53 protein-coding genes and 1 pseudogene (2 of these 54 only partly in view) are annotated in these 57,005 nt (G+C 64.4%); 39 read left to right on the top strand and 15 right to left on the bottom strand.

Going from position 1 to position 57,005, the window contains the following annotated elements; translation table 11 throughout:
• The 5 genes and pseudogenes from AB7531_RS31060 to AB7531_RS31040 form a co-directional block, all read right to left on the bottom strand.
• Positions 1-2,264, bottom strand: a pseudogene (locus tag AB7531_RS31060) (Orn/Lys/Arg decarboxylase N-terminal domain-containing protein) (it extends 95 nt beyond the left edge of the window).
• Positions 2,265-2,361: 97 nt separating this feature from the next.
• A complete protein-coding gene (locus AB7531_RS31055) occupies positions 2,362-4,566 on the bottom strand; it encodes a xanthine dehydrogenase family protein molybdopterin-binding subunit (protein WP_063984505.1) in 2,205 nt (734 codons plus the stop codon).
• 7 nt (positions 4,567-4,573) lie between these two features.
• Positions 4,574-5,590: an FAD binding domain-containing protein gene (locus AB7531_RS31050; RefSeq protein ID WP_231144477.1), complete on the bottom strand. Its 1,017-nt coding sequence runs from the start codon at positions 5,588-5,590 to the stop codon at positions 4,574-4,576.
• Positions 5,587-6,078: a (2Fe-2S)-binding protein gene (locus AB7531_RS31045; RefSeq protein WP_063984503.1), complete on the bottom strand. Its 492-nt coding sequence runs from the start codon at positions 6,076-6,078 to the stop codon at positions 5,587-5,589. Before AB7531_RS31045 ends, AB7531_RS31050 begins: the two co-directional genes overlap by 4 nt.
• 143 nt (positions 6,079-6,221) lie before the next feature.
• Positions 6,222-6,701: an Lrp/AsnC family transcriptional regulator gene (locus tag AB7531_RS31040; RefSeq protein WP_028150288.1), complete on the bottom strand. Its 480-nt coding sequence runs from the start codon at positions 6,699-6,701 to the stop codon at positions 6,222-6,224.
• Between the two features lie 141 nt (positions 6,702-6,842).
• Here AB7531_RS31040 and ald point away from each other — a divergent pair, with 141 nt between their 5' ends.
• Positions 6,843-7,958, top strand: a complete 1,116-nt coding sequence (ald, locus tag AB7531_RS31035; protein WP_063984502.1) for an alanine dehydrogenase — start codon at positions 6,843-6,845, stop codon at positions 7,956-7,958.
• Between the two features lie 3 nt (positions 7,959-7,961).
• On the opposite strand, the gene AB7531_RS31030 is transcribed toward ald, so the two are convergent.
• The 4 genes from AB7531_RS31030 to AB7531_RS31015 all read right to left on the bottom strand — a co-directional run bounded on the left by AB7531_RS31030 (position 7,962) and on the right by AB7531_RS31015 (position 12,837).
• Positions 7,962-8,597 carry a 2-hydroxychromene-2-carboxylate isomerase gene (locus AB7531_RS31030; protein WP_063984501.1) on the bottom strand — a complete coding sequence of 212 codons (636 nt, stop codon included), beginning with the start codon at positions 8,595-8,597 and terminating at the stop codon, positions 7,962-7,964.
• 201 nt (positions 8,598-8,798) lie between these two features.
• Entirely contained in the window at positions 8,799-10,709 is a 1,911-nt protein-coding gene (locus AB7531_RS31025) for a flavin-containing monooxygenase (protein WP_231144478.1), read from the bottom strand.
• Positions 10,706-11,347 (bottom strand): TetR/AcrR family transcriptional regulator, encoded by a 642-nt coding sequence (locus AB7531_RS31020; protein ID WP_063984499.1) that lies wholly within the window; start codon positions 11,345-11,347, stop codon positions 10,706-10,708. The genes AB7531_RS31025 and AB7531_RS31020 overlap by 4 nt, the downstream gene beginning before the upstream one ends.
• The gene (locus AB7531_RS31015; RefSeq protein WP_063984498.1) at positions 11,344-12,837 is read right to left on the bottom strand and encodes an AMP-binding protein; all 1,494 of its coding nucleotides are present in this window, start codon (positions 12,835-12,837) and stop codon (positions 11,344-11,346) included. Before AB7531_RS31015 ends, AB7531_RS31020 begins: the two co-directional genes overlap by 4 nt.
• A gap of 173 nt (positions 12,838-13,010) precedes the next feature.
• Between AB7531_RS31015 and AB7531_RS31010 the strand changes: the two genes are divergently transcribed.
• The 7 genes from AB7531_RS31010 to AB7531_RS30980 all read left to right on the top strand — a co-directional run bounded on the left by AB7531_RS31010 (position 13,011) and on the right by AB7531_RS30980 (position 19,298).
• Entirely contained in the window at positions 13,011-14,270 is a 1,260-nt protein-coding gene (locus tag AB7531_RS31010; protein ID WP_063984497.1) for an ABC transporter substrate-binding protein, read from the top strand.
• Between the two features lie 90 nt (positions 14,271-14,360).
• Positions 14,361-15,263, top strand: a complete 903-nt coding sequence (locus tag AB7531_RS31005; protein ID WP_063984496.1) for a branched-chain amino acid ABC transporter permease — start codon at positions 14,361-14,363, stop codon at positions 15,261-15,263.
• On the top strand, positions 15,260-16,279 hold the full coding sequence (locus tag AB7531_RS31000) for a branched-chain amino acid ABC transporter permease (RefSeq protein WP_063984495.1): 1,020 nt from the start codon (positions 15,260-15,262) through the stop codon (positions 16,277-16,279). Before AB7531_RS31005 ends, AB7531_RS31000 begins: the two co-directional genes overlap by 4 nt.
• A gap of 2 nt (positions 16,280-16,281) precedes the next feature.
• Positions 16,282-17,037: an ABC transporter ATP-binding protein gene (locus tag AB7531_RS30995; protein ID WP_063984494.1), complete on the top strand. Its 756-nt coding sequence runs from the start codon at positions 16,282-16,284 to the stop codon at positions 17,035-17,037.
• Entirely contained in the window at positions 17,034-17,747 is a 714-nt protein-coding gene (locus AB7531_RS30990; RefSeq protein ID WP_063984493.1) for an ABC transporter ATP-binding protein, read from the top strand. Before AB7531_RS30995 ends, AB7531_RS30990 begins: the two co-directional genes overlap by 4 nt.
• Positions 17,748-17,910: 163 nt before the next feature.
• Complete coding sequence (locus AB7531_RS30985) at positions 17,911-18,129, top strand: hypothetical protein (protein ID WP_063984492.1); 219 nt, start codon at positions 17,911-17,913, stop codon at positions 18,127-18,129.
• Positions 18,130-18,239: 110 nt separating this feature from the next.
• A complete protein-coding gene (locus AB7531_RS30980; RefSeq protein ID WP_038941923.1) occupies positions 18,240-19,298 on the top strand; it encodes a YeiH family protein in 1,059 nt (352 codons plus the stop codon).
• Positions 19,299-19,503: 205 nt separating this feature from the next.
• On the opposite strand, the gene AB7531_RS30975 is transcribed toward AB7531_RS30980, so the two are convergent.
• The 5 genes from AB7531_RS30975 to AB7531_RS30955 all read right to left on the bottom strand — a co-directional run bounded on the left by AB7531_RS30975 (position 19,504) and on the right by AB7531_RS30955 (position 24,132).
• Positions 19,504-20,376: an ABC transporter ATP-binding protein gene (locus AB7531_RS30975; protein WP_063984491.1), complete on the bottom strand. Its 873-nt coding sequence runs from the start codon at positions 20,374-20,376 to the stop codon at positions 19,504-19,506.
• Positions 20,373-21,284, bottom strand: coding sequence for an ABC transporter permease (locus tag AB7531_RS30970; RefSeq protein ID WP_187387763.1), 912 nt, complete (start codon positions 21,282-21,284; stop codon positions 20,373-20,375). Before AB7531_RS30970 ends, AB7531_RS30975 begins: the two co-directional genes overlap by 4 nt.
• Positions 21,281-22,702, bottom strand: a complete 1,422-nt coding sequence (locus tag AB7531_RS30965; RefSeq protein WP_063984490.1) for an ABC transporter substrate-binding protein — start codon at positions 22,700-22,702, stop codon at positions 21,281-21,283. Before AB7531_RS30965 ends, AB7531_RS30970 begins: the two co-directional genes overlap by 4 nt.
• 165 nt (positions 22,703-22,867) lie before the next feature.
• The gene (locus AB7531_RS30960) at positions 22,868-23,641 is read right to left on the bottom strand and encodes a Crp/Fnr family transcriptional regulator (protein ID WP_063984489.1); all 774 of its coding nucleotides are present in this window, start codon (positions 23,639-23,641) and stop codon (positions 22,868-22,870) included.
• Between the two features lie 194 nt (positions 23,642-23,835).
• Positions 23,836-24,132 (bottom strand): gamma-butyrobetaine hydroxylase-like domain-containing protein, encoded by a 297-nt coding sequence (locus AB7531_RS30955; RefSeq protein WP_063986540.1) that lies wholly within the window; start codon positions 24,130-24,132, stop codon positions 23,836-23,838.
• Positions 24,133-24,348: 216 nt separating this feature from the next.
• Here AB7531_RS30955 and AB7531_RS30950 point away from each other — a divergent pair, with 216 nt between their 5' ends.
• The 17 genes from AB7531_RS30950 (at position 24,349) to AB7531_RS30870 (ending at position 43,891) form a co-directional block, all read left to right on the top strand.
• Positions 24,349-25,122: a ferredoxin--NADP reductase gene (locus AB7531_RS30950; RefSeq protein ID WP_063984488.1), complete on the top strand. Its 774-nt coding sequence runs from the start codon at positions 24,349-24,351 to the stop codon at positions 25,120-25,122.
• A 104-nt stretch (positions 25,123-25,226) separates the two neighbouring features.
• Positions 25,227-26,969, top strand: coding sequence for a fumarate reductase/succinate dehydrogenase flavoprotein subunit (locus tag AB7531_RS30945; protein ID WP_063986539.1), 1,743 nt, complete (start codon positions 25,227-25,229; stop codon positions 26,967-26,969).
• A 31-nt stretch (positions 26,970-27,000) separates the two neighbouring features.
• Positions 27,001-27,234 (top strand): 4Fe-4S dicluster domain-containing protein, encoded by a 234-nt coding sequence (locus tag AB7531_RS30940; RefSeq protein ID WP_008141081.1) that lies wholly within the window; start codon positions 27,001-27,003, stop codon positions 27,232-27,234.
• A gap of 2 nt (positions 27,235-27,236) precedes the next feature.
• Complete coding sequence (locus AB7531_RS30935; RefSeq protein WP_063984487.1) at positions 27,237-28,214, top strand: HEAT repeat domain-containing protein; 978 nt, start codon at positions 27,237-27,239, stop codon at positions 28,212-28,214.
• 132 nt (positions 28,215-28,346) lie between these two features.
• Entirely contained in the window at positions 28,347-29,519 is a 1,173-nt protein-coding gene (locus AB7531_RS30930; protein ID WP_063986538.1) for a fumarylacetoacetate hydrolase family protein, read from the top strand.
• Between the two features lie 458 nt (positions 29,520-29,977).
• Positions 29,978-30,943, top strand: coding sequence for a galactofuranose ABC transporter, galactofuranose-binding protein YtfQ (gene ytfQ / locus AB7531_RS30925; RefSeq protein WP_063984486.1), 966 nt, complete (start codon positions 29,978-29,980; stop codon positions 30,941-30,943).
• Between the two features lie 118 nt (positions 30,944-31,061).
• Complete coding sequence (locus AB7531_RS30920; protein ID WP_063984485.1) at positions 31,062-32,606, top strand: sugar ABC transporter ATP-binding protein; 1,545 nt, start codon at positions 31,062-31,064, stop codon at positions 32,604-32,606.
• Complete coding sequence (locus tag AB7531_RS30915) at positions 32,603-33,595, top strand: ABC transporter permease (RefSeq protein WP_063984484.1); 993 nt, start codon at positions 32,603-32,605, stop codon at positions 33,593-33,595. Before AB7531_RS30920 ends, AB7531_RS30915 begins: the two co-directional genes overlap by 4 nt.
• Positions 33,592-34,572 carry a galactofuranose ABC transporter, permease protein YjfF gene (yjfF, locus tag AB7531_RS30910; protein ID WP_071915510.1) on the top strand — a complete coding sequence of 327 codons (981 nt, stop codon included), beginning with the start codon at positions 33,592-33,594 and terminating at the stop codon, positions 34,570-34,572. Before AB7531_RS30915 ends, yjfF begins: the two co-directional genes overlap by 4 nt.
• Positions 34,569-35,321, top strand: coding sequence for a FadR/GntR family transcriptional regulator (locus AB7531_RS30905; RefSeq protein ID WP_028150313.1), 753 nt, complete (start codon positions 34,569-34,571; stop codon positions 35,319-35,321). Before yjfF ends, AB7531_RS30905 begins: the two co-directional genes overlap by 4 nt.
• Entirely contained in the window at positions 35,318-36,244 is a 927-nt protein-coding gene (locus AB7531_RS30900) for a Gfo/Idh/MocA family protein (protein ID WP_063984482.1), read from the top strand. The genes AB7531_RS30905 and AB7531_RS30900 overlap by 4 nt, the downstream gene beginning before the upstream one ends.
• A gap of 2 nt (positions 36,245-36,246) precedes the next feature.
• Positions 36,247-37,323, top strand: coding sequence for an aldose epimerase family protein (locus AB7531_RS30895; protein WP_063984481.1), 1,077 nt, complete (start codon positions 36,247-36,249; stop codon positions 37,321-37,323).
• Positions 37,323-38,201: an SMP-30/gluconolactonase/LRE family protein gene (locus AB7531_RS30890; protein WP_063984480.1), complete on the top strand. Its 879-nt coding sequence runs from the start codon at positions 37,323-37,325 to the stop codon at positions 38,199-38,201. The genes AB7531_RS30895 and AB7531_RS30890 overlap by 1 nt, the downstream gene beginning before the upstream one ends.
• Positions 38,202-38,274: 73 nt before the next feature.
• On the top strand, positions 38,275-39,348 hold the full coding sequence (gene chvE, locus AB7531_RS30885; RefSeq protein WP_063984479.1) for a multiple monosaccharide ABC transporter substrate-binding protein: 1,074 nt from the start codon (positions 38,275-38,277) through the stop codon (positions 39,346-39,348).
• A gap of 101 nt (positions 39,349-39,449) precedes the next feature.
• The gene (gene mmsA / locus AB7531_RS30880) at positions 39,450-41,027 is read left to right on the top strand and encodes a multiple monosaccharide ABC transporter ATP-binding protein (protein WP_063984478.1); all 1,578 of its coding nucleotides are present in this window, start codon (positions 39,450-39,452) and stop codon (positions 41,025-41,027) included.
• Positions 41,024-42,214: a multiple monosaccharide ABC transporter permease gene (gene mmsB, locus AB7531_RS30875; protein ID WP_063984477.1), complete on the top strand. Its 1,191-nt coding sequence runs from the start codon at positions 41,024-41,026 to the stop codon at positions 42,212-42,214. Before mmsA ends, mmsB begins: the two co-directional genes overlap by 4 nt.
• Before the next feature lie 471 nt (positions 42,215-42,685).
• Positions 42,686-43,891 carry a sensor histidine kinase gene (locus tag AB7531_RS30870; protein ID WP_084795230.1) on the top strand — a complete coding sequence of 402 codons (1,206 nt, stop codon included), beginning with the start codon at positions 42,686-42,688 and terminating at the stop codon, positions 43,889-43,891.
• A gap of 29 nt (positions 43,892-43,920) precedes the next feature.
• Here the strand turns inward: AB7531_RS30870 and AB7531_RS30865 are convergent, their stop codons facing one another.
• On the bottom strand, positions 43,921-44,076 hold the full coding sequence (locus AB7531_RS30865; RefSeq protein ID WP_085965373.1) for a hypothetical protein: 156 nt from the start codon (positions 44,074-44,076) through the stop codon (positions 43,921-43,923).
• Positions 44,077-44,248: 172 nt separating this feature from the next.
• Here AB7531_RS30865 and AB7531_RS30860 point away from each other — a divergent pair, with 172 nt between their 5' ends.
• The 14 genes from AB7531_RS30860 to AB7531_RS30795 all read left to right on the top strand — a co-directional run.
• The gene (locus tag AB7531_RS30860; RefSeq protein WP_063984475.1) at positions 44,249-44,824 is read left to right on the top strand and encodes a cytochrome c oxidase subunit 3 family protein; all 576 of its coding nucleotides are present in this window, start codon (positions 44,249-44,251) and stop codon (positions 44,822-44,824) included.
• Positions 44,825-44,826: 2 nt separating this feature from the next.
• Entirely contained in the window at positions 44,827-45,087 is a 261-nt protein-coding gene (locus tag AB7531_RS30855; protein ID WP_063984474.1) for a cytochrome C oxidase subunit IV family protein, read from the top strand.
• 111 nt (positions 45,088-45,198) lie between these two features.
• Entirely contained in the window at positions 45,199-45,651 is a 453-nt protein-coding gene (locus AB7531_RS30850) for a c-type cytochrome (RefSeq protein WP_063984473.1), read from the top strand.
• 67 nt (positions 45,652-45,718) lie between these two features.
• Positions 45,719-47,065, top strand: a complete 1,347-nt coding sequence (locus AB7531_RS30845; RefSeq protein ID WP_063984472.1) for a cbb3-type cytochrome c oxidase subunit I — start codon at positions 45,719-45,721, stop codon at positions 47,063-47,065.
• 58 nt (positions 47,066-47,123) lie between these two features.
• Positions 47,124-47,936 carry a CbbQ/NirQ/NorQ/GpvN family protein gene (locus AB7531_RS30840; protein WP_063984471.1) on the top strand — a complete coding sequence of 271 codons (813 nt, stop codon included), beginning with the start codon at positions 47,124-47,126 and terminating at the stop codon, positions 47,934-47,936.
• 10 nt (positions 47,937-47,946) lie between these two features.
• Positions 47,947-49,866, top strand: a complete 1,920-nt coding sequence (locus AB7531_RS30835) for a nitric oxide reductase activation protein NorD (protein ID WP_063984470.1) — start codon at positions 47,947-47,949, stop codon at positions 49,864-49,866.
• A 74-nt stretch (positions 49,867-49,940) separates the two neighbouring features.
• Positions 49,941-50,603 carry an HAD family hydrolase gene (locus AB7531_RS30830; RefSeq protein ID WP_063984469.1) on the top strand — a complete coding sequence of 221 codons (663 nt, stop codon included), beginning with the start codon at positions 49,941-49,943 and terminating at the stop codon, positions 50,601-50,603.
• A 6-nt stretch (positions 50,604-50,609) separates the two neighbouring features.
• On the top strand, positions 50,610-51,560 hold the full coding sequence (locus tag AB7531_RS30825) for a sugar-binding transcriptional regulator (protein WP_063984468.1): 951 nt from the start codon (positions 50,610-50,612) through the stop codon (positions 51,558-51,560).
• A 347-nt stretch (positions 51,561-51,907) separates the two neighbouring features.
• Positions 51,908-53,161 (top strand): ABC transporter substrate-binding protein, encoded by a 1,254-nt coding sequence (locus AB7531_RS30820; RefSeq protein WP_441256852.1) that lies wholly within the window; start codon positions 51,908-51,910, stop codon positions 53,159-53,161.
• 91 nt (positions 53,162-53,252) lie between these two features.
• On the top strand, positions 53,253-54,125 hold the full coding sequence (locus tag AB7531_RS30815; protein WP_063984466.1) for a carbohydrate ABC transporter permease: 873 nt from the start codon (positions 53,253-53,255) through the stop codon (positions 54,123-54,125).
• Positions 54,126-54,129: 4 nt separating this feature from the next.
• Positions 54,130-54,960, top strand: a complete 831-nt coding sequence (locus AB7531_RS30810; protein WP_063984465.1) for a carbohydrate ABC transporter permease — start codon at positions 54,130-54,132, stop codon at positions 54,958-54,960.
• A gap of 15 nt (positions 54,961-54,975) precedes the next feature.
• Positions 54,976-55,983, top strand: a complete 1,008-nt coding sequence (locus tag AB7531_RS30805) for an ABC transporter ATP-binding protein (protein ID WP_063984464.1) — start codon at positions 54,976-54,978, stop codon at positions 55,981-55,983.
• A gap of 50 nt (positions 55,984-56,033) precedes the next feature.
• Positions 56,034-56,807 (top strand): SDR family NAD(P)-dependent oxidoreductase, encoded by a 774-nt coding sequence (locus AB7531_RS30800; protein ID WP_063984463.1) that lies wholly within the window; start codon positions 56,034-56,036, stop codon positions 56,805-56,807.
• Positions 56,808-56,845: 38 nt separating this feature from the next.
• On the top strand, positions 56,846-57,005 hold the beginning of the coding sequence (locus AB7531_RS30795; protein ID WP_063984462.1) for an FGGY-family carbohydrate kinase. 1,487 nt of this gene lie beyond the right edge of the window; only the first 160 of its 1,647 coding nucleotides appear in the window; its start codon is at positions 56,846-56,848; its stop codon lies beyond the right edge, outside the window.

Raw genomic sequence — 57,005 nt, 5'->3', positions numbered from 1 at the left:
TGTTGAAGCAGGTTTCGAACATCTTGAGATAATCCACCATGGGCTTGGCCCGCTCCGTCAGCCGTTCGCCGGGCACGATGGTGGCGATGCCGGGCGGGTAGACCACGAAGGGCGTGGTGGCGATGCGGCCCGCGATCGCCTCGATCGGCAAATAGTCGACGTCGTTCTTGAACAGATAGCGCGCGGCATCGCGGGGCGACATCGCGATCTCGGGCATGTGCTCGGGCATGAACTGCCGGGCCTGGAGGGCGCTGACATCGGCGGCGCGGAAGAAGCGGTGCATCTCGCCGCAGAGATCGCGCAGCCGCACACCGGCATAGCGCGCCTGACGCCGCTGGTAAAATTCGGGGATGACGTCGGCCAGCAACGCGTTGTCGTCATGCAGCCTTTTGAATGCGACAAGCCCGGAGATCAGCGTGCCGGCCTTGCTCGCCTCGACGCCGGGGGTGAGCAGGAAGAGCAGGGAGTTGAGGTCGTTCTTCTCAGGGACGATGCGGTTTTCGCGCAAATACTGCGCGACCACAGGCGCGGGAATGCCGTGCTCGGCATAGGCGCCGGTGGTGCGATCGAAGCCGGGCGTCAGCAGCGTCAGCTTGTTCGGGTCGGTCATGGCAAAGCCTTCCGCAAGGTCCGGGAAGCCGTGCCAGTTGGTATCCGGCGAGAGCTGCCACAGCGCGGGGTTGGTGGCGAGCTCGTCGGTGGAGAGGGTCTCCCAGGCGACGTTGTGCGCGGCGCCGGGGCGGCTGACGTCGGGAATGGTGACGCGATCGGGAACAAAGGGCTCGAAGAACCAGCGGCGATCCGGATTTTGCTCCTTCTCCTCGAACTCCCGGCGCATGGCGCGGATCTTCTTGCGCAGCTCGATGCCGAGCCGGATCGTGTCGTCCCACAGCACCTCGCCCGAGCGGCCCTTCATCATCTGCGCGCCGACGTCGAGGGAGGCGAACAGCGGGTAGAACGGCGAGGTCGAGGCGTGCTGCATGAAGCTCTCGTTGAAGCGGCGGTGTTCGACGCGCCGCTTCTGGCCGCGGATATGGCGGTCCTTGATGTGGATTTGGGAGGCCTGCGAGAAGCTTGCGAGCTGCTTGTGGGTGGATTGCGTCGCGATGATGCCGGGCGCTTCGGGAGAAAGGTTCGCCAGCCCCATGGCAAAGCGGCCGGCATAGAGCGGGTGGAACTTCATGAAGCCGGCCCAGGCCTCGTCGAACAGGATGTATTCGCAGAGATGGCCGATGCGCTTCAGGATCATCTCGGCGCTGTGGATCGAGCCGTCATAGGTGCACTGCTCCGACGACGGCGACGCGGAACGGCCGCTCCTTGCGCCAGGCGTCCTTGTCCGTCACCAGCGGATGGTTCCGGATCGCCTCGCGCAGGGCCTTTTCGTCGAGCATGTCCCAGCGCATCGGGCCGATCAGGCCCCAGGCATTGCGGATGGTCGGCACGTAGATCGGGATGCCGCCATTGATCATCAGCGCGCCGTGATGGGCGGCCTTGTGATTGTTGCGGTCGAACAGCACGAGGTCGCCGTCGGTGACGAGGGCGCCGAGCGCGACCTTGTTCGAGGTCGAGGTGCCGTTGAGCACGAAATAGGTCTTTTCCGCACCAAAAATCTGGGCGGCTTCCTTCTGCGCCCTCAGCGCGGGACCCTCATGGGTGAGGAGGTCGCCGAGGTCGAGCACGGAATTGTCGAGGTCGTCGCGGAACACGGATTCGCCGAGATGCTCGACGAAGACCCGGCCGATCGGACTGCGGTTGTAGAACACGCCGCCATTGTGACCCGGACAGGTCCAGAGCTGGTTGCCTTCCTCGGCGTAGTCGACCAGCGCGCCGAAGAACGGCGTCTTCAGCGTCTCGGCATATTGCTTGAGCCGGCTGATCAAATTCTTGGCGATGAAGGTCGGCGTCTCCTCGGAGAGGAAGACATAGCCGTCGATGAAGTCGAGCACCTCGACCGGCAAATCCTCGAAGCGCTTGCGCCGGATCAGGAGGATGATCGGGAAGTCGAGGCCGCGGCGCCGCATCAGGTTGATCAGCGCCGAGGTCTTCCCCTCGAGGCCCTTCTTGCCCCAGTCCACCACCATGCAGCCGATCGCGGCGTCGGTCTGTACCGCGATCTCCGCGTCCTCCAGTCTGCGGGCCCTCACGACCTCGAAGCCGGAGCGCTGGATCTCCTCGATAATCTGGTTGAAGCGGATGCCTTCCAGATCGTCGGCGTCGAACACAGGTGCGGCGAACAGGAAGTTGAAGCGCTTGAAATAATCCATGGTGTGTCCCGAATCTACAGAGACTGGCAGGTCTCTGCACTTTCGATGACAGTTCTATGACAATCGCCCGATCCAGCGGGGATCGTGTGACGGGCGATCAATCCAGCAACTTGTCCAGCGTGATCGGGAAGCGCCGGATGCGCTTACCGGTGGCGTGATAGACTGCGTTCGCGATTGCCGCAGGCACGCCGACGATGCCGATTTCACCGATGCCCTTGACGCCCAGCTTGTTGATCCGGTCGTCGGGTTCGTCGACGAAGATGACGTCGATGTCGTGAACGTCGGCATTCACGGGAATGTGGTACTCGGCGATGTTCGCGTTCATGATCCGGCCGAAGCGGTGATCCATCACCGTCTCCTCGTGCAGTGCCATTCCGATGCCCCAGACCACGCCGCCCATGATCTGGCTGCGGCCGGTCTTGGTATTGAGGATCCGTCCGGCTGCGACCGCGCTCACGACGCGCGTGACGCGGATGACGCCTAGTTCTTCGTCAACCTTGACCTCGGCGAAGACCGCCGAATGGGTGTTGCGCGCGTGCGACTTGTCCTGCGCGAAATGATTGAGCTTCTGCTTCTCGATCCGCTCGAGCTTGCCGTGGCGCATCGCATCGGCGATCGAGACGGCACAAGCCTTGTCGCCGGCCTTGGCGATCGTGCCGTCGACAAGGATCACGTCGGGCGCATCGACGCCGCCGAGGGGCGAGGCGGGCATCGCCTTGGCGAGCCGTGCGAGCTCCTGGCGAATGTCTTCGGCCGCGCCCAGCACGGCGTGCGCGGCCGACGCCGCCATCCAGGAACCGCCTTCGACAGGGGCCTGCGGCAAGGTCGAGTCGGCAAGCTTCACGTCGATATTCTCGATCGGCAGCCCGAGGGCGTCGGCGGCCACCTGTGCCACGATGGTGTAGGTGCCGGTGCCGATATCGGAGGCGGCGCAGGATACTTCGGCATGGCCGTTCGACGTCAGCACGATGCGGACGGCGGCCGGCATCTGAAGCGCCTCCCACACCCCCGTCGCCATGCCCCAGCCGACCAGCTCCTTGCCGTCGCGCGTGGAGCGCGGCGCAGGATTGCGCCGGCCCCAGCCGAACGCTTCCGCGCCGCGGGCGTAGCATTCGCGCAGCTGCTTGCTGGTGTAGGGCAGGTCTTCGCTCTGGTCGCGGTCCGAATAGCACTTCAATCGCAGCTCGATCGGATCGAGCTTGAGCGCGACGGCCAATTCGTCCATGGCGCATTCGAGCGCGCAGACGCCGGAGGCGGCGCCGGGTGCGCGCATGTCGCAGGGTGTGGAGAGGTCGAGATCGACGAGCTTGTGGGAGAAGAGGCTGTTCGGGCTCTTGTACAGCTGTTCCGCCCAGCCGGTGTCATTGCGCGAAAAATCCTCGTAGCGCGAAGTCACGGCAGTGGCCTCGTGCGTGACGGCATCGAGCGTGCCGTCGGGCCTTGCGCCGAGCGCGACACGCTCAATGGTCATCGGCCGGTAGCCGAGCCCGTACATCTGCTGCCGTGTCAGCACGACACGGACGGATCGCTTGAGTTCGAGCGCGGCAAGCGTCGCCAGCACCACCTGGTATTGCGGCCGCAATCCGGAGCCGAAGGCACCGCCGACATAGGGCGAGACCACGCGGAGATCATCGTGCCTCTTGTTGAACACACTGCATAGATATTTGTGGACGTTCTGGACACCTTGCGTCTTGTCATAGACGGTAAGCCTGCCGCTGCCGTCGCGGACCACCGTGGTCGCATAGAGCTCCATCGGGTTATGGTGCTCGGTCGGCAGGACATAATCCGCCTGGTGCCGCACAGCGGCCCCAGCCAGCGCCGCGGCGGCGTCGCCGCGCGGCCTGTGCGGCCGATCCACTTTGCCGGCTTTGCCATGTTCGGATTCGAGATCGGTTGCAAATGCCTCCCGGTCGTATTCAACGCGCACGCGGGTCGCAGCGAATTTAGCGGTTTCCCAGTCATCCGCCACGACGAGCGCGATGGGCTGGCCGTTGAACCAGATCCTGTCGTCATAGAGCGGGCGGAAGGGCGAGCCTTTCTCCGGCGCCACCTCGTCCTTCCAGGCATCGTCATTGTCGGCGAGGGGCGGACGATGCGCATGCGTGAGCACGTCGACCACGCCCTTCACTTGCAGCGCGTCGCTGGCGTCGAGGCGAGCGATACGTCCGCGCGGAATCGTGGCCTCGACAACGAAGCCATGGAGGAGGCCGTCTGCCGGGAATTCGCCGGCATATTTGGCGGCTCCGGTGACCTTGGCGCGGCCATCGACGCGGGACGTTGGCGTTCCGACATAGGCGTTCATCGGTCCCTCACGCGATTTTCTTGTGAGCCTGTGATTGTGGCGTGGCGCTCGCGGCCTGTATCAGCGTACGCACGATGGCGCGGCGTGCGAGCTCGATCTTGAAGCGGTTATGTGCGCGGGCCGTTGCCCCGTGCAGCAGCAGATCGGCCGCGCGCGAGAAGTGGTCCGGCGTCGCTGCCTGGCCGCGCAACGCCGCTTCGACCTCAAGGCTGCGCCAGGGCTTGTGAGCCACGCCGCCGAGCGCCAGGCGGGCTTCGCTGATCGCGTTGCCATCCAGTTCGAGCGCGGCCGCGACCGAGACCAAAGCAAAAGCATAGGACAGCCGGTCGCGGATTTTCAGATAGCTGTAGTTACGGGCAAAGCCATGCTTGGGAAGTTCGACGGCCGCGATGATCTCGCCGGTGCCGAGATTTGTGTCGACATGGGGCTTGTCCTCCGGGAGCCGATGGAAATCGGTCAATGCGATTGTGCGCCGGCCGGAGGGACCTGCGATGTGCACGAGCGCACCGAGCGCGGCAAGTGCTACGCTCATGTCGGACGGGTTGGTCGCGATGCAGGACGCGCTCGTACCGAGGATTGCGTGGTTGCGGTTGAGGCCGTCGATTGCCGAGCAGCCGCTGCCGGGCTCTCGCTTGTTGCAGGGCGTCGCCGTGTCATAAAAGTAGGCGCAGCGCGTGCGCTGCATCAGGTTGCCGCCAACGGAGGCCATATTGCGCAATTGAGCGGAAGCGCCGGCGAGGATGGCGGCGGCGAGCAGGGGATAACGCTGCTCGACAAGCGGATGGTAAGCGAGGTCTGAATTCGGTACCAAGGCGCCGATGCGCAGGCCTCCGTCGGCCGTCTCCTCGATGTCGCGGAGCGGCAGGCGGGAGATGTCGATCAGTCGGGAGGGCCGCTCGACATTTTCTTTCATCAGGTCGATCAGATTGGTGCCGCCGGCAATCAGCTTGGCGCCGGGATCGGCGGCCAGCAAGCGGATCGCATCGGCGATGTCGGTGGCGCGGGAATATTGGAAGTTGTTCATGGCCGGCCCATTGCCTGCTGGATCGCAGCGACGATGTTCGGATAGGCGCCGCAACGGCAGAGATTTCCGCTCATCAGCTCTCTGATCTCGTCGGCATCCCGGGCGCGGCCTTCGGCCAGAAGGCCCGCGGCCGAGCAAATCTGTCCCGGCGTGCAATAGCCGCACTGAAAGGCGTCGTGGTCGATGAACGCCTGCTGCACAGGATGAAGCGTTCCGTCCTTGGCAAGGCCTTCGATCGTCGTGATCTCGGCGCCGTCCTTCATGACGGCGAGCGTCAGGCAGGAATTGACGCGCCGACCGTCAACCAGCACGGTGCAGGCGCCGCATTGGCCGTGATCGCAGCCTTTCTTGGTGCCGGTCAGCGCAAGATGGTCACGCAGGGCATCCAGAAGCGTGGTCCAGGGCACGAGATCGAGCGTGTGGCCGACGCCATTGACGACGATATGAACTGGAATGCGTTCGGGAATCTCGTGCGTGACATCGCTCATGTCCTGCTCCCTGCGACGGCGACCGAGCCGAGACGTCAGCCGAACTGACGCGGAGGCACCGTCGCCTCCGCTTGCCAATGGCGTCCAACTTACAACCGGCCGCTTGGTTCCCTGCCGGGAATTATGGCGCCCGCGACACAGTGTCAGCGCTTGGCTTCGCCGAAAACCACCGTCGGCACCGCGCGGTTGACGATCTCGCGCAGCGCGAAGCTCGATTGGACCCGCGCCACGCGCGGCAGGCGCGACAACTCGGTACGGTGGATGCGCTCGAAATCCTGGATGTCGCGGGCGAGCACGATCAGGATGTAGTCGTCGGTGCCGGACATCAGAAAGCAGCGCACGACGGACGGGCATTTCACCACCTCGGCCTCGAACGCCTTCAGTGCCTCGTCGCTCTGGCTCTCCAGCGCAATGCGGACCAGCACCGTCGTGGTGAGGCCGAATTGCGCGAGATCGAGCGCAGCCTGGTAGGCCTGGATGTAGCCGTCGTCCTCCAGCGCCTTCTGCCGCCGCGCCAGCGCCGTGCTTGATAGCCCGACCTTCGTGGCGAGCTCGGTGTGGCTGGCCCGCGCATTGGTGGTGAGTTCCGCGAGGATGGCGAGATCTTTCCGGTCGAGGGCCAAGGTTTCGTTTCCAGCGTGAAAGGGCGTTTGCACGCCGGAAACCGGCGCGGGGAGGTCGAAGCTAGCGGATATTTGCACGAAACCAAACTGGCCCGATCGCTACGATGACGGGGTGAATCAGGACGTTGGAAGGAGCCCAAAATGCGCGTCGGTGTGCCCAAGGAGATCAAGGTGCAGGAATATCGCGTCGGGCTCACCCCGGGCGCCGTACGCGAATATGTCGCGGCTGGGCACCAGGTGACGGTCGAGACCGGCGCCGGCAGCGGCATCGGCGCTTCCGACGAGGTGTACCAGCGGGCAGGGGCCGCGATTGCCGAGAGCGCCCGCGACATCTTCGCCAGCTCCGACATGATCGTGAAGGTGAAGGAGCCGCAGAAAAGCGAATGGGCCCAGCTCCGCGAGAGCCAGATCCTTTTTACCTACCTCCATCTTGCGCCGGATCCCGAACAGGCCAAGGGCCTGCTCGCTTCCGGTTGCACTGCGGTCGCCTATGAGACCGTCACCGACGCGGCCGGTCACCTCCCCCTGCTTGCGCCGATGAGCGAAGTCGCCGGCCGCCTCGCCGTCGAAGCCGCCGGCGCCGCGCTCAAGCGATCGGTCGGCGGCCGCGGGGTGCTGCTCGGCGGTGTGCCCGGCGTGCAGCCGGCGCGCGTCGTCGTGCTCGGCGGCGGCGTGGTGGGAACGCAGGCGGCGCGCATGGCGGCGGGCCTCGGTGCGGAAGTCACTGTGATCGACCGCTCGATTCCCCGTCTACGCGAGCTGGACGATGTGTTTCTCGGGCGGGTGCGCACCCGCTTCTCGACCATCGAAGCGGTCGAGGACGAGGTGTTCGCCGCCGACGTCGTGATCGGGGCGGTGCTGGTGCCGGGCGCCAGCGCACCAAAGCTCGTCACGCGCGCGATGCTCAAGTCGATGCGGCCGGGCGCCGTGCTGGTCGACGTCGCGATCGACCAGGGCGGCTGCTTCGAGACATCGCATCCGACCACGCACGCCGATCCGACCTATCAGGTCGACGGCATCGTGCATTATTGCGTCGCCAACATGCCGGGCGCGGTGCCGGTGACGTCGAGCCAGGGGCTGAACAACGCAACGCTGCCATTCGGCCTGATGCTCGCCAACAAGGGCTTTGCCGCGGTCCTGGAAAATCCGCATTTGCGCAACGGACTGAACGTGCATCGTGGCCGCATAACCAACAAGGCGGTTGCCGAGAGCCTCGGGCTGGAATTTGCTCCGGTCGAGAGCGGCCTCGCCGCGTAACGGCTACACTGATTTGCGGTGGCGGCTGCCGAGCGCGGCCTCGATCGTTTCCGGACGCTCGATCCGTTCGATCGGCATGTCGATGCGATCACCGCCCCAGAACAGCTCGCCGTTGAACACCATGGTCGGCACGCCGAACACGCCGAGTGCTTCGGCCTCGTCGATGATGCGGTCGTGCTCGGCGCGGGCAGGGCCGTTGACGTAGGCTTCGAACTCGGGCGCCTTGCCACCGCAAGATTTGATGACGTCCGTGATTGCGGCGAGATCGTCGATCTCCAGCTCATGGCTCCAGAATTTGCGGAACACCGTGTCGTGATAAGGGCGGAAGAAGCCGTGCCGCTGTACGAACAGCATTCCAACGCTGGAATAGAAGGCGTCGTAGATGCGACGCGGCCCCTTCATGACGAGCCCTTGCGCATTGGCATAGCGCCGCGCGTCCATATAGGCGTAACGCACCTTGCGCCAGAAATGCGGCGTGCGCTCCTCGACCGTCCCCATGAATTCGGCGACGCGCAGCGTATAGGGCAGCCATTCGAGCTCGACGCCGTGCGCCTCCTCGAGCGAAAATAGCCGCTTGTTGGCCACGAACGCGTAAGGGCTCTTGTAGTCGGTGTAGACGCGGACAATTGGCCTGGGCATTGGCGGCTTCCTCTTTCTTCCTTCTCCCCTTGTGGGAGAAGGTGGCGCGAAGCGCCGGATGAGGGGTATCTATCCACTCGCGCTACCGTTCGTGGGGATAGAACCCCTCACCCGGCTTCGCTTCGCGAAGCCACCCTCTCCCACAAGGGGCGAGGGTGCAGTGCCGTCGTGGCGCAATCAACGCCTCAATGCCTCAACCTCTTACCCCTTCGTCAGCCGATACTGCCCCAGATCCGGATCATGCGTCATGCGCCAGTAGTCCACGAACCGCCAGGGCATCGCCGAAAACACGCGGCCGCTCGAATTGCGATAATAGGTGCTCATGCCAGGATGGGTCCAGATCATCGCCTCGTGCTCGGCATCGACCTTGCGGACGTAGTCGTCGAGCACGTCGGGACGGACGTCGATGGCGGCGACGTCTTGCTCGATCATGTCGGCGAGGCAGGCGGAGATATAGCGGCTCTGGCATTCTGACTGGAAGATGACGCTGCCGCCATGGGCGGGGCCGGAGTTTGGGCCGAGCATGCAGAAGAAGTTCGGAAAGTCCGGGACGGTGAGGCCGAGGAACGCCGTCGGGTTGTCGTTGGCCCAGGCCTCGCGCAGATCCTTGCCGCCGCGGCCGCTGATGTTGAGGCGCGCCGCCATCTCCGTGACCTTGAAGCCGGTGGCGACCACGACGATGTCGGCGGGGCGGTGCTCGCCGTCTGCGGTGACGATGCCGTCGCGATCGAAATGATCGATCGTGTCGGTGACGAGCTCGACATTGTCCCGCGTGAGCGTCCTGAACCAGTTGTTGTCGAGCAGGATGCGCTTGCCATAGGGCGGATAGGTCGGCACGCATTTGGCGATCAGGTCGGGCCGATCCTTCAGCTCGGTGAGGATGAAATCGGTCAGCTCCTGGCGATGCCGGTCGTTGCCCTTGTTGACGGCGCGCTCCGGATGCGGCCAGGCCGGGTCCTTGCGCAGGAACGGCAACAGGCCGTCGCCATAGCGCCAGAACATGTTGAAGCGGTACCACTGCACATAGAACGGCAGATGCGCGAGCAGCCAGCGCGCGCCGTCGCTGATCGGATCGGAATAGCCCTTAACGGGCCGCGCCCATTGCGCGCTACGCTGATAGACTGTGACGGAGGCGACGCGGCCGGCGATTGACGGCACCAGCTGCATCGATGTCGCGCCGGTGCCGATCACGGCAACATGCTTGCCGTCGAGGTCGATATCGCCTGACCACAGCGCCGAATGCAGGATCGTTCCCTTGAAACTGTCTTCGCCCTTGAAATGCGCGCGCGAGGGATCGTTGAGCTGGCCGATAGCCGAGACCAGCGCGGTGGATTCAAAAATCTCTTCGCCGCTCTTCGTCTTCAGCGTTGAGATCCAGCGTCGCTTGCCTTCGTCCCAGCGCGACGCTGTCAGCTCGGTATTGACCCGCAGATGCTCGCGGATGCCGTATTCCTCGGCGACCTTCAGCAGATAGGCAAGCAGCTCCTCGCGCTGGCAGAAATAGCGCGTCCATGCATTGCCCGAGCCGAACGAGTAGGAATAGGAATGGTTCGGCGTATCGACGCCGCAGCCGGGATAGCGGTTGATCCACCAGGTGCCGCCGAGCTCGTCGTTCTTCTCGACGATGGTGTAGGGGATGCCGAGATGGCCGAGTGCCACGCCGAGCGCGATGGCGCAGACGCCGGCGCCGACGATCAGGACGTGCTGGCCGGCAAGCTTCTCGTCGGAAGGGCGCTGCGTCCACTGCGGCTCGCGCGCCACAAACCCCATCTCCTCGCGCATCAGGGGCGCATACTCCGGCGCGACGTTCTCGCCGAGGCAGGCGCGCATCATCTTCAAGAGCAGCGCTTCGCCGGGGTCGGTGATGACAAGTTTTGGCGTGCCGTCGGCAAACAGCCTGACCACCGCGGCGCGGATCTCGTCCTGGACCTCCCGGGGCACGCCGGCTTCCGGATCGGGAATGAGGCGGATGTCGCGCTTGGGCAAATACGGCGGCTCGAGCCAGCGCTCATCGCCGGTCATGTGCACCAGCACCATCAGCAGGCAGCGGATATCGCCTTCGGCGATCGCGGAGACGAGATCGAGCGGCTTTTGTGGAGATGCGATGTTCATGGCGTGTCCTGATCTCCGGATGCACTGAAGAGGCCGCGCGTCATCAGCTTGCGATAGGCGGAGATGACGTGGTCGGGCACGGCGGTGACGCCGCCTGCCGAATAGGAGTAACGGCGGCTGAGATAGCCGCGCGCGCCCATCAGCATGTGGACGATCGCCTCGAATTCCTCGTCGCTGTAATTCTCGATCGCACCTGCCGCTCGTGCGCGGCGCAAGATGCGGACATAGGCGACCGAGATGTTGTCGAGATGTTTCTGGTAGCCGATGGGCGCGAAGAATTCGGCCTCGTTGAGGATGCGCAGGAACTCCGGCACCTCGCGGATAAAGTCGAAGAAGGCGGAGAAGCGGGCGATCTCCTGCCGCGCGGCATCGGCGGTGCCGGTGCGGGCGCGAATGAATTCCACCATGTCGAGGCCGATCTTCGGCAGGAGCTGGTCGAGCAGCTCCTGCCGGTTCTCGAAATGATTGTAGAAGGTGCCTTGCGCGACGCCGGCTTCTTCCGTGATGCGGGCGACGGAGGCTTCGGCATAGCCATGCTTGCCGACGACCTTGGTCGCGGCGTCAAAGATCTTCTGCTTGGTCCAGGCGTTGCGCTCGACGCGGTTGAGCTTTGTGACCTTGGCATTCGCTTGCGTCATTCAGAGGTCTCCAGCTCGGCGCGCAGCACGCGCTTGAGGATCTTTCCGCTCGGATTACGCGGCAGGCTGTTGCGGATGACGAGCTGCTTCGGCACCTTGAAGCTCGCCAGGCGCGCGCGGCAGTGCTCGGCGAGGGCAGGGAGTTCAAGGCTCGCGCCTTCGGCCAGCACGACGATCGCGACCGGCCGCTCGCCCCAGCGCGCATCGCGCAGCCCGATCACCGCGACTTCGCGCACCTCGGGCAAATCGTAGATCACGCGCTCGACCTCGGAGGAAGCGATGTTCTCGCCGCCCGAGATGATCATGTCCTTCTTGCGGTCGGTCAGGTACAGGAAGCCTTCTTCGTCGAGATAGCCGACATCGCCGCTGCGGAACCAGTCGCCGAAGAAGGCCGCCGCCGTCTTCTCCGGATCCTTCCAATAGCCGCGCGTGATTTTCGGTCCGCGCAGGCAGATCTCGCCATTGACGTTCGGCGGCAGCGTCTTGCCGTCCTCGTCACGGATCTCGATCTCGACGTGGGCGATGGCGCGCCCGGTTGAACCGATCTTCTCGATCTCGCGGCCGGCTTCCATGAAGGTGTCGCCGCCGACGGTCTCGGTGAGGCCATAGGCATCGATGTAGCGCGCATTGCGGAAGAACTCGGAGAAGGCGCGGATGCGGAGCTCCGGCGTCTTCTCGCCGCCGCCGATCACCCATCTCAGGCTGGAGACGTCGTGGCGATCGCGGGTGGGGCAGGTGAGCATCGCGGTGGTCATCACGGGCGCGAACCATGCCGCGTTGAGCTTGTCCTCCGCGATTGCCGCAAGCGCGGTCTCCGGCTCGAAATTGCGTTCGACGCGGATGAAGCCGCCATGCCAGAGCACGGCGATGCCGGGCAGGTCGAGCGCGCCGACGTGATAGAGCGGGCCGACAACGAGCAGTCGCGTCTCGGCACCGATGCCGAGCGCGATCGTCTGGTCGGCGGACTTCCAGTAAAAATTATCGTAAGTGAGCATCACGCCTTTGGGGCGGTCGGTCGTACCCGAGGTGTACATCAACCGCATCAGGTCGGACGGTGCGCGGACGTGCATCGGCGCGGGCACGGCCTCGCCCGCGAGGTGCGTGATGCTTTGCTGCGCAACTTCGTTCAGCACGACAACCTTCGCGCCCGCTGCATTCGCGGCGAGTTCCTCATCGACGATCAACAACCGCGCGCCGGCATTGCCCGCGATGTAGCCGACCTCGTCGCGCGACAGTCGAAAATTGATCGGCAAGAACACCGCGCCGAGATGACTGGTGGCGAAGACGAGCTCCAGGAACGCCGCGCTGTTCTTCATCAGCACGGCCACGACGTCGCCCGCGCCGATGCCCTGCGCGGCGAGCCAGCCGGCCGCTTGCCGGATGCGCGCATCGAAATCGGCGTAGGAGATCTCCTCGCCGCGATATTTCAGCGCGGGCCGGTCCGGCGTGCGCCGGGCATGAAAGGTGATGAAGCTCGAAAGATTGATCATTTTGCGGGTTTTGGGCCGATTACCGGCCTCGTTTCCTCCTTTGATGAATTATGACTCGTAATTCATCTTTGGCTTGACGTCACCCCCCTGCCTCTGAAATTGTTGGGAACACGGAGACGAGACGATCTCCGGCAAGGGACCAGGAAACGCCGACCCGAAAGAGGGAGGGGAAAATGACGAGAACCCGCATGCCGGGCATCAGCCGCCGTTCAACGCTGGCGCTGATGGGCGCCGGTGCGATGAGTGTTGCCGCACCGTGGGTGGCGCGCGCGCAAGCCAAGACCATCAAGATCGGCATGCCGACGATTCTGTCGGGCCGCGTCGCGCAGCTCGGCACGTCGTCGCGCAATGCGGTGATGCTCGAGGTCGACAAGGTCAACGCCGCCGGCGGACTTGCCGGCCGCCAGATCGAGATGGTGATCCGTGACTCCAAGGGCCAGCCGCAGGAAGCCGCGCGCGTCGCGCGCGAGCTCGTCAACACCGATGGTTGCGAGTGGTTGATCGACGGCGAGGCGTCGTCCGGATCGTTTGCGGTTCACGAAGTCGCGCGCGATCTCGGTGTGCTCTGCGTCCACACCTGTTCGGAGGCGTCCTCGCTCACGGCCGATCCGAAGCAGCACATCCCGAACGCGTTCCGTTGCGTCCGCCAGGGCATCCACGATTCCATCGTCGGCGGCAGCTATGCCGCCTCGATCGCGAAAGCCAAGGGCCTGAAGAAATGGGCGACCTGCTCGCCGGATTATGCCTATGGCCGCGACACGACCGGCGAGTTCACGCTGTACCTGAAGCGTTTTGCGCCCGACGTCGAAATCATCAGCGAGTCCTGGCCTAAGCTGTTCCAGCCCGACTACACCGAAGTGGTAACCAAGATCCTCCAGGCCAAGCCGCATGCGCTGTATTCCTGCCTCTGGGGCGGCGATCTCACCTCCTATATCGACCAGGCCAACATCTACGCGATGTTCGGCCAGATGGAGGTCTTCGCGGTCAACATGGCCGACTACACCGCGCTTACCGTGGTGAAGAACCTGCCGAAAGGCATCCACTCCGGCAACCGCTACATCAAGACCTTCCCGACCACGCCGGAGAATGCGGCCTGGGGCGATGCCTACAAGGCGAAGTACAACGAATATCCGACCAACTGGTCGTGGCAGAACGCGACGGCCGTGATGTTCCTCGCTGAGGCCGCGAAGAAAGCCAACTCCACCGACGGCAAGAAGATCGCGGAGGTGCTGAAGGGCCTCACCATCAAGTGCCCGTTCGGCGCCGACGGCACCGTGACGATGCGCGGCGACGACCACACGCTGGTCGGCTACGCCATCGGCTGGGGCACCACGATCCCGCAGGAGCCCTACGTGCCCGAGGTCAAGGCCGGCGACTGGAAGACCATCTTCGAGCTCGAGGCCGAGTGGAAGAAGAGCAAGGGCTACACCTGATGTGACGCGCGGCGGGGACGGGCGACCGTCTCCGCCGTTTTGATTTGGCTCTCCGCGCCAAGTTCGGCGCGTCGCAATGAAAGTGCTCCCGTGGATCTCGACGCGCTCGCCGGCTGCCTCTCCAGTTCCGCCTGCCTGGTGACGCAAACCACCAGCGGCCTCATCATCGGCATGCTCCTGTTCCTGGTTGCAGTCGGGCTGACGCTGATCTTCGGCGTGCTCAAGGTCGTCAATTTCAGCCACGGCGCCTTCTACATGTTCGGCGCCTATTTCGCGATGACGGCCTATCAGCTCACCGGGAGCTTCGCGCTGGCGATGTTCGCGGGCGCGGCCGGGACCGCGATTCTTGGTCTGATCTTCGAGCGCGTCTTCATGAGCCGCGTCTATGGCGCCGACGTGCTGATGCAGCTGCTCGTCTGCTACGCCTTCGTGCTCATCTTCGACGATGTCGTGCGCATCATCTGGGGGCCGGAATTCAAGTCGATGGGCATGCCCGCGGCGTTCCAGGTGATGCCGCTGTTCATCGCCGGCGGCGTGGTGCCGCCTTACTACCTGCTGCTGATCGGCGTCGCGCTCGTTGTGGCGATCGTGCTCGGCATCGGATTGTCGCGCAGCCGGATCGGCAAGGTGATCCGGGCGGCGGCACATAATCCCGGCATGGTCTCGGCGCTCGGCATCAACACCGGTCTGATCTATGGGGGCGTGTTCGCGCTCGGCGGCATGCTGGCGGGCCTTGCCGGCGCGCTCGCGGCGCCCGTTCGTTCGCTCACCCCCGGCATGGGATTTTCGGTGCTGATCGAATCCTTCATCGTCACCGTGATCGGCGGCATGGGCTCGATCCTAGGCGCTCTGATCGGCGCGCTGTTGCTCGGGCTTATCAGGTCCTTCGGCTCGCTCGGCTTTCCCCTATTCACGGAAGGCCTGATGTACCTGTTCATGGTGATCGTGCTGGTCTCCAAGCCCACCGGCCTGTTCGGCAAGGAGGCGGCATGACCGAGCTCGAGGCCGGACGTGCCGAAACGCTGGCGCCGGTGCGCAGCGGTGCGGCACTGCAACGCTATCGCGACGTCCTGATCGCGCTCGTCGCCTTTGCCGTGCTGGCGAGCCTGCCGCTGTTCACGGGCAGCAAGGCGCTGCTCGATTTCGTCATCCGCTGCTCCGCCTATGGCCTGTTCGCGACCTCGCTGAACCTGCTGGTCGGCTACACCGGCCTGACTTCGTTCGGCCACGGCATGTTCTTCGGCCTTGGCGCCTACAGTTTTGGCCTGATCATGCAGAAGCTGGGCGTGCCGATTCCCGTGGCCTTCGTCGCGACGCTGGCGATCACGGCGGTAATCGCCGCCGTCATCGGCGCGATCTGCGTGCGGCTGAAGGATATCTATTTCGCCTTCGTCACGCTCGCGTTTCAGATGCTGATCCACTCGACCATCCTGTCCTGGGCCTCCTTCACCGGCGGCGACCAGGGCCTGCGTGGCGGCATTCCGCGCCCCACATTCCTCGGCATCAATCTTGCGAATCACATTCATCTCTATGTCGCGAGCTGCGCGCTTCTCATCCTCGGCCTGCTCGCGATGCGCCAGATCGCGCAATCGCCGTTCGGTTACACGTTGCGCATGATCCGCGACAATGCCGCGCGCGCAAGCTTCCTCGGCATCGACGTCTGGCGGGCCAAGCTGACTGTCTTCGTGCTGGCGGCATTGTTTGCGTCGATGGGGGGCATGGTGATGGCGCTGTTCGTCTCCGGTGCCTATCCGGAATTCGCCTATTGGACGATCTCGGGCGAGGGCATCTTCATCAACATGCTCGGCGGCGTCTCGACCTTCCTGGGGCCGATGGTCGGCACCGTGCTGCTGCTTCTGCTCAACGACACCGTCACGCGCTTCACCGAGTACCACGGCATCGTGCTCGGCGTGGTCATCCTGTTCTTCGCGCTGGGCCTGCGCAAAGGCCTGCTGGATTTCGTCGCCGACTGGTTCGCGCACCGGCGTGATGCGGGCGAGGGGCGCTAGCGATGCTCGAGATCCGCAACCTCGCAAAATCCTTCGGCGGCGTGAAGGCGACCAACGACGTCACGCTGGACTTCCCCGACGGTTCGCTCACGGCGGTGATCGGACCGAACGGCGCAGGCAAGAGCACGTTCTTCAACCTGATCACCGGCGCCTTGAGGCCGGATTCCGGCCAGGTGCTGCTCGACGGCGTCGATCTCGCCGGCCGCTCGCCGCCGGAGATCGTGCGTCACGGCATCGGCCGCGCCTTCCAGGTCGCGAGCATCTTCAAATCGCTGACGGTGCAGGAGACCATGCTTGCCGCAGTCAGCGCCGACCAGCGCTCGTCCGCGGTGCTGCACAAGCGCTTTCCTTTGCCCGAGACGCGCGACCGCGCCGAGCATGTGATGGAGCTGCTGGGCTTGGCGAGCAAGCGCAACCGTACCGCCGCGACGCTGTCGCATGGCGACCAGAAGCTGCTCGACATTGCGCTCGCTCTGGTGCTCGAGCCAAAGGTTCTGCTGCTGGACGAGCCAACTGCCGGCATGGGCCCGGAAGAGCGCTGGCGCATGATCGACAAGGTGCGCGAGCTCTGGGAGACGCAGAAAATCACCGTCGTCTTCATCGAGCACGACATGGACATCGTGTTCAAGATCGCCCCAAAGATCGTCGTGCTCTGCTACGGCCGCATCCTGGCAACCGGAACGCCTGACGAAATCCGAAGCAACAGCGCCGTGATCGAGGCCTATCTCGGCACCGAACATGCGGGGGCCACCGCATGAGCGCGACCATTATCGAAGTCGCCGATCTCGACGTCTACTACGGCACGAGCCAGATCCTGTTCGGCGTCGGCCTCTCGGTGCGGCAGGGCGAGACCATGGCGCTGCTCGGGCGCAACGGCGCGGGTAAATCGACGACCATGAAAGCGATCATGGGGCTGGCGCCGCCGCGGCGGGGCAGGATCAGCCTGCGCGGCGCGGTGATCTCGGGCCAGAAGCCGCACCATATCGCGCGCGCCGGTCTCGGCTTCGTGCCGGAGGATCGCCAGATCTTTCCGGAGCACACGGTCGAGGACAATCTCGTCATCGGTCGCAAGAAGGGGCCGGAAGGCCAGGACGAGTGGCCGATCAAGCGCATCTACGACGTCTTCCCGCTGCTGGAGCCGCTGCGCCATCGCATTGCTGGACGTCTCTCGGGCGGGGAGCAGCAGATGCTCGCCATCGCGCGCACGCTGATGGGCAACCCGGCGCTGTTGCTGCTCGATGAGCCGAGCGAGGGCCTCGCGCCGATCATCGTGCAGCGGATCGGCGAGCTGTTGCGGCAGCTCCGCCAGCTCGGATCGACCGTCCTGATCGCCGAGCAGAACATGCATTTCTGCCTGGGGCTGGCGAGCCACGCCACTGTCATCGACAAGGGCCAGATCGTCTATGCTGCCGGGATCGACGAGCTGAAGGCCAACGACGCGATCCGTCGCCGTTATCTGGCGCTGTAACCGGGTTCCGGACCGCCAAACCGGCCCAAAGAAGAAAACTGTTGTCTCGGGTTCGTCAGACGGAAGGAGTTTCCCCGTCGACGGCCAAAAACGCCAATCGCTTCCATTGCCGTTTGGGGCCGAAACGACGACATTCCATTCAGAATTTGATGGATTGACGGTCATGGAACGCACCGGATTTGAGCCCTTCGGCGAGCAGCTGGTGTCCGCAACGGACACGCAGCCGCGATCGCGCGCGTCAAAGCTCCTGCTGCGGGCCGGCACCACGGTGTTCTGGTCGCTGGTCGCGGGCATCGTGCTCGCGCGTGCGGCCTTCTTCGAGCCGGGCGTCTATGACAGCTTCAGCCGCGTCGCCTCGCTCGCCAAAAGCCTGATCTTCTGAGCCGATTATTCCGGGCTGAGCATAGAACTTCGCTCGGCCCTGATATGCCGAAAACTTATTCCCCAATCGGACGGCACTGCGTATAAATATTTCTCCTCTGGGAGAGATTTGTGTCGCAGAATCAAGCATCCAACCCGGCCGACGCCAAGCCAACCACTGTCGTGAGCCGTATCGCGGCGCTGATTCCGGGAATCCTCCTGTGCATCGCCGTGGCCGGTATCTCGGCTTTGCTCGAACGGGCCGAGCTGGGTGTCTTCGAGCACCCCTATGTCGAAGCGCTGGTGATGGCGATCCTGCTCGGGATGGCGCTGCGCAGCTTCTGGAAACCGGCGCCGCGCTGGCAGGCCGGTATCGCCTTCAGCGCCAAACAGCTGCTCGAAGTTGCGGTCATGCTGCTGGGGGCCTCGATCAGCTTCGCCGCCATCGCGGCTTCCGGCGTGGCGCTGCTGGCATCGATCGCCGCGGTCGTTGTGATCGCGCTCTGCGTCTCCTTCGGCCTCAGTCGCATGCTGGGGCTGTCGACGCGGCTCTCGATCCTGATCGCCTGCGGCAATTCCATCTGCGGCAATTCCGCGATCGCCGCCGTGGCGCCGATCATCGGCGCCAACAACGACGAGATCGCGTCCTCGATTTCCTTTACGGCGATCCTTGGCGTGATGATGGTGCTGGGTCTGCCGCTGCTGATTCCGCTGCTGCAATTGTCGGCCACGCAATATGGCATCCTCGCAGGCCTGACCGTCTATGCGGTGCCGCAGGTGCTTGCGGCAACGGTCCCGGCCGGGCTCGTCTCGACGCAGATCGGCACGCTCGTGAAGCTGATGCGCGTGTTGATGCTCGGGCCCGTCGTCGTCGGTCTCTCCCTGGTCGCCTCGCGCTGGCAGACCGGCGCCAAGAAATCCAATGTCGGCTTCTTCCGCCTGGTCCCCTGGTTCATCCTCGGCTTCCTTGCGCTGGCGACCCTGCGCTCGCTGGAGATCGTGCCGGGCACAGTGGTCGGGCCGGTGACGAAGATCACGAGCTTCCTGACCGTGGTCTCGATGGCGGCGCTCGGCCTCGGCGTCGACGTGAAGGTGCTGGCGAATGTCGGGGGCCGGGTGACGGCCGCCGTGACACTGTCGCTGATGCTGCTGCTCGGCATCAGCATCGCGCTGGTGCACTGGTTCAAGTAAGGGGGGCGCAGCGGCTGCGAACTCCTCTTCCTTCTCCCCTTGTGGGAGAAGGTGGCGCGAAGCGCCGGATGAGGGGTTCTATCCGCGAGTCCGAACTGAGAGGGGAGTTTGCCGAAGCAGACCCCTCATCCGCCTTGCCTTCGGCAAGACACCTTCTCCCACAAGGGGAGAAGGGAAGTAAGAGCGCAATCGTCGAGATGGGGCGCTAGATCACATCCGCCAGCGAATGCCCATGCAGCTCGATGTTCAGCCCCTGCATGCCCATGTCGCTGATCTCGCCGCCCATCGCCTTCAGGCTCTCCTCACGGATCAGCGACATCAGCCCGCGGCGGAGCGCCAAAAACTCCGACGACATCATCATCGACTGCTGCCGCGGCCGCTCCAGGGGGATCGGGATTTCCGCCTTGATCGAGCCGGGGCGGGCGGTCATGCAATAGACGCGGTCGGAGAGGAAGATGGCCTCATCGATGTCGTGGGTGACGAACAGCACCGAGATCTTCAGCCGTTGCCACATGTTGGTGAGGATCTGCTGCATGATCACGCGCGTCTGCGCGTCTAGTGCGCCGAACGGCTCGTCGAGCAGCAGCACCTTCGGGCCCGTGGCGAGCGCGCGGACGATGCCGACGCGCTGCTTCATGCCGCCGGAGAGTTTTTCCGGATAATGTTTTTCGAACGCCTCGAGCCCCGCGAGCCCGAGCAGCGTGCGCGCCGCGCGCTCGCGCTGGGAGCGCGGCATGCCGCGCATCTTCAGGCCGAACTCGACGTTTTCCCGCACCGTCTTCCACGGAAACAGCGAATATTGCTGAAACACCATGCCGCGCTCGGCGCTGGGGCCGTTGACCCGCTCGCCGTCGACCGTGACTACACCGGTGGTCGGCTTGAGAAAGCCGGCGACCGCATTGAGCAGCGTCGACTTTCCACAGCCGGAGGGCCCGACGATCGAGACGAACTCGCCGGGCCTCACATGAATCTGCGTGTCGGTGACGGCCTGCACAGGTCCCTCGATGCTCTCATAGCTGAGGGAGAAATTCCTGACCTCGATATGGCCCTGCGGTGCTTTGGTCAGGATTTCGTTCATTTTAGCCTCCACGGCATCACCAACTGCCCGGCGCCCCTGATAAGCAGGCTCGATCCAAGGCCAAGCACGCCGATCGCGATCATGCCGAGCGCGATGTCGGCATATTGGACAAGGGAATAGGCCTCCCAGGTGAAGTAGCCGATGCCGTATTGACCCGAGATCATCTCGGCGGCGATCAGCGACACCCAGGCCACGCCCATACCGACGGTGAGGCCGGTGAAGATGTGCGGCATCGAAGCCGGAAAATACACCTCGCGGAAGATCGACCGTTCTCGCGCGCCGAGACATTGCGCGGCGCGCACCAGCACGGGATCGACCAGCGACATGCCATGCAGCGTGTTGACCAGGATCGGGAAGAACGCACCGAGGAAGGTGATGAAGACGATGCTCTGCTCGTTGGTCGGCCAAAGCATGATCGCCATCGGCACCCAGGCGATTGCCGGGATCGGCCGCAGCACCTCGGCCACCGGGAAGATGATTTCGTGCACCAGCTTGAAGCGGCCCATGATCAGGCCGAGCGGCACGCCGACCACCGCCGCGAGCGAGAAGCCGAACAAGATGCGCCGGCAGCTCAAGAGGATGTGCAGCAGGAATTTGGGATCGTGGATCGCCTTGGTGAAGCTGGCATAGACCGCGAGCGGCGAGGGCACGTTGGTGAAGCGCACGAAGAACACAACACGATAGGTCGTGAGCAGGTGCCACACCAGCAGGAAGGCGAGCAGCGATATGATGCCGATCGCCGTCGCGCGTAGTCCCGCTCGATTGAGCCGGTACCAGCGCAGCGCAAGCGTGCCGAAGGAAGGCGGTGTCGCGGGCGGGAAGGGGGCGGGCACGGGGCCCGCCTCGGCGATTGCGGTTGCTGCCGGCATGCTGTCCTCGGGATGTCTGGCGAGGGCGGGACTGCTCACGTCTTGCCTCCGCCGACCGCAGCCTTCACCGCGTCGTCGAAGCCGAGCACCTTGCCATTGATCTTGGCGGCATAGGCTTCGGCGTCCTTCTTCAGCAGGAACGGCGCGACCTCGCCGTTGCCGACCGCGAAGAAGGCCTGGTCGGCGAACAGCTTGATGCCGCGCGTGGTGTCGAAGACGTAGGCGACGTTGATCTTCTTGCCCTTGGCCTTGTAGTCGGCATAGGCCCCTAACGTGCACGCTGCGGACGCAAACGGCAGGATGCCGGCTTCGTCGACCCAGACCTCGCCGGCCTTGCGCGGGTCGGTGATCGGCTTCTTGCAGAAGGAATCTTCGCCCGCGATCTCGTAATTCCTGGTGCTCGCAAGCTGGGTGTCATAGTCGAGCTTCATCTCGGCATAGGCCTTGCGGATATAGGAATCGTCGACCCACTTCTTCGGATCGAACTCCTTCATGCGGCCGAGATTCTGCAAAACCTTGACGTCGGTCGCGGCCGCGTCGATCAGCGCCGGCTTCACCGTGGGATCGGTGGTCATGTTGCCGCTGGGACCGAGGAAGATATAGACGACTTCCTTGTTGATGCCGGTCCACTCCTGGATCTTTTCGGCCGCGAGCTTCGGATCGTCGCGCAGCCACTGGTTGGCGGCGATCAGCGCCTTGAAGTAGGCAACGACGACCTCGGGGTATTTCTCGGCGAAATCGGTGCGGACCACGATGCCGTGGAAGGTCGGCAGGTTGGTCTCAACGCCGTCAAAGATTTTTCGCGCAAAGCCGCGGAACGGCAACAGCTCGGCGAAGGGGACGAAGTCGGCATGCGCGTCGATCTTCTTCTCCTGGAGATTGGTCGAGCCGACCTCCGGGCTCTGGCTGACGAGCTGGAAGAAATCGGAGGCGTAACCGCGGTCCTGCATCGCCTTCAGCACCATGCCGTGCGCGGCCGAGCCGAACGGCACGCTGACGAGCTTGCCCTTGAGATCGGCGAGATCGTAATAGGGCGAGTCCTTGTGGACGACGAGCCCGTTGCCGGAGCCGGACAGGCTGTAGGCGGCCACGCCGATCAGGCGGCTCTTGCTCTCCGGATTGCTCTCGAAGGTGAAGCCGTTCACGATCAGCGGATAGTCGCCCATCATGCCGATCTGGAGCTTGTTCGCCATCATCGCGTTGGTGACGGGCGGGCCTGAGGTGAAATTCTGCCACTCCAGCTCGAACTTGATGTTGGCGTATTTGCCGTCCTTCGGCAGATATTTCTCGAGGAGATGCAACTGCCGGATGACGACGCCGGCGGTCACCGTGTTGGTCGTGGTGTCCTGCGTTCCAATGCCGAGAGTGACGGTTTCCGCCAAGGCCGGCTGCGCAAGGAGTAGCGCCAGCGAGGTCACCGACATCGCGATCGAGAGCGTGGGAAGATGGCGGACCATTCTCATCCTCATTCGGTTGGATGTGCTGTGGTTGCCATGATTGGGTGAGGCCGCGGGCAGGGCAAATCCGGAGTGACCGTCGCAGTCGATTAGTTGCCGGGAAAAGCTGATTGCATACTCCTTGAGCAGTCCTGCACTATAAAGCCGCTTGCCTGTGCATCGACCCTAGTCGCCGCTCTGGCCGCGCATCTCCTCGAGAGCGTCGGCCCGGCACACCACGATCTGCGAGCGCTTGGTGACGACGATTCCCTTCTCCTGCATCCGTTTCAGGCTGATCGTGACCCATTGCCTGGTAGCACCGACCATGTGGGCGATGTCGGCATGGGTGAAGGCCGCCGCGATCACCCGGCCGTCGGCATCCTCGACGCCGTAGAGCTCGACCAGATGCAGCAGAAGATGCGCGAGGCGCTGGGTGATCGAGCGCGTTCCCAGCATCTGCGCCAGTGCCGAATAGCATTTGCCCTTGAAGGTGAGGCCTTCAATGAGGCCGATGGCGAGGTTCGGGATCTCCACGGCAAGGGACCGCAGCTCCTTTCCGGGCAGGTGCACGACGCTGCAATTGCTGGATGCGACGCCGGACCATTGATGCACGGTGCCCTCGAACACTTCGGGCCCCCCGACGAAATTGCCGACATGCCAATAGGCCAGCGTGATCTCGCGTCCGAGCGGCGAAGTGTAGAACACGCGGATGCGGCCGCTCTCGATCAGCCAGATGCCGTCATGCTTGCCGCCCTGGCTGAACAGCGTCTGGCCGCGGTTGAGCACCTTTCGCCGGCCCTGCTTCAGCACCAGCTCCCGCTCGCGTGGCGTGAGCTTGTCCATCAGCGGTGGCGGTCCGCCGATCCATTGCTGGTTCTCGGTCAGCAGCAGCGAGGAGCCGCCGGCAGGCCGAACCGTTGCGGGAACCGCCCCGCGAACCACATTGGTCGCCTGCAACATAAGCCGCCTCCGGAACGTTCAAATCGTTCTAAAGAGGAGCAATGTCCGTGCCAGCTTTACTCCGCTGTCGTCGCCCGGCTTGACCGGGCGACCCAGTATTCCAGAGGCAGCAATGGGTTACGGATAGGCCGCGGCGTACTGGATTCCCCGCTTTCGCGGGGAATGACAACGGAGCAAGGGGAACGGTCGAGGCCCTACCGCCCCGCCAAGCTCAGCAGATACGGCTTCGGGTAAATCCCCCTGTTATGCCCATCCGAAAACGAGATGTTCAGCCCGTAGCCGAGATCGCCGATCTCGGTGATGGCGATGCCGGCAAAGCGTTCGGGGAAGCGATCGTCGAAGCGGGCGCGAGTGCAGTGAGCGCATTTGCAGGAGAGACGGAGCTGCTCGGCGGTGATTCCGACCACGTCGTCCTGCGTGGTGCGCACGACGAGCGTCGCGAGATCGGCGCTCGCTTCGTAGTCGGCCACCGTCGGTGCCACCAAGGTCATGGTCATGACGAACCTCCAGCTTCTTTCTATGTCGACGCGGGCGAGCGTGAATAGCAACTAATTGCCGGCGCGGATGCGTGGCAGGGGCCGTCGTCTGCCTCCTCTTCAGTCATCACCTGCGAAATGTGAAACTAATCGACCGGGAATTTCACTTCCGAATTGCCGGACTCTGCTCTCTCCGAAACCTTGTGCGCCAACGACGGCTGAGGAGAGAGCATGAGCGCATTTCAGAAGGAAACGGTTTTGTCGGTCCGGCACTGGACCGATAGCCTGTTCAGCTTCACGGCGACGCGCGATCCGGGCTTCCGTTTCCTGAACGGCCAGTTCGCGATGATCGGGCTGGAAGTCGAGGGCAAGCCGTTGATGCGCGCCTACAGCATGGCGAGCGCCAATCACGAGGAGGCGCTCGAATTCTTCTCGATCAAGGTGCAGGACGGTCCGCTGACCTCGCGTCTCCAGAAGATCCGGGAGGGCGACATCATCCTGGTCGGCCGCAAGGCGACGGGCACGCTGATCACCGGCAACCTCATCCCGGGAAAGCGCCTGCTGCTGCTCTCGACCGGCACGGGCCTCGCGCCCTTCGCCAGCCTGATCAAGGACCCCGACGTCTACGAAAATTACGAGACCATCGTGCTCGCCCATGGCTGCCGCCAGGTTTCGGAACTCGCTTATGGCGAGCACCTCGTCAACGGCCTGCGCAATCACGAGTTCTTCGGGCCCCTGATCCGCGACAAGCTCGTCTACTACCCGACCGTGACCCGCGAACCGTTCAAAAACCGCGGCCGCATCACCGACCTGATCGCCTCCAATCAGCTGTTCGACGACATCGGCCAGTCCGGTCTCGATATCGAGACCGACCGCATCATGCTGTGCGGCAGCCCGGCGATGCTCGAGGAACTCCCCGCGATGTTTGCCGCGCGCGGCTTTGTCGAGGGTAACCACAGCCAGCCCGGCCATTTCGTCATCGAAAAGGCTTTTGTCGAGCGCTGAGGCGCAAATCGCGGCCCGGCGACAACTAATTGCTATCGCCGGAACGTCCCCTGAACAAATCTGATGCAAAGGCGCCGGACCTGCCGGCGAACCAGGAGCAAGCGATGGCACTAGATGAGATCGTCGACGGACTTTCGGAGGTTTCCTGCGATGTGCTGGTGATCGGCGGCGGCACGGCCGGCCCGATGGCGGCGCTGAAGGCGAAGCTGAAGAACCCGAAGGCCAATGTCGTCCTGCTCGAAAAGGCCAACGTCAAGCGCTCCGGCGCGATCTCGATGGGCATGGACGGGCTCAACAACGCCGTCATCCCCGGCTACGCGACGCCGGAGCAGTACACCAAGGAAATCACCATCGCCAACGACGGCATCGTCGACCAGAAGGCGGTCTATAAATATGCGCAAAACTGCTACAAGATCATCGAAGAGCTCGACAGTTTCGGCATCCGCTTCCTCAAGAACGAGAACGGCGACTACGCGGTCAAGAAGGTGCACCACATCGGCACCTATGTCCTGCCGATGCCGAACGGCGAGACCGTGAAGAAGGCGCTCTACCGCCAGCTCCGCCGCGCCCGCATCCTGATCTCCAACCGCTACATGGCGACGCGGCTGCTGAAATCCGCCGACGGCCGCATCGCCGGCGCGATAAGCGTCAACACCCGCACCGCCGAAATCCTGGTGATCAAGGCCAAGGCCGTGATCCTCTGTATGGGCGCCGCCGGCCGCCTCGGTCTGCCGACCTCCGGCTACATGTTCGGCACCTACGAGAACGCCGCCAATTCCGGCGACGGCTATGCCATGGCCTATCACGCCGGTGCAGCGCTGGCGAACCTCGAATGTTACCAGATCAATCCGCTGATCAAGGATTATAACGGCCCGGCCTGTGCTTATGTCGCCGGTCCGTTTGGTGCCTTCACCGCCAACAACGAGGGATCGCGCTTCATTGAATGCGACTACTGGTCCGGCCAGATGATGCTGGAGTTCTACAACGAGCTGCTGTCAGGCAAGGGCCCGGTGTTCCTCCAGCTCAAGCATCTCCATCCCGACACCATCTCGGAGATCGAATCCACGCTGCACAAGGTCGAGCGTCCCACGCGCGGCCTGTTCCAGCAGGGGCGCGGGGTCGATTACCGCAGCGAGTCGATCGAGATGCACATCTCCGAGATCGGCTTCTGCTCCGGCCACAGCGCCTCCGGCGTGTTCGTGGACGACAACGCCCGCACGACGGTGCCCGGCCTTTACGCCGCCGGCGACATGGCGAGCGTCCCGCACAATTACATGCTCGGCGCCTTCACCAACGGTTCGGTTGCCGGCATCGATGCCATGGAGTTCGCCGACAACCACGACTTCGCGGAATTCGACGCGGCCGATGTCGCCAGGGAGCGCGACCGCGTGCTGGCGCCAACGAGGCGCGAGGACGGCATTCCGCCGAACCAGGTCGAGTACAAGACCCGCCGCCTCGTCAATGACTATCTCCAGCCGCCGAAGGTCACCTGCAAATACGAGCTCGGCATGCGCCGCCTCGCCGAGACGCGGGAGGACATGCAGGAACGCATGATCGCGCGCAATGCGCACGAGCTGCTTCGTGCGCTCGAAGTGCAGTCGATCATGGACTGCGCCGACATGGCGGTGCATGCCTCGCTCTACCGCGAGGAAAGCCGCTGGGGCCTCTATCACTGGCGCACGGATTTCCCGGAGAAGGACAACGAGAACTGGTTCTGCCACACGCTGCTCTCGAAGCAAAACGGCAAGATGACCAGCGAGAAGCGCGCCGTGGAGCCCTATGTCGTCCCGATCGCCGACGACGAGAAGGACCTCTACGACAAGCAGCGCATCCGCGCCTCCGCCTGATCCACCGCAACATCGCAACAGGAGACATAAAATGCCTCTCGCGTCCTATCAGACATCGGTTCCGGTGGTCGTCGACGACGCCAAATGCATCGCCGACAAGGGCTGCACCGTCTGCGTCGACGTCTGTCCGCTCGACGTGCTTCGCATCAGCGACATGACCGGCAAGGCCTACATGGCCTACGACGAGTGCTGGTACTGCATGCCCTGCGAGGCCGACTGCCCGACCGGCGCCGTCACCGTCAATATTCCCTATCTGTTGAGGTGATCATGTCGAGCCCGTTCGAATCCTACGACGATCTCGAAGACGCCGACGAGCGGCTTCAGGCCGCCGATCCGGCCGAACGCCGCGTCGCCATCATCGCGCTCGGCCATTCCGGCGATCCCGCCGCCGTCGCGCTTCTCGCCAACATGGTCGCCGATCCCGATGCCGGCGTGCGCCAGCAGGTGGCGATGGCGCTTGGCGAGTTCGACGGGCCGGAGGCTGCGAATGGGCTGGTCAAGCTGCTGGTCGATCCCGAAAGAATCGTGGCGGCTGCCGCGGCCGACAGCATGGCCGAATTCAAGGATCCCGCCTGCGCTGAAGTCATTCTTCCGCTGGTCAAGCACGCCCACGCCTTCGTCCGCATGGGCGCGCTGCGCGCGCTGAAGGAGCTGCGCTGCAAGGACACGCTGAAGCCGGCGCTGGAAGCGCTCCTGGATCAAGATGCGGCCGTTCGCGTGCAGGCGATCGGCGTGATCGGCTTCCTCAAGCTGGAGGAATCCATCCCCGCGCTGACCGCGCTGATCAACGATCCTGACGCCCATGTCCGCCGCGCCGCAGTGAGCGCGCTGGCCTTCTCGCAGCTGAAGCCCGCGGCCGAGACGATCACACGCGGGCTGAAGGATTCGGACTGGATGGTGCGCGAGATGGCCGCGGAAACGCTGGGCCTCAACGTCAACGGTTCGCTCGCGGCCGATCAGCTTGTCGGCGCGCTCGCCGACGAGTTCTGGCAGGTGCGGCTGAAGGCGATCCGCAGCCTCGGCAAGATGAAGATCGAGCGCGCGGTACGCCCGATCGGCAATTGCATCAAACACGACCAGGCCAATTTGCGGAAGGAGGCGGCCGCCGCGCTCGGCGAGATCGCCCATCCCGACGGCGAGGCGTTTCTGGCCGTCATCGCCGACGATGCCGACCCTGACGTCCGCAAGAACGCGCGCTGGGCGCTCCAGCAGATCGCGGCGCGCAAAGCGCGAGCAGGCGCATAAAGGCCCGGGCAGGGGCATAGCGGCTCTTCGCTGCCGGTCTGGACTTCCCCTGCCAGACGTTTATTGGTCTTCGCCAATGGGATCGGCTGCTATTTCAGCGTGGCCGATCCGAGAAAGAGCGAGGACGCGGCCATGACGACACTGTCTGTAAAAGATCTTCTCCCCGAGGATGGAACGAAGGGGACGCTGGTCGGCCGCGTCTGGCTGCCGCAGGCGAACGGCCCGGCCGTTGTCGCCGTCCGTGGAGACGGCGTCTTCGACGTCACCGCCAAGTTTCCGACCGTCAGCGCGCTCTGCGAGGAAGACAATCCGGCCAAGGCGCTCGCCGCGGTCAAGGGCGAGCGCATCGGCGATCTCGAAGCGATCGTGGCCAACACGGCGCCAGATGGGCGCGATTCGAAAAAGCCGTGGCTGCTTGCGCCCCTCGATCTCCAGACCCTGAAGGCCGCCGGCGTCACCTTCGCCATCTCGATGCTGGAGCGCGTCATCGAAGAGCGCGCCAAGGGCAATCCGGCCTCGGCCGAAGCGATCCGGAAAGAAGTGACGCGGCTGATCGGCGACGATTTGTCGAAGCTCAAGCCGGGCTCCGACCAGGCGATGCATTTGAAGCAGGTGCTGATCGATCAGAACGCCTGGAGCCAATATCTCGAAGTCGGTATCGGTCCGGATGCCGAGGTCTTCACCAAGGCGCCGACGCTGTCGTCAGTCGGCACCGGCATGGATGCCGGCCTGCATCCGAAGTCGACCTGGAACAATCCTGAGCCCGAGCTCGTGCTGTTCGTCTCGAGCCGCGGCAAGATCGTCGGCGGCGCGCTCGGCAACGACGTCAATCTGCGCGACTTCGAGGGGCGTTCAGCGCTGCTGTTGTCGAAGGCCAAGGACAACAACGCCTCCTGCGCGATCGGGCCGCTGCTGCGCCTGTTCGACGACACCTTCACACTCGACGACGCCCGCAAGCTCGACATCAGCCTGAACGTGAAGGGCGCGGACGGTTTCGTTCTCGACGGCCATTCCTCGATCAGCATGATCAGTCGCGATCCCACGGACCTCGTCGAGCAGACGATCGGCAAGGTGCATCAATATCCCGATGGCTTCGTGCTGTTCCTCGGCACGATGTTCGCACCCGTCAAGGATCGCGATGCGCCGGGGCAGGGGTTCACCCACAAGCGCGACGACATCGTCACGATCGCAGCACCCCAGCTCGGCAAGCTCATCAACCGCATGCGCACCAGCGACGAGTGCGAGCCCTGGACGTTTGGAATCGGCGCGCTGATGAAGAACCTCGCGCAACGGAAGCTGATTTAGCTCCGCTACCCTTCGCCTCTCCCCGCACCCGGGGAGAGCCGGATTGCATCGAAGATGCAATCCGGGTGACGCGGACTCTCCGCGAGTCGATTTGGTCGACCTACGCCGAACTCTATCCACACCGTCATTGCGAGCGCAGCGAAGCAATCCAGAGTCCCTGCGTGGACAGTTTCTGGATTGCTTCGCTGCGCTCGCAATGACGCGGAGGAGAGATTGCGGGCCGCACATATTCCTTCATCTCCCCGTTGCATCCACGGAACAAAATCGCGCTGGGCGTGTCATTGAACCGTCCATCCCGCCAAATCGAAGTTTCGCGCGAATAGTCAAATAATATGACTAGTCGGAACTCATCTTCCGTGAAATAGTCCCTCCCGCCGCCTCAAAGGCCGGCCTGCGGGTGCCATGCTACCGATCGGCGCTCGAGATAACACAAGATGACTTCTTGGGAGATACGCCTGATGACCCTCAAAGCCCTCTTTGCGGCCAGCGCCACGGCCGCGTTGCTGCTCGCGCTGCCGGCCAGCGCCGCCGAGCTCACCATCGGCTTCTCGCAGATCGGATCGGAATCCGGCTGGCGCGCGGCCGAGACGTCGGTCTCCAAGCAGGAGGCTGCCAAGCGAAAGGTCAATCTCAAGATCGCCGACGCGCAGCAGAAGCAGGAGAACCAGATCAAGGCGATCCGCTCCTTCATCGCGCAGAATGTCGATGCGATCTTCCTTGCACCTGTGGTCTCGACCGGTTGGGACTCGGTGCTGAAGGAAGCCAAGGAGGCCAAGATCCCGGTCGTGCTGCTCGACCGCGACATCGATCCCTCCGGCAAGGAGCTCTATCTCACCGCCGTGACCTCGGACAGCGTGCATGAAGGCGAGGTTGCCGGCGACTGGCTGGCCAAGACCGTTGGCGGCAAGGCCTGCAACGTCGTCGAATTGCAGGGCACGGTCGGCGCCAGCGTCGCCGCCAACCGCAAGAAGGGCTTTGACACCGCCATCGCCAAGCATGCGAACCTCAAGGTGGTGCGCAGCCAGACCGGCGACTTCACCCGCGCCAAGGGCAAGGAGGTGATGGAGAGCTTCATCAAGGCCGAAGGCGGCGGCAAGTCGATCTGCGCCGTCTATGCGCACAATGACGACATGATGGTCGGCGCGATCCAGGCGATGAAGGAAGCCGGCCTCAAGCCGGGCAAGGAGATCCTCACCGTCTCGATCGATGCGGTCCCCGACATCTTCAAGGCTATGGCCGCCGGCGAAGCCAACGCCACCGTCGAGCTGACGCCGAACATGGCCGGCCCCGCGCTCGATGCCGTCGCGGCCTTCAAGGACAAGGGCACGGTGCCGCCCAAGTGGATCCAGACCGACTCCAAGCTCTATACAGCGGCCGACGATCCGCAGAAGATCTACGACAGCAAGAAGGGCCTCGGTTACTGAGGCGGCGCCGCGCTGGACCGCTCCCCCGTGGTCCGGCGCTCCCCCTTCGAAACCGCTGCGCGAACGAATAGGCTGGGTGTCCGCGGCATAAGCGGACGCCGGTGGGAGTGACGTCGTTATGGAGAACAGCCCCGATCCTGCTCCTTCCCTGCTGGAGGTGCGTGGGATCAGCAAAAGCTTCGGTGCTGTGCGTGCGTTGCAGGAGGTCGACTTCACGCTTCGTGCCGGCGAGATTCATGCGTTGCTCGGTGAGAACGGCGCCGGAAAATCCACGATGATCAAGGTGATCACCGGCGTATTCCCTCGCGATGCCGGCATTGTCCGGCTCGGCGGCGAGGAGGTCGCGCCGCGCTCGGCCAAGGCCGCGCTCCAGGCCGGTATCGCCACCGTCTACCAAGAGGTCAATCTGCTGCCGAATCTCTCGGTCGCGCAGAACCTGTTCCTCGACCGACAGCCGATGCGCTTCGGCATCGTACGTGAAGGCGAGATGCGGCGTCGCGCCAAGGCGCTTCTCACGGACTTCGGCCTCGATATCGACGTCGCCGCGCCGCTCGGCAGCTATTCCGTCGCCATCCAGCACGTCACCGCGATTGCGCGGGCCGTCGATCTCTCCGCGCGCGTGCTGATCCTGGACGAGCCGACCGCGAGCCTCGACCGTCACGAGGTCGAGATTCTCTTCGGCATCATGCGCCAGCTCGCCAAGCGCGGCATCGGCATCGTGTTCGTCAGCCACTTCCTCGATCAGGTCTACGAGATCTCCGACCGCATCACGGTGTTGCGCAACGGCCGCCTGGTCGGTGAGCGCGAGACCGCCTCGCTGCCGCGGCTCGAGCTGATCCGGATGATGCTCGGCCGCGAGCTGGCCGAGACCACCAGCGCCCGCGCGTCGGCGGGAGAGCATCAGGCGCGCGAGGTCTGCGCGAGTTTCGAGAACTACGGCAAGGCCGGCTATGTCGCGCCGTTCAATCTCGAGCTGCGCCATGGCGAGGTCGTGGGTCTCGCCGGCCTGCTCGGCTCGGGCCGGACCGAGACGGCGCGGCTGGTGTTCGGCGCCGAGCGCGCCGATGGCGGGCAGGCGAGGGTGGAGGGGGCGCCCGTGCGGCTGCAGTCGCCGCGCGACGGCGTGCGCCACGGCTTTGGCTATTGCCCGGAGGAACGCAAGACCGACGGCATCGTCGCCGAGCTCACCGTGCGCGAGAACATCGTGCTCGCGCTCCAGGCCAAGCGCGGCCTGCACCGGCCGCTGTCGCGCCGCGAGCAGGACGAGATCGCAAGCCGCTACGTCAAGATGCTCGACATCCGCCCGCCCGATCCGGAGCGCGCCGTGGGGCTGCTGTCCGGCGGCAATCAGCAGAAGGTGCTGCTGGCGCGCTGGCTCGCGACCTCGCCGCGCCTCCTGGTGCTGGACGAGCCGACCCGCGGCATAGACGTCGGCGCGCATGCCGAGATCATCCGCCTGATCCGCGAGCTCTGCGACGACGGGCTGGCGCTGCTCGTGATCTCCTCCGAGCTGGATGAGATCGTGACCTATTCCGACCGCGTCGTCGTGCTGCGCGACCGCGCCCATGTCGAGGACCTCGCGGGCGAGGCGATCGACGTCGGCAACATTCTCGCGGCCATTGCCGCCGATGGAGCCGCTGTCGCGCATGAGGGCCGGGCATGACAGCGCTGTTGCCGCGCCGCGGCCTTGCCCAGATCCTCGCGTTGATCGTCATCCTGGCGGTTGATCGCATCGTGTCGCCGCAATTCTTCGATCTGCGCCTTCAGGACGGCCGGCTGTTCGGCAGCCTGATCGACGTGCTCAACCGCGGCACGCCGGTGGCGCTGCTTTCGCTCGGCATGGTGCTGGTGATCGCGACGCGCGGCATCGATCTGTCGGTCGGTGCGATCATGGCCATCTCCGGCGCGATCGCGGCGAGCCTTGCCGACACTCACAGTCTGGCCGTGGTCCTCGCGGCCGCGCTCGGCGCTGGCCTGATCTGCGGGTTGTGGAACGGATTTCTCGTCGCGGTGCTCGGCATGCAGCCGATCGTGGCGACGCTGATCCTGATGGTGGCAGGACGCGGCATCGCGCAGCTCATTACCGAGGGGCGTATCGTGACCTTCTCCTCGCCGGATCTGGTCTGGCTTGGCAATGGCGCGGTGCTCGGCGTGCCGATGCCGGTCGTGATCGCCTTGGGCATGCTGATTCTCACTGGCGCGGTGGTACGCGGCTCGGCGCTCGGATTGCTGATCGAGGCAACCGGCGGCAACGCGCGGGCGAGCGAGCTTGCTGGCGTCGGCACGCGTGCGATGATCCTGGCTGTCTACGTCTGGTGCGGCATCTGCGCCGCGCTCGCCGGCGTGATCGCGGCGGCCGACATCATGGGCGCCGATGCCAACAATGCCGGCCTCTGGCTCGAGCTCGACGCCATCCTCGCGGTGGTGATCGGCGGCACCTCCCTGTTCGGCGGCCGTTTCAGCCTCGTGCTGGCCGTGCTCGGTGCGTTGATCATCCAGACCATGAACACCGGCATTCTGCTGTCCGGCTACCCGCCCGAATTCAATCTGCTGGTCAAAGCGGTGGTGGTGATGACGGTGCTGCTGCTGCAATCGCCGAAATTTTCAGGGGTTGCCGGCATCGCCGCGCGGCTGCGGAGGTCCAAAGCATGAAAGGCCTGCCGCCCGTCCTCATCACCGCCATCGTGCTCGTTGCCGGCTTTGCGCTCTGCGCCGTGCAATTCCCCAACATCGCCTCGACCCGCGTGGTCGGCAATCTCCTCACCGACAACGCCTTTCTCGGCATCGTCGCGACCGGCATGACCTTCGTCATCATCTCCGGCGGCATCGACCTCTCGGTCGGCTCGGTGATCGGTTTCACCACGGTGTTCGTCGCGCTTGCGATCGAGCGCTGGGGCGTGCCGCCGCTGCTTGCCTTCGTCGCGATCCTCGCGCTCTCGGCGGCCTTCGGAGCGGCGATGGGCGCGGTGATCCATGTCTTCGACCTGCCGCCGTTCATCGTGACGCTGGCGGGGATGTTCCTGGCCCGCGGCGCGAGCTTCCTGCTCTCGACGGAATCGGTGCCGATCACCGCGCCGGTCTATTCCACCGTGTCGGATTTCGCGCTGCGGATGCCCGGCGGAGGGCGATTGACGGCGATTGCCATCATCATGCTCGTGATCGTGATCGGCGGCGCCTTGCTGCTGCATCTCACCCGGTTCGGCGCCAATGTCTATGCGCTCGGCGGCAGCCGGGCGACCGCGAGCCTGATGGGCGTTGCCGTCGGCAAGATGACGGTGAGGATCTACATGCTGTCGAGCCTGCTCGCGGGCATCGCCGGCATCGTGTTCTCCTTCTACACTAGCGCCGGCTATTCGCTCTCCGCCGTCGGCGTCGAACTCGACACCATCGCGGCCGTCGTGATCGGCGGCACGCTGCTCACGGGCGGGCAGGGCTCGGTGATCGGCACCTTCCTCGGCGTGCTGATCCAGGGCCTGATCCAGACCTACATCAATTTCGACGGAACGCTGTCGAGCTGGTGGACCAAGATCGCAACCGGCGTGCTACTGTTCGCCTTCATCGCCTTGCAGCAGGGGCTGGTCGCGCTCGCGCGGCGGCCGGCGGCGAAGCGCGCAGGAGCAGCCACATGACGTCGCGCATCGTCGTCATCCCGACGCGCCGGGCTCACTCCAACCATGCGGAAGTGGCCCGCTCGATCGGCGTCGACATCATCGCCGGCCGCTACGCCGAGGGAACGCGCCTGCCTGGTGATGCCGAGATGATTGCGATGTTCGGCGTGTCGCGGCCGGTGCTGCGCGAGAGCGTGAAGACTCTGGTCGCCAAGGGGCTGCTCACCACCAAGGCCCGCGTCGGCACAGTCGTACGCGAGCGCGCCGCCTGGAACATGTTCGACGCCGACGTGCTGGCCTGGCATCTGGATGCCGGCATCGACAAGCGTTTCCTCAACGACCTCGCCGAGATTCGCCTCGCGGTCGAGCCGCGTGCGGCCATGCTGGCGGCGGCGCAGCGGTCCGAGGACGACCTCGCCGAGCTCCGTCGTTGCATGGACCGCATGCGGTTTGAGGCTTCCGATTCCGTCGGCTTTGCCGACGCCGACCTCGCGCTCCATGTTGCGGTGGCGCGTGCTTCGGGCAATCTGTTCATGCGTTCGATCGGCCACGTCATCGAGGCCGCCCTGCGCGCCTCCTTCCTGCTCAGCGCACCGGTCGAGCCGGAGGACCGCGACACCGTGCTGCTCTGGCACCAGAAGATCGTCGATGGCATCGCCGCCGGCGACGCCCAGACCGCCTCGGAAGCGATGGTTTATGTCATTCACAACGGTATGCGCCGCCACGAGGCCGAGGCGCTGCCGTCCGCGGATATTGGAGAAAAAGCGTGACCGAACTTCGCATTGCCATCGTCGGCTTCGGCAAGATCGCGCGCGACCAGCATGTCGGTGCGATTGCTGCGACGGCGGGCGCGACGCTCGCGGCCGTCGCGAGCCGCAACGCATCGCTGCCGGGCGTGCCGCATTTTGCGACCATCGAGGAACTGCTGGAAAAGGGACCGCCGATCGATGCCGTCTCGCTCTGCACGCCGCCGCAGGTACGGCGCGCCCAGGCCGCCGCGGCGCTCGCTGCCGGCAAGCACGTGATGCTGGAGAAGCCGCCCGGCACCGGCGTCGCCGAGCTCGACCCGCTGATCGCGATGGCGGAGGAAGCCAAGCGAACGCTGTTTGCGACCTGGCATTCGCGCTATGCTCCCGCGGTCGAGCCGGCGCGCGAGTGGCTTCTCACGCGGCAGATCAAGTCTGTGCACATCAACTGGAAGGAAGACGTTCGCGTCTGGCATCCCGGGCAGGGCTGGATCTGGGAGCCGGGCGGGCTCGGCGTGTTCGATCCTGGCATCAACGCGCTCTCGATCCTGACCCGTATTCTGCCCCGGCCGGTGTTCGTCACCGCGGCCGAGCTGGCCTTTCCAGCCAATTGCCAGGCCCCGATCGCCGCGAACCTGACGCTGACCGACATTGGCGGCCTGCCTGTGACCGCCGAGTTCGATTTCCGCCAGACCGGACCGCAGAGTTGGGATATCCTCGTCGAAACGGACCAGGGCCAAATGACGTTGTCCGGCGGCGGCCGGCGCATGGCGATCGACGGCAAGACCGTTGCCGAGGCGCCGGACCAGGAATATCGCGAGCTGTACGGGCGCTTCGTCAAGCTCACCGCGACCGGCGCGCGCGACGTCGACCTGGCGCCGCTGCGTCTCGTTGCCGATGCCTTCCTGCTCGGCAAGCGTAACATCGTCGAACCGTTTGTGGACTGAACATGGCTGGCTCAAAAATAACAAAAGACATCTTCGGAACGCTGCCGGACGGCCGCAACGTCGAGCGCATCGTGCTGCGCGGGGAGGGCGGGTTCGAAGCCCGCATCATCACCCATGGCGCGGTGATCCAGGCGCTCATCGCACCGGACGCCAAAGGCGGTTACGACGACGTCGTGCTCGGCCATGACGCGTTCGCCGGTTATCTCGCCGAACGAAAGTTCTTCGGTGCCACCGTCGGCCGCTACGCCAACCGCATTGCCAACGGACGATTTTCGCTGGACGGCGAAACGGTGCAGCTTCCGGTCAACAACGGTCCGAATGCGCTGCACGGCGGCCTCGACGGGTTCGATCGCAAGCTCTGGGAGATAGCCGCCATCGATGACGGCGCGGAGCCGGGCGTCACGCTCACCTATTCGAGCCCGCATGGCGAAGAAAACTATCCCGGCCGGCTCGACGTGCGCCTGACCTATCGCGTCACCGGCCCGGCCGAGCTGTCGTTGACGATGGAGGCGCGAACCGACCGTCCGACCATCGTCAACCTGACCAATCACAGCTTCTTCAATCTGGAAGGCGCGACCTCAGGCACGCCCATTCTCGACCACAAGCTGACGGTCGCCGCCGAGCATTTCCTCGCCATCGATCCCACCGCCATTCCGTTGCCTGAGCCGCCGCGCGCGGTGGCCGGAACGCCGTTCGACTTCCGCGACGGCGAGGCCGTCGGCGCGCGCATCCGCGAGAGCGATCAGCAGTTGCGGAACGGCAAGGGCTACGACCATACCTACTGCCTCGGGCGTGACGGCAAGCTTGCTTTCGCGGCCCGGCTGGAGGCGCCGCGTTCGGGGCGCATCATGGAGCTCCTGACCAATCAGCCCGGCCTTCAGGTCTATTCCGGCAACTATCTCGACGGCACGATTTCGGGCAAGGGCGGTAAGCTCATCCGGCAGTCGGATGCCATGTGTCTCGAGCCGCACATCTGGCCGGATGCGCCGAACCGGCCGGATTTCCCGAGCCCGCGCCTCAATCCCGGCGAGGTCTACCGCCATCACACGGTCTATCGCTTTGGAGTGAGGACGCCATGATGGAAGAGGTGCCGACCTCGGTTCTCTCGGACGATCCATGCCATCTCGGCGAGGGGCCGACCTATGATTTGAGCAGCGACACGGCCTGGTGGTTCGATATCCGTGAGGGGCGGCTGTTCGAGGCCCATCTCGGCAGCGGCAGCATTCGCGTCCACGCGCTCGGCCGGATGGCGAGCGGTCTCGGGCGCATCGACGCCGAGCGCCAGTTGATCGTCGCCGAAGACGGCCTCTACGTCCGCAAGCTCGCTGACGGCGCGTTGACGCTGGTCTGTCCGCTTGAAGCCGACAATCCCGGGACGCGCTCCAACGATGCCCGTGTGCATCAGTCCGGCACGTTCTGGATCGGCACCATGGGCCGCAATGCGGAAGCAGGAGCCGGCGCGATCTACGCGTTCCATCGCGGCAAGATCTCGATGCTGTTCCCCCGCATCACCATTCCCAATTCGATCTGTTTTTCACCTGATGGTGCGACCGGCTACTTCGCCGACACCGCGCGCGCCGTGCTCTACGCCGTTCCGCTTGATCCGGCGACCGGCTTGCCGCGAGGCGAGCCGGACGTTCTGTTGCGCCACACCGGCATCGGGGGCCTCGACGGCTCGGTGTGCGACGCCGACGGGCAGATCTGGAACGCCTGCTGGGGTGCGGGCCGGGTCGATGTCTACTCTCCGCAAGGCGAGCGCCTGCGCTCGCTGCGCGTGCCGGCAAAGCAGTCGAGCTGCCCGGCCTTCGTCGGCCCTGATCTGTCACGCCTCCTCGTCACCTCGGCCTGGCAGGATATGGACGCGGCGGCGCGCGCTGCCGATCCGCAAGCCGGCTGCACTTTCCTGTTGCAGGCATCTGCGCGTGGCCGCGCGGAGCCTGACGTCAAGCTCGCATAGGAGGCTCGAAGCCGCACACGACCAACGTTCTCGACGAAACGAAGAAACAGTCTGACACCCAAGGGAGTAAAACATGCTGAAACTGAAGACGACATTCCTCGCGCTGGCGCTGGCCGGCGCAGCGACGATGGCCTCAGGCGTCACCGCCTCCGCCCAGGATAAGGCGACGGTCGGCATAGCCATGCCGACGAAATCGTCGGCGCGCTGGATCGACGACGGCAACAACATGGTCAAGGTGCTGAAGGAGCGCGGCTACAACACCGATCTGCAATATGCCGAGGACGACATCCCGAACCAGCTCTCGCAGGTCGAGAACATGGTAACCAAGGGTGCGAAAGCGCTGGTGATCGCCGCGATCGACGGCACCACGCTGTCCGACGTGCTCAAGCAGGCGAAAGCAAAAGGCATCACCGTGATCGCCTATGACCGCCTGATCCGCGGCACGCCGAATGTCGACTATTACGCGACCTTTGACAATTTCCAGGTCGGCGTGCTGCAGGCGGAATCGCTCGTGCAGGGGCTCGGCCTCAAGGACGGCAAGGGCCCATTCAACATCGAGCTGTTCGGCGGCTCGCCCGACGACAACAACGCCTACTTCTTCTACAACGGCGCGATGAGCGTGCTGAAGCCGTACATCGACAGCGGCAAGCTCGTCGTCGTCTCCGGCCAGATGGGCATGGACAAGGTCGCGACGCTCCGCTGGGACGGCGCCACCGCACAGGCGCGCATGGACAATCTGCTCAGCGCCTACTACGGCAACAAGAAGGTCAACGCGGTGCTGTCGCCCTATGACGGCCTCTCGATCGGCATCATCTCATCGCTGAAGGGCGTGGGCTATGGCAGCGCCGGCCAGCCGATGCCTGTTATCTCGGGTCAGGATGCCGAGGTGCCCTCGATCAAGGCGATGCTGCGCGGCGATCAGTACTCGACCATCTTCAAGGACACCCGCGACCTCGCCAAGGTGACCGCCGACATGGTCGACGCCGCACTCGCCGGCAAGCAGGTCACCGTCAACGACACCAAGACCTACGAGAACGGCGCCAAGACGGTGCCGTCCTATCTCTTGAAGCCGGTCGTGGTCTACAAGGACAATTGGGAGAAGACTCTGGTCGACAGCGGCTACTACAAGAAGTCGCAGTTCCAGTAAGCTTCTTTCTTTCCCCTCTCCCCGCTTGCGGGGAGAGCCTCTTCTCCCTCTCCCCGCAAGCGGGGAGAGGTGAACTAGCAGCGATCGAGGGATGTGAAATCATGACCGTCATGCTGGAGATGCGCAACGTCAGCAAGAGCTTTTCAGGCGTGCAGGCTCTGCGTGACGTGAACTTCTCGGTCGAGGCCGGGCAGATCCACGCGCTTGTCGGCGAGAACGGTGCCGGCAAATCCACACTGATGAAAGTGCTCAGCGGCGTCTACCCGGCCGGCAGCTACGAGGGCACCATCGTCTTCGAGGGCGAGGAGCGCCGCTTCCGCGACATCAACGATTCCGAGGCGCTCGGCATCATCATCATCCACCAGGAGCTGGCGCTGATCCCGCTGATGTCGATCGCGGAGAACATCTTCCTGTCGCATCCGCCGTCAAAATTCGGCGTCATCGATCGCGACGAGGTCTACCGGCGCACGCGCGAGCTGCTCGCGCAGGTCGGCCTGAAGGAATCGCCGGATACGCTGATCACCGACCTCGGCGTCGGCAAGCAGCAGCTGGTAGAGATCGCGAAGGCGCTGTCCAAGCGGGTGCGGATGCTGATCCTGGACGAGCCGACCGCGAGCCTCAACGAGGCCGACAGCGCCGCGCTGCTCGAACGCCTGATGGCCTTCCGCGAGCAGGGCATCGGCTCGATCCTGATCTCGCACAAGCTCAACGAGGTGGCCAAGGTCGCCGACCACATCACCGTGCTGCGCGACGGCCGCACCGTCGACAGCATCGACTGCCGCAGCGAGCCGATCCAGGAAGACCGCATCATCCGCAGCATGGTCAACCGCGATCTCGCCCATCGCTTTCCCGAGCGCAGCGCGAAGATCGGCGCGCCTGTCCTGACCGTCGAGAACTGGTCGGTCTATCACCCCATTCATCCCGAGCGGCAGGTGATCAAGAACGTCAATTTCGGCGTGAAGCGCGGCGAGGTCGTCGGCATTGCCGGGCTGATGGGCGCCGGCCGCACCGAGTTTGCCATGAGCCTGTTCGGCCGCTCCTGGGGCACCACTATCAGCGGCCGGATCCGGCTCGAGGGCAGGGAGATCGTGCTGCCGAGCGTCGCGGCTGCGATCGACGCCGGCCTTGCCTATGTCACCGAGGACCGCAAGCAGCTGGGCTTGATCCTGGCCGATGACGTCCGCAAGAACATCACGCTCGCCAGCCTCGACCAGGTCGCACCCGGCCGGGTGATCGACGACATCGCCGAGCTGAAGGTTGCCAGCGACTACCGGAGCCGCATGCGCATCCGCTGCTCCGACGTGTACCAGGAGACCGGCCAGCTCTCCGGCGGCAACCAGCAGAAAGTGGTGCTGTCGAAATGGCTGATGACCGATCCCAAGGTCCTGATCCTGGACGAGCCGACCCGGGGCATCGATGTCGGTGCCAAATACGAGATTTACTGTATCATCAACGAGCTTGCGGAGGCCGGGCGCGGCGTCGTGGTGATCTCCTCGGAGATGCCCGAGCTGCTCGGTATCTGCGATCGCATCTGCGTCATGAACGACGGCGCCTTCGTCGGGGAGTTCAAGGGCGCAGAGGCGACGCAGGAGAAGATCATGCGCGCCATCATGCGCAACGAACGAAGCAACGGAAACGGCGTGCCTGAGGCCGCGGAGATGGGAGGATTGCAGCCATGACCGACAAGACGGTGTCGCTGCCCGAGGAGCGCCGGACCGGCAGCTTCATCAAGAACAATTTGCGCAATTACGGCATGCTGATGTCGCTGATCGCGATCATGCTGTTCTTCCAGGTCATGACCGGCGGCACGCTGCTCCAGCCGCTCAACCTGACCAATCTGGTGCTCCAGAACAGCTACATCGTCATCATGGCGCTCGGCATGCTGCTCGTGATCGTCACCGGCCATATCGACCTCTCGGTGGGGTCGGTCGCGGGCTTCGTCGGCGCGGTCGCCGCCCTGCTGATGGTGACGTACAAGGTCGACTATACGCTCGCCTTCATCGCCTGCCTCGTGGTCGGCGCTGCGATCGGCGCGGCGCAGGGCTATTGGGTCGCGTATTTCAAGATACCATCTTTCATCGTGACCCTGGCCGGCATGCTCGTGTTCAAGGGACTTGCGCTGGCGGTGTTGCAGGGGCAGTCGCTCGGGCCGTTTCCGCCGACTTTCCAGAAACTGTCATCGGGCTTCATTCCGGAGTTCCTGCCCGAAGCGGGCACGCTGCATCCGACCTCGATGCTGATCGGCGCCGTGCTGGCGCTGGGGCTGGTCTATGCCAGCGCCAAGAGCCGCGCGCGCGAGCAGTCGCACGGCATCGAGGTTGAGCCTTACGCGTTCTTCCTCGGCAAGAGCGTGGTGCTGGCCTGCGCCGTGCTCTACTTCACCTACCTGATCGCGACCTATCGCGGCCTGCCGAACGTGCTGGTGATCATGAGCGCCTTGATCGCGCTCTACGGCTTCGTCACCCGCCGCACCGTGATCGGCCGGCAGATCTATGCGGTCGGCGGCAACGCCAAGGCGGCAAGCCTGTCGGGCATCAAGACCGAACGGTTGACCTTCCTCACCTTCGTCAACATGGGCGTGCTCGCGGCTCTCGCCGGCCTCGTCTTTGCCGCGCGCCTCAACACCGCGACGCCGAAAGCGGGCCTCGGCTTCGAGCTCGACGTCATCGCTGCCTGCTTCATCGGTGGCGCCTCGGCCTATGGCGGCGTCGGCCGCGTCGGCGGCGCGGTGGTCGGCGCCATGATCATGGGCGTGATGAACAACGGCATGTCCATCCTCGGCATCGGCATCGACTATCAGCAGGTCATCAAGGGCCTGGTGCTGTTGGGCGCGGTGTGCATCGACGTGTATAATCAGCGGCGGTAAGCGCAAAATCACGTCGCGGGGGAGGCTCTGGCGCCGCCCCGCCAGGCGACTACAATTTTCGTCAATTTCGATCATGGCATCGCGACCGGAACCGATGCCTCGCGATGACCATGATTTGGGGGCTAGATCCGGGGGTGCCGAGCAGGGCACGGGCAGGGCAGCACCAGTGGCGGCTCATATCCACGAGATGACAGACGATGAATTTGAGGGCCGGCTTCGCATCCTCTTGCGCATCGTTTCCGCCTGCACCCTCGGGCTAGGCTCCTTTGCTGCAGGTTTATTGATCGGCGCCTTTGTTCTGTTTTGAACGAGGCGATTCACTCCAGAGCCTCGGAGCGAGAGGCGCCGGCGCGTCTTGTTGATCTAGATCAACCGATCGCCAATTCCGTGCTAATCTCATGTGGTCGACGCAAGGGACCACGGGGAACCTGAGTGACGAGTACAGTGAGGTCATCGCCGGCTTCGGAAGTGATGCTGGTCTCGACTTTGCCGGCGTTGCAGCTGATCTACGACACCGCCCCGATCGGGTTGGCCTGTCTGTCGCCGGACTGCCGCTATTTGCTGATCAACCAGCGTCTGACCGAGATCTGCGGCATATCCATCGAAGGCCATCTTGGACATACGGTCAGGGACTGCGTGCCGGCCCTGGCGGGTTCCGTCGAGCAGATTGTGCGCTCGATCGTCGCGACGGGCGAGCCCGTGATCGGTATCGAGGTGGCGGGGCAGCGGGCCGATCAGGTCGAGGAGCGTTCCTGGGTTACTTATTGGCACCCGCTGCGAATGCCGGATGGCGAGATTGTCGCGGTCAACGTGGCGGCGGAGGAGATCACCGAACGCAAGCGCGCCGAGCGGGAGATTCACAGCGCCAGGGACGCCGCCGAGACCGCGCTTCGCCATCTGCGCGATATCCAGGACACCCTGATCGAGGCGGAAAAGCTGGCGGCGCTCGGGCGCATGGTTGCCGGTGTCGCGCACGAGATCAACACGCCGCTCGGCAGCAGTCTGACGGTGGCATCGACGCTCCAGCGCAAGGCGGAGCAGTTCGCGGCGGAGGTCGCGCGGGGTAATCTCAAGCGCTCGACACTGACGGGGTTTCTGGAACTGGTCAGCGATGCGTCGGCGCAGCTGGTCACGAATCTCGGTCGCGCCGCCGAGCGGGTGCAATCCTTCAAGCAGGTGGCGGCTGACCAGACCGAGTCACTTCGGCGCAGCTTCGACGCAGGCGAGCTGACCGGCCAGGTTCTGTCGCAGTTCGAGCGGCAGTTGCGGGTGCGCGACATCGCGTTCAGCCTCCACTGCGAAACGAATCTCGCCATGGACAGCTATCCCGGGCCTTTCGGCCAAGTGCTCACCAACCTCGCAGTCAATGCGATGACGCACGCGTTCTCCGATGGTGAGACCGGGACGATCAACGTCTCGCTCCGTGCGGTCAATGATGACCACGTTGAGCTGCTGTTTGCTGATGACGGCTGCGGCATGGCTCCCGATGTGGAACGGCGGGCCTTCGACCCATTCTTCACCACGCGCCGGCACGACGGCGCCAGCGGCCTCGGTCTGCATATCGTGCACAGCATCGTCGTCGACCGGCTGGGTGGGCAGCTCCGGCTCGAGAGCCTGCCCGGCGCGGGGACGCGGTTTCAGCTCATCCTGCCGAGAATAGCGCCCGACCGGCGATAGCTGATCGTCTCCTCATCGGTAGTGCCCGGCTACTGCGTCGTGAACAGCACCGTCGCGATCGCGACGGAGAGGCTCACCGCCGATACCGTCGCCACCGTCGACAGCACGCCCATGCGCCGGAGCGCGATGGCGAAGGCGATGATGATGGGTGTCGCGGTCATTAGCCCGATCTGTGCATCGCTCATGTCATTGCTCACCGCTCTTTGCGAACCCTGAGTCTGTTCGTACCGCGCTCCGGCGAGCGGGACGTTGCGTCGGCGCAAACATCTCCGCCGGTGGCCCCCCAGTTTGTCCTGCGACAAATTCCGAACTGGACGGTTGAGCTAAGTCTGGCCGGTGTCCTGATCCGGAAAGACGATGTCTGCGGCCGATTGCGAACAACAGGGAACCGGCTGGGGAATCTTGGAAGATCTCCCCGGCGATCCCATGATCTGGGTGCTGATCTTCAGCGAGCTCGTCGCCTTCGGCCTGTTCCTCGGCGCCTTCGTCGTTGCCCGGGCGATCCATCCCGTTGTGTTCGCGGCGGGGCAGGCGGCGCTCAACGCGAATCTCGCCGGCCTCAACACAATCGTGCTGGTGACCAGCGGCTGGGCCGCGGCGAGGGCGACCAGATCTGCGCGCGCCAGTGAAAAGCGGGCATCGCGCCGCTGGCTACTGATTGCCATGGCGCTCGGCGGCTTCTTCATCGCCATCAAGCTCGCCGAATATGCCGAGGAGATCGGTCGCGGCGTTGGCCTCGAGACCAGCCCGTTCTTCACGCTCTACTTCCTCCTGACCGGCTTCCATCTCCTGCACGTCTGCCTCGGCATCATCATCCTTGCCGTGGTCTGCCGCCGCGCCGAGATCTCGGGCGTCGAGACCGGCGCCGCCTTCTGGCACATGGTCGATCTGGTCTGGATCGTCATGTTCCCGATCCTCTATCTGGTGCGCTGATCATGCCCGGCCGTCTCGACATCACCTGGCTCGTGCTGATCGGCCTCGCGCTGGCGACGGTGCTGCTGCCACAGCTGGTGCCGAGACCGCTGCTCGGCGACGCTTTGTTGCTGACCTTCGCCGCCATCAAGGGCCGCCGCATTGCGCTTGATTTCATGGATCTCCGCGCGGCGCCGGCGCTCTGGCGCGGTCTGGTGAGCGCATGGATCCTCATCGTGGTGTTGTTTGCCTGGCTCGCCTCCGCCGTCATCGCATTGATCTGACGCCGTCAACGCAGCGCTCATTGCGCCCGGACAAAGACCCGTCGGCACCAATCGGCAAGATACAGCATCACTGCTTCCTCACGACTGGACTCACAACGGAAAGGACTGGCAATGGCTGAACGCCTGACCAAGTCGGCGGCTCGAAACGTCTTCTACGGCGGCTCGGCCTTCTTCTTCGCCATCTTCTTGGGGCTGACGGCGCACAGCCACTATTACATGGCCACGACTTCGACGGACGCGGCCACGCTGACGTCGTCGGTCGCGCGCGGCAAGCATGTCTGGGAGAAGAACTCCTGCATCAACTGCCACACCTTGCTGGGCGAGGGCGCCTATTTCGCCCCCGAAGTCGGCAATGTCTGGGATCGTTGGGGCGGCAATGAGGATCCGGCCGGTGCGCGCGAGACCTTGAAGGCCTGGATGCAATCGCAGCCCTCGGGCGCGGAGGGCCGGCGCCAGATGCCGCAGTTCAACCTCACTGACCAGGAACTGAACGATCTCGCCGACTTCCTGCAATGGACCAGCAAGATCAAGCGCCAGGAGTGGCCGCCGAACAAGGCCGGCTGACGCCTTCCTCTTTCAGGGCCTTGCCTCTTTCAAGACCTTGCCTCTTTCAAGACAGAGAGAACCCGAAATGAAATATCAGACCCAGAAAGTCGCGATGCTGTATTTCTACGGCGCGCTGACGCTGTTCCTGGCGCAGGTCCTGTTTGGCCTGCTTGCTGGAACCATCTACGTACTGCCCAACACGCTGTCGGTGCTGCTGCCGTTCAACATTGTCAGGATGATTCATACCAACGCGCTGATCGTGTGGTCGCTGATCGGCTTCATGGGCGCGACCTACTTCCTGCTGCCTGAGGAAACCGAGACCGAGCTTTACAGCCCGCTGCTCGCAAAGATCCAGTTCTGGATGTTCTTCGGCGCAGCCGGTGTGGCCGTGGTCGGCTATCTCTTCCACTACCACGAAGGCCGCGAATTCCTCGAGCAGCCCTTCATCATCAAGATCGGCATCGTGGTCGTCTGCCTGATGTTCCTGTTCAACGTGACGATGACGGCGCTTAGGGGACGCAAGACGACGGTCACTAACATCCTGTTGTTCGGCCTGTGGGGCGTTGCGATCTTCTTCCTGTTCGCCTTCTACAATCCGGCCAATCTCGCGGTCGACAAGATGTACTGGTGGTATGTCGTTCATCTCTGGGTCGAGGGCGTCTGGGAGCTGATCATGGCGTCCGTGCTCGCCTATCTGATGATCAAGCTCAACGGCATCGACCGCGAGGTGGTCGAGAAGTGGCTCTACGTCATCATCGGCCTTGCGCTGTTCTCGGGCATTCTCGGCACCGGCCACCATTTCTACTGGATCGGCGCGCCAGGTTACTGGCAGTGGATCGGCTCGCTGTTCTCCACGCTGGAGGTCGCGCCCTTCTTCACCATGGTGATCTTCACGGTGCAGATGACCTGGAAGGCCGGCCGCAAGCATCCGAACCGCGCCGCGCTGCTGTGGTCGGTCGGCTGCTCGGTGATGGCATTCCTCGGCGCCGGCGTCTGGGGCTTCCTGCACACGCTGTCGTCGGTGAACTACTACACCCACGGCACGCAGGTCACCGCCGCACATGGCCATCTCGCCTTCTTCGGCGCCTATGTGATGCTGAACCTGTCGGTGATGGCTTATGCGATCCCGCAAATCAAGGGACGTGCGCCCTATAACCAGTGGCTCAGCATGACCAGCTTCTGGATCATGTGCACGGCGATGATGACCATGACCTTCGCGCTGACCTTTGCCGGCGTGATTCAAGTCCATCTCCAGCGCGTGCTTGGCCAGAGTTACATGGACGTGCAGGACCAGCTTGCCTTCTTCTACTGGGTGCGGCTCGGCTCCGGCGTGTTCGTCGCGATCTCGGCATTGATGTTCGTCTGGGCGGTGCTGGTGCCCGGCCGCGAGAAGCAGGCGACTATCTCGGGCGCCCTGCAACCGGCCGAATAAACGCAAGGCGGCCGCGCAGTCGCGGCCGCCTTTCCAGAATGATTTCCGGAGAAGAACCATGACAGCAGCACTTCACGCCCTGGCGGCACCCGCGCTCGTGCTCCCGGCTTACGTTCCGAGCGGCAACGAATGCGCGCTGTTCGAGCACGCCTGGCGGCACCAGCTCCCGGTCCTGCTGAAGGGGCCGACCGGCTGCGGCAAGACGCGCTTCGTCGCCCACATGGCGGCGCGGCTAGGACTGCCGCTTCACACCGTCGCGTGCCACGACGATCTCACCGCCGCCGATCTTACCGGCCGCTACCTGCTAAGGGGCGGCGACACCGTATGGACCGACGGTCCGCTGACACGGGCGGTGAGGGAAGGCGGCATCTGCTATCTCGACGAAGTCGTGGAGGCGCGCAAGGACGTCACGGTGGTGCTGCATCCGCTCACCGACGACCGCCGTATCCTGCCGCTGGAGCGGACCGGTGAGGAGCTGGTCGCGCCGAAGAGCTTCATGCTGGTGGTCTCCTACAATCCCGGTTACCAGACGCTGCTGAAGGCGTTGAAGCCGTCGACGCGTCAGCGCTTCGTCGCCGTCGAGTTCGGCTTCTTAGCCCCGGAGCAGGAGATCGCGGTGGTCGCGGCCGAGAGCGGGCTCGCACCCGACTATGTGCGGCCGCTGGTCCTGCTGGCCGGCCGGCTGCGCGCGCTGAAGGGGCACGACCTGGAGGAGGGCGTTTCGACCCGTCTCGTGGTCTATTGCGCCACCCTGATTGCGGCGGGAGCCTCAATTACGGATGCGGTGCTGGCCGGCATGATCGAACCGCTCACCGATGACGCAGACGTCAAGGCGGCGCTGCTCGACGTCGCACGCGCCGTGATGTCCTGAGGGGGATGCGATGCTCGATTTCCTCGAGCTTGAAGAAACCGTCGGCCGAGCCTGGCATCGCCTGGTCGGCGGCACCGCGAGCTATCAGGCCCATGCCGAACACGCGGTGTCGCTCGCGGAGGTGCGCAGCCGGATCGCAATCATGTTCCGCGCGCTTGGCGGAGAGACGGGCGTGCAGATCGCGAGCGCGAGTGCCCGTCGGACCGGGCATCGGCTTGGATGGCGTCAGCGCATCGGGCTCGGCGACGAGCGGCTCGCGCAACCCGGGCGTGACGCCGCGACGATCTTCCTGCCCGACAACATCGCGATCTTCGCCGATCGCGGGCTGAATGCTGCGCTGTACCGGTGGCTGGCCGCGTGGTTTGCCTTTGCACCGGTCGACGTGATCGCGGAGGCCGATCCGCTGCGGCGCGATCTGCTGACGCTGCGCCGGACCAGCGAAGTCGCGGTGCTTGTGCTCACGGAATGTCCCGGCCTTGCCGAAGACTACGCCCGGCTGGCCGCGGCCACGGCCATGGCGCGGCCGCACCGGCCATTGCCGCGCATCGAGCAGGACATGGAGCAGATCGTGCTTGCTCTGCTCGGCGCCGATACGCCGCCGGTGGGAAAGCTGTGGCCGGCGATGATGGGGACGGGGCCGCTGCCGGACAAGGCGCCGCCCGGCTATCGTTCGATCCTGCCATGCCCGCTCTGGGGCGATTGCTGGACACGGGCGCTGTCGCCCGCACATGCGGGTGACGACGCGTGCGTGCCGACCGCTGCACCAGTGCCATCGGACGATCGCAAGCGTTTTGCCGTCCGCGAGCGCGAAGACGGTACCGATCGCCGCGATCCTTTCGTGCTCAATCGCTTTGAAAAGATCCTCGCGATGGCCGAGATGATCAATGTCGACCGCCCGGCTGACGACAGTGAGGACGAGGATGCGCGGAAGGCAGCCGACGACCTCGAGGAGATCACGCTCAGCCGCCGCAGCGGCAAGCCGGCGAGCCGGCTCAAATTCGATCTCGACCTGCCGCCGGAAGCCCTCGATGTATCGCCATTGAACGCCGACCTGAGCTATCCCGAATGGGACTATCGCAGCAGCTCCTATCTGCCCGATCATTGCCGTGTGCTCGCGGGTGCGGCCTCCGAGCTGGGTGAGGGCTGGACGCCTGATGACGCCATGCGTCGGCACATCCGCCAGGTGCGCCGCCGCTTCGAGGTGTTGCGGCCGCGTCATGAATTGATGCGCGCCCAGGCCGATGGGCACGACCTCGATCTCGACGCGCTCGTGCGCGCGCGGTGCGATCTCCGCGCCGGAAGTGGCGGGGGCGGTCTCGATCGGGTCCATGTGGCGATGCGACCGCGAGGGGACGATCTTGCCGTCACGCTGCTCGTGGACGTCTCGCTTTCGACGGATGCGTGGGTCGACGGTTATCGGGTGCTCGACGTCGAGAAGGAGGCGCTGCTGGTGCTTGCGCACGGCCTGTCGGCCTGCGGCGATCACCACAGCATCCTCACCTTCACCTCGCGCCGGCGTTCCTGGGTGCGGCTCGAAACGGTCAAGGCCTTCGGCGAGCCGATGAGTGGCGCGATCGAGCGCCGGATCGGCGCGCTGAAGCCTGGCTATTACACACGGATCGGTGCGGCGGTACGCCACGCCTCGGCCGAGCTGGCGCGCCAGCCGCAGCGCAAGAAGTTGCTGCTCGTTCTCACCGACGGCAAGCCGAACGACGTCGATCATTATGAGGGGCGCTTTGCGGTCGAGGACACCCGCAAATCCGTGCAGGAGGCGCGGCGGCTCGGCATCGCGGTCTTCGGCGTGACGGTCGATGCGACGGCGCAATCCTACGTCCCGACGTTGTTCGGCCGCAGCGGCTACGCCATCGTCGGCAACATCCGTCGACTGCCTGCGGCGCTGCCGGCGATCTATCGACAGGTCGCCCATTGACCCCGGAGAACCCGCATATGTCCTCCACCGGGTGAACTATTGCTCAAAGTGTGGGTATATGATCGAATGGCCGGATGGACCGAAGCCGGCAAAGGCCCGATCTGGTCATTTTCGACTGCGACGGCGTGCTCGTCGACAGCGAGCTCGTGAGCTGCCAGTGCCTTGTGGACGAGCTGTCCGGATTTGGGATATCGCTGACACTTGCGCAGGCGCTCGAGCTGTTTCTCGGACGAAGCACGAGCGCGATCACGCAGCACTATCGCGAACTCGGCCAGGCGGTGCCGGCCGATTTTCCCGTCCGGCTGAAGTCGCGCGTACTGACCGCCTTCGAGAAAGCGCTCCATCCGATTCCCGATGCGGATACCGTCCTGTCCGGACTGCGCGTGCCGTGTTGCGTGGCCTCGTCGAGTGATCTCGACCGCGTCGCGCTGTCGCTGAGGGTGACCGGTCTCGCGCCCCATTTCGGCGACCGGATCTACACGGCGCAGATGGTCACGCACGGCAAGCCCGCGCCGGATCTCTTTCTCCACGCGGCGGAGAAAATGGGCGCGCTCCCTGCGCGCACACTGGTGATCGAGGACAGCGTCAGTGGCGTGCTGGCCGCGAAGGCTGCCGGCATGACCGTCTGGGGATTTGTCGGCGGCAGCCATTATCGCGGACGCGACGGCCAGGCTATATTGTCCGGCGCCGGGGCCGATCGGGTCTTCGCGCACATGAGCGAATTCTGGGAGGCATAGGCCGCCATGGCCGTCGAGAACGAAAGGTCCAGACTCGACGATGCCGCGCGTGCCGGCTGGCTCTATTTCATTGCCGGTCACACCCAGGACGAGATCGCAAAGATGCTCCAGGTCTCGCGGGCCTCCGCGCAGCGGCTGGTCTCGCTGTGCCTCGCCGAACGTCTCATCACCTTCCGTCTCGAACATCCCATCGCCGCCTGCATGGAACTGGCGGCACGCTTGAAGGAGCGCTTCGACCTCAGCCATTGCGAGGTGGTGCCGGCCGATCCTGCCGCGCCGCAGGCCACGGCAGGCATCGCCGAACGCTGCGCCAATCTGCTGGATTCGACGTTGCGTTCGGAAACGCCCGTCATCGTCGCGCTCGGCACGGGCAGGGCGGTGCGCGCCGCGGTCGAGCGCGTGACGCCGATCGACCGGCCCAACCACCAGATCGTCTCGCTGGTCGGCAACATCTCCGCCGATGGTTCGGCGAGCTTCTACGACACCGTCGGCCGGCTCGCCGACCGCACCGGTGCGCGGCACTATCCGATGCCGCTGCCGTTCCTGATGTCGTCGGAAGACGAGCGCAACAAGATGGTGCGGATCGAGCCGATCGCGAAGGTTAAGGCGGTCGCGGCCAAGGCTGACTTGCGCCTCGTCGGCATCGGTCAGATGGACCAGAAGGCGCAAATCCACGTCGACGGCTTCGTCACCCGCGACGAATTGTTCGAGATGATGCGGCAGGGGGCGATCGGCGAAATCACCGGTTGGGCCTATGATTCCAAGGGCCGCCTGCTCAAGGCCGGCACCAACAGGCGCCTCACCAGCATTCCGCCGGAAGTGCCGGCCAAGACCACGACGATCGGCGCCGCGGTCGGTGCAGCCAAGGTGCCGGCGATCGCGGCCGCGCTGAACGGGCACCTGATCAACGGCCTGATCACGGACGAGGCGACGGCAAGGGCGATTCTGGAGCGGTAGGGCGGGCGCTACAGCCACTTGCGCCAATGTCATCATCCGCGAAAGCGGATGATCCAGTACGCCGCGGCCTATCCGGTGCGAAACCAACTCACGACACGTCGTACTGGATGCCCCGCTTTCGCGGGGCATGACAGCGAAGGCGGAGGAAAAGCTCCGGCCCTCCCGCACCGCAGCACTCATAAGTTGCGGGAACGTCCGCGCGCCTGCTTGACAAGCGCCGCACCTCGTCCGAACATACGCCCAACGCGTGGGCATATGCTCAGAAGCGCGATCCTAGGGAGGTCACCGTGAAACACGTCCTCGGCGCCGTCTGCGGCGCGTCTTGCCTGTTGCTGGCCGTCCCTGTGATGGCCGAAACGACCCTGACCATCGCCACCGTCAACAATGGCGACATGATCCGCATGCAGGGGCTGACCAGCGAATTCACCAAGAAAAATCCGGACATCACCGTCAAATGGGTGACGCTGGAGGAGAACGTGCTGCGCCAGCGCGTCACCACGGACATCGCCACCAAGGGCGGCCAGTTCGACGTCCTCACCATCGGCACTTACGAGGTGCCAATCTGGGCCAAGAAGGGCTGGCTGGTGCCGCTCGCCAATCTCGGCGCCGATTACGACGTCGCCGACCTGCTGCCGAAGATCAGGGACGCGGTCTCCGTCGACGGCAAGCTCTACGCCGCGCCGTTTTATGGCGAGAGCTCGATGGTGATGTATCGCACCGACCTGTTCGAGAAGGCCGGCCTGAAGATGCCGGAAAAGCCGACCTGGGATTTCGTCATCGACGCCGCCAAGAAGCTCACTGACAAGAGCGCCGGCACCTACGGCATCTGTCTCCGCGGCAAGGCCGGGTGGGGCGAGAACATGGCGTTCCTGTCGGCCATGGCCAATTCCTACGGCGCGCGCTGGTTCGACGAGAAGTGGGAGCCGCAGTTCAACACGCCGGAATGGAAGACGACGCTTACGACCTACGTCAATCTGATGAAGGAGGCCGGCCCGCCCGGCGCGAGCTCGAACGGCTTCAACGAGAATCTGGCGCTGTTCAACGCCGGCAAGTGCGCGATGTGGATCGATGCCACGGTCGCGGCGTCCTTCGTCACCAATCCGAAGGAGTCCAAGGTCGCCGACAAGGTCGGCTTTGCGCTGGCGCCGAACACTGGGCTCGGCAAGAACGCCAACTGGCTGTGGGCCTGGAGCCTCGCAATCCCCGCCGGCTCCAAGAAGACGGAAGCCGCCGAAAAGTTCATCGCCTGGGCCACCAGCAAGGACTACACCAAGCTCGTGGCGTCGAAGGAGGGCTGGGCCAACGTGCCGCCGGGCACACGGACCTCGCTCTACCAGAACGAGGACTATCTGAAAGTCGCGCCGTTCGCGAAGCTGACGCTGGCCTCGATTGATGCGGCCGACCCGAACAAGCCCACCGTGAAGCCGGTGCCTTACGTCGGCGTGCAATACGCGGCGATCCCCGAATTCCAGGGCATCGGCACGCAGGTGGGCCAGCAATTCTCCGCCGCGCTCGCGGGATCGATGACGGTCGATGCCGCGCTCACCGCCGCGCAATCCGCGACCGAGCGCGAGATGAAGCGCGCCGGCTATATCAAGTAGACCCGAGCTCTCCCTGAGCTCACACTTGCGGCCATCCACCAGCCAGCCCCGGACGGATGGCCGCCTTCTTTCTCCAGCGGAGAGGCCAAGAATGGCAACCCGGCAGACGCAGTTCCTTGCGCGGTCGCTTCTGACCCCGGCCGTCGGGCTCCTGTTCATCTGGATGATCGTCCCGCTGGCGCTGACGATCTATTTCTCGACCCTGCATTACAGCCTGCTCGATCCCGGCTCCGAGGCGTTCGTCGGCCTGGAGAATTTCCGCTACTTCCTCACCGATCCCGCCTTCCTCGCTTCGCTCCGGAACACGCTGGTGCTGGTCGGCTCGGTGCTGGCGCTGACCATCCTGCTCGGCATTCCCCTGGCGGTGCTGCTCGATCAACCCGTGATCGGCCTCAACATCGTGCGGCTGATGGTGATCGCACCGTTCTTCGTGATGCCGACGGTGAGCGCGCTGGTCTGGAAGAACCTCTTGATGCATCCGGTGTCCGGCCTGTTCGCCTGGCTCGCCAAGGTATTCGGGCTGACGCCGATCGACTGGTTCACTGACGCGCCGCTGCTCGCGGTGATCCTGATCGTCGCCTGGCAATGGCTGCCGTTCGCGACGCTGATCCTGCTCACCGCGCTGCAATCGCTTGACGAGGAGCAGAAGGAGGCGGCCGAGATGGACGGCGCCAGCGCGCTCTCGGCCTTCATCTACATCACGCTGCCGCATCTGGCGCGTCCCATCACAGTGGTGATCTTGATCGAGACCATCTTCCTGCTCACGGTGTTCGCCGAGATCTACGTCACCACCGGCGGTGGTCCCGGACTGTCGACCACCAACATCGCGTTCCTGATCTATTCGCAGGCGCTGATCCAGTTCGATGTCGGCAGTGCCTCCGCCGGCGGCCTCGTTGCTGTCGTGATCGCCAACATCGTCGCTTTCTTCCTCGTCCGCATCGTCGGCCGCAACCTGGAGGCATGAGAGCATGGCGCGGATGGCGACGACGCAGCGGGTGGTGGTATCGACGATCGGGGCGTGGTTCTTCGGCTTCCTGATCTTCTTCCCGATCCTCTGGATGGTACTGGCGAGCTTCAAGACCGAGTTAGAGGCCTTCGCGATTCCGCCGTCCTTCCTGTTCTTCCACTGGACCACGGAAAACTACGCCACCGTACAGGAGCGCAGCGACTATCTGCATCACGCGCTGAACTCGATCATCATCGCCGGCGGCTCGACCTTGATCGCGCTGCTGATCGCAATCCCCGCGGCCTGGTCGATGGCGTTCTCCCCGACCAAACGCACCAAGGACATCCTGCTCTGGATGCTCTCGACCAAGATGATGCCGCCGGTAGGCGTGCTGGTGCCGATCTATCTGATCTTCAAGACCTTCGGCCTGCTCGATTCCCGCGCTGGACTGATCTTCATCCTCTGCCTCGGTAACTTACCGATCGTGATCTGGATGCTCTTTACCTATTTCAAGGAGATCCCGCGCGACATCCTCGAAGCCGCGCGCATGGACGGCGCTACCATCGGCCGCGAGCTCGTCTATGTGCTGACGCCAATGGCGATCCCGGGCCTCGCCTCGACCATGCTGCTCAATCTGATCCTCGCCTGGAACGAGGCGTTCTGGACGCTCAACCTGACGACCTCGAACGCCGCGCCGCTCACCACGTTCATCGCCTCCTATTCGAGCCCGGAAGGGCTGTTCTGGGCAAAGCTGTCGGCGGCCTCGACGCTGGCGATCGCGCCCATTCTCGTCCTCGGTTGGTTCAGCCAGAAGCAGCTCGTGCGCGGGCTCACCTTCGGCGCGGTGAAGTAAAGGGGCTGGCGGATCATGGGTCAGATCACACTTCAGGACGTACAGAAATCCTTCGGGCCCGTGCACATCATCAAGGGCGCCGATCTCGAGATCGCGGACGGCTCCTTCGTGGTGTTCGTCGGCCCGTCCGGTTGCGGCAAGACCACGCTGCTGCGGCTGATCGCCGGGCTCGAGGACGTCTCAGGCGGCAAGATCCTGATCGACGGCAAGAACGTCGTCGACACGCCGCCGGCCAAGCGCGGGCTGTCGATGGTGTTTCAGTCCTATGCGCTCTATCCGCATATGAGTGTGCGCGGCAATATCGGCTTCGGCCTCAAGATGGCGGGTCTTTCCAAGGACGAGACCAACCGCAAGGTCGAGGCGGCGGCGGCGACGCTGAACCTGACGCCTTATCTCGACCGCAAGCCGCGCGAGCTCTCTGGCGGCCAGCGCCAGCGCGTCGCGATCGGCCGCGCCATCGTCCGCGAGCCCAAGGCGTTCCTGTTCGACGAGCCGCTGTCCAACCTGGATGCGGCCTTGCGCGTGCAGATGCGGATAGAGGTCACGCGGCTCCAGAAGCAGCTCGGCACCACCGCGATCTACGTCACCCACGATCAGGTCGAGGCCATGACCATGGCCGACAAGATCGTCGTGCTCAATGGCGGCAAGATCGAGCAATATGGCTCGCCGCTGGAGCTCTACGAGCGGCCCGCCAATCTCTTCGTCGCCGGCTTCATCGGCTCGCCGAAGATGAACTTCGTCACTGGCGAGCACGCCTTGCAGAAGGGCGCGGCGACGATCGGCGTGCGGCCGGAGCATCTCAAGATCGAGCGCGACGGCGCCGGCGGCTGGCAGGGAACGATCGCGGTCGCCGAGCATCTGGGCAGCGACACCTTCCTTTATGTCGATGCCGGACCGCTCGGCATGCTGACGGCGCGCTACATCGGCGAATTGAGCCTGCATGCCGGCGACCGCGTGTCGCTGGTGCCGGATCCCGCGCGCATCCATCGCTTCGACGACAGCGGCAACGCGCTTCGGGGCTGACAAGAAACGGCAAGAGACGGCAAGAGACGGCAAGAAACGGAAAGACCACCATGTACCTCGAAAAATTCAAGCTGAGCGGCAAGACCGCGTTCATCACCGGCGGCGGGCAAGGCATTGGCCTCGCCTGCGCGGAAGCGCTGGCCGAAGCCGGCGCGAAGGTCATCATCGGCGACCGCGACAGCAAGGTTGCCGACAGCGCGAAGGCCAGCCTGAAGGCGAAGGGTTTTGACATCGAGACGGCGATCATGGACGTCACCGACACGAAGCGCGTGGCGGAGGTCGCGGCCGACCTCGTCGCCCGCCACGGCAAGGTCGACATCCTCGTCAACAATGCCGGCATCGCCCGCAGCGAGACGCCGGCCGAGACCGTCACCGACGAGCACTGGCTCAACGTCATCGACGTCAATCTCAACGGCACCTTCTGGTGCTGCCGCGAATTCGGCAAGCACATGCTGAAGGCCAGGAGCGGCGCCATCGTCAATGTCGGCTCGATGTCGGGCTTCATCGTCAACAAGCCGCAGGAGCAGTGCTTCTACAACGCCTCCAAGGCCGGCGTGCACCATTTGACCAAGTCGCTGGCCGCCGAATGGGGCGCGCGCGGCGTCCGCGTCAACGCGGTGGCGCCGACCTATATCGACACGCCGCTCAATGCTTTCGTGAAAAGCACCCCGAAAATGTATGACGCCTGGATCGGCGGAACCCCGATGGCGCGGATGGGGCAGGTCGAGGAGATCGCCTCCGTCGTGCTGTTCCTGGCCTCGGAGGCCGCGAGCCTGATGACCGGCAGCATCGTGCTGGTGGATGGCGGCTACACTTGCTGGTAGGCTTGCGTCAAAACTGACGAGAGCGACCGGGAGCGACAATGCCGCGAGCGTATATCGGCGTCGACGTGGGGACCACGAGCACGCGGGCGGGGGTGTTTGACGAGGCGGGCACCCTCCTTGCCACCGCCAAGCATCCGATCCGGATCTGGCACGAGGCCGGCGACATCGTCGAGCAATCGTCGTCCGACATCTGGGACG

The organism is Bradyrhizobium sp. 63_E2_N1_3 (assembly GCF_052076005.1).
GTDB classification, from domain to species: domain Bacteria; phylum Pseudomonadota; class Alphaproteobacteria; order Rhizobiales; family Xanthobacteraceae; genus Bradyrhizobium; species Bradyrhizobium barranii.
This window is presented reverse-complemented; position numbering and strand designations above follow the sequence as displayed.

Bases quoted from the DNA above. Each gene is read 5' to 3' on its own strand.
- AB7531_RS30995 (WP_063984494.1), top strand. From the start codon at position 16,282: ATGCTCGAGATCCGCAACCTCGCAAAATCCTTCGGCGGCGTGAAGGCG.
- AB7531_RS30975 (WP_063984491.1), bottom strand. From the start codon at position 20,376: ATGAACGAAATCCTGACCAAAGCACCGCAGGGCCATATCGAGGTCAGG.
- AB7531_RS30825 (WP_063984468.1), top strand. From the start codon at position 50,610: ATGGCCGTCGAGAACGAAAGGTCCAGACTCGACGATGCCGCGCGTGCC.
- AB7531_RS30915 (WP_063984484.1), top strand. From the start codon at position 32,603: ATGACAGCGCTGTTGCCGCGCCGCGGCCTTGCCCAGATCCTCGCGTTG.
- AB7531_RS30820 (WP_441256852.1), top strand. From the start codon at position 51,908: ATGGCCGAAACGACCCTGACCATCGCCACCGTCAACAATGGCGACATG.
- AB7531_RS31055 (WP_063984505.1), bottom strand. From the start codon at position 4,566: ATGAACGCCTATGTCGGAACGCCAACGTCCCGCGTCGATGGCCGCGCC.
- AB7531_RS30940 (WP_008141081.1), top strand. From the start codon at position 27,001: ATGCCTCTCGCGTCCTATCAGACATCGGTTCCGGTGGTCGTCGACGAC.
- AB7531_RS30945 (WP_063986539.1), top strand. From the start codon at position 25,227: ATGGCACTAGATGAGATCGTCGACGGACTTTCGGAGGTTTCCTGCGAT.
- AB7531_RS30950 (WP_063984488.1), top strand. From the start codon at position 24,349: ATGAGCGCATTTCAGAAGGAAACGGTTTTGTCGGTCCGGCACTGGACC.
- AB7531_RS31030 (WP_063984501.1), bottom strand. From the start codon at position 8,597: ATGCCCAGGCCAATTGTCCGCGTCTACACCGACTACAAGAGCCCTTAC.
- AB7531_RS31045 (WP_063984503.1), bottom strand. From the start codon at position 6,078: ATGAGCGATGTCACGCACGAGATTCCCGAACGCATTCCAGTTCATATC.
- AB7531_RS30905 (WP_028150313.1), top strand. From the start codon at position 34,569: ATGACGTCGCGCATCGTCGTCATCCCGACGCGCCGGGCTCACTCCAAC.
- AB7531_RS30850 (WP_063984473.1), top strand. From the start codon at position 45,199: ATGGCTGAACGCCTGACCAAGTCGGCGGCTCGAAACGTCTTCTACGGC.
- chvE (WP_063984479.1), top strand. From the start codon at position 38,275: ATGCTGAAACTGAAGACGACATTCCTCGCGCTGGCGCTGGCCGGCGCA.
- AB7531_RS30895 (WP_063984481.1), top strand. From the start codon at position 36,247: ATGGCTGGCTCAAAAATAACAAAAGACATCTTCGGAACGCTGCCGGAC.
- AB7531_RS31050 (WP_231144477.1), bottom strand. From the start codon at position 5,590: ATGAACAACTTCCAATATTCCCGCGCCACCGACATCGCCGATGCGATC.
- AB7531_RS31000 (WP_063984495.1), top strand. From the start codon at position 15,260: ATGACCGAGCTCGAGGCCGGACGTGCCGAAACGCTGGCGCCGGTGCGC.
- AB7531_RS30960 (WP_063984489.1), bottom strand. From the start codon at position 23,641: ATGTTGCAGGCGACCAATGTGGTTCGCGGGGCGGTTCCCGCAACGGTT.
- AB7531_RS30990 (WP_063984493.1), top strand. From the start codon at position 17,034: ATGAGCGCGACCATTATCGAAGTCGCCGATCTCGACGTCTACTACGGC.
- mmsA (WP_063984478.1), top strand. From the start codon at position 39,450: ATGACCGTCATGCTGGAGATGCGCAACGTCAGCAAGAGCTTTTCAGGC.
- AB7531_RS30845 (WP_063984472.1), top strand. From the start codon at position 45,719: ATGAAATATCAGACCCAGAAAGTCGCGATGCTGTATTTCTACGGCGCG.
- ald (WP_063984502.1), top strand. From the start codon at position 6,843: ATGCGCGTCGGTGTGCCCAAGGAGATCAAGGTGCAGGAATATCGCGTC.
- AB7531_RS30815 (WP_063984466.1), top strand. From the start codon at position 53,253: ATGGCAACCCGGCAGACGCAGTTCCTTGCGCGGTCGCTTCTGACCCCG.
- AB7531_RS30955 (WP_063986540.1), bottom strand. From the start codon at position 24,132: ATGACCTTGGTGGCACCGACGGTGGCCGACTACGAAGCGAGCGCCGAT.
- AB7531_RS30855 (WP_063984474.1), top strand. From the start codon at position 44,827: ATGCCCGGCCGTCTCGACATCACCTGGCTCGTGCTGATCGGCCTCGCG.
- AB7531_RS30860 (WP_063984475.1), top strand. From the start codon at position 44,249: ATGTCTGCGGCCGATTGCGAACAACAGGGAACCGGCTGGGGAATCTTG.
- AB7531_RS31025 (WP_231144478.1), bottom strand. From the start codon at position 10,709: ATGAACATCGCATCTCCACAAAAGCCGCTCGATCTCGTCTCCGCGATC.
- yjfF (WP_071915510.1), top strand. From the start codon at position 33,592: ATGAAAGGCCTGCCGCCCGTCCTCATCACCGCCATCGTGCTCGTTGCC.
- AB7531_RS30800 (WP_063984463.1), top strand. From the start codon at position 56,034: ATGTACCTCGAAAAATTCAAGCTGAGCGGCAAGACCGCGTTCATCACC.
- ytfQ (WP_063984486.1), top strand. From the start codon at position 29,978: ATGACCCTCAAAGCCCTCTTTGCGGCCAGCGCCACGGCCGCGTTGCTG.
- AB7531_RS30985 (WP_063984492.1), top strand. From the start codon at position 17,911: ATGGAACGCACCGGATTTGAGCCCTTCGGCGAGCAGCTGGTGTCCGCA.
- AB7531_RS30835 (WP_063984470.1), top strand. From the start codon at position 47,947: ATGCTCGATTTCCTCGAGCTTGAAGAAACCGTCGGCCGAGCCTGGCAT.
- AB7531_RS31015 (WP_063984498.1), bottom strand. From the start codon at position 12,837: ATGATCAATCTTTCGAGCTTCATCACCTTTCATGCCCGGCGCACGCCG.
- AB7531_RS30840 (WP_063984471.1), top strand. From the start codon at position 47,124: ATGACAGCAGCACTTCACGCCCTGGCGGCACCCGCGCTCGTGCTCCCG.
- AB7531_RS30865 (WP_085965373.1), bottom strand. From the start codon at position 44,076: ATGAGCGATGCACAGATCGGGCTAATGACCGCGACACCCATCATCATC.
- AB7531_RS31010 (WP_063984497.1), top strand. From the start codon at position 13,011: ATGACGAGAACCCGCATGCCGGGCATCAGCCGCCGTTCAACGCTGGCG.
- mmsB (WP_063984477.1), top strand. From the start codon at position 41,024: ATGACCGACAAGACGGTGTCGCTGCCCGAGGAGCGCCGGACCGGCAGC.
- AB7531_RS30810 (WP_063984465.1), top strand. From the start codon at position 54,130: ATGGCGCGGATGGCGACGACGCAGCGGGTGGTGGTATCGACGATCGGG.
- AB7531_RS30965 (WP_063984490.1), bottom strand. From the start codon at position 22,702: ATGGTCCGCCATCTTCCCACGCTCTCGATCGCGATGTCGGTGACCTCG.
- AB7531_RS30830 (WP_063984469.1), top strand. From the start codon at position 49,941: ATGGACCGAAGCCGGCAAAGGCCCGATCTGGTCATTTTCGACTGCGAC.
- AB7531_RS30935 (WP_063984487.1), top strand. From the start codon at position 27,237: ATGTCGAGCCCGTTCGAATCCTACGACGATCTCGAAGACGCCGACGAG.
- AB7531_RS31020 (WP_063984499.1), bottom strand. From the start codon at position 11,347: ATGACGCAAGCGAATGCCAAGGTCACAAAGCTCAACCGCGTCGAGCGC.
- AB7531_RS30805 (WP_063984464.1), top strand. From the start codon at position 54,976: ATGGGTCAGATCACACTTCAGGACGTACAGAAATCCTTCGGGCCCGTG.
- AB7531_RS30870 (WP_084795230.1), top strand. From the start codon at position 42,686: ATGCTGGTCTCGACTTTGCCGGCGTTGCAGCTGATCTACGACACCGCC.
- AB7531_RS30930 (WP_063986538.1), top strand. From the start codon at position 28,347: ATGACGACACTGTCTGTAAAAGATCTTCTCCCCGAGGATGGAACGAAG.
- AB7531_RS30920 (WP_063984485.1), top strand. From the start codon at position 31,062: ATGGAGAACAGCCCCGATCCTGCTCCTTCCCTGCTGGAGGTGCGTGGG.
- AB7531_RS30890 (WP_063984480.1), top strand. From the start codon at position 37,323: ATGGAAGAGGTGCCGACCTCGGTTCTCTCGGACGATCCATGCCATCTC.